The organism is Brevundimonas sp. SL161, assembly GCF_049896985.1.
Taxonomy (GTDB): Bacteria; Pseudomonadota; Alphaproteobacteria; order Caulobacterales; family Caulobacteraceae; genus Brevundimonas.
In genome coordinates, this window is record NZ_JAFCVJ010000007.1 from 1 (window position 1) to 55,122 (window position 55,122).

The window sequence follows — 55,122 nt, forward strand, 5'->3', positions numbered from 1 at the left end:
CGAAGAACGCCCACTCCGCATCCGACATCAAACCACGAACCATGGCTGCTCTCCGCAAAGAACAGCCTTGAATCAGCGATCAGCTGATTTGGGAATCCACTTTGTCCACATCACCTAGGACATGGCCCTGCCGCCCTACCACTACCTGTTCAACTTCAGTCGCTCAGTTACGAACTGGGAGCGAGGGTCAGTCGAGAGATGCTGCGTCTTCGCATGCACAGGCTTTCCGAACCGGCCCGGCGGTACGAGGCCTATGATGACTTGTTCGACGCCGAGCGGCCGCTCAGCCGGACCATGGCGCAGGCTGTCTCCGTCGTCACCTCGACGAGTGTAACGGTGGCCGCCGCTGGCGAGACCTATCTGGCGCGGACCGAGGCGCGGAAAGTGGGGGCATCACACATCACTGAACTACGGCGAGGCCTGGGATGGCTCCGCGATTTCGTGGGTGGCGAGACCGACCTTCGGACCATAACCGCAGAGCAAATGAAGGCTTTCCGAGACGACCTGCAGCGGCTGGACAAGACCCTGCAGGGCAAGGCGCTGCCGTTCAAGAAACGCCTGACGGGGAACCCCGAGCGTCAGATCGCATACGCGACCTCGACCCGCTATTGGCGTGGCATCCAGACTTTCTTCTCGTGGGCAGTCGAAGACAGGTTGATCCCAACCAGCCCGGCCGACGTTGCGAAAATCCCGAGACCGAAAGGGATTGTTCGTAGGACGCCTCCACCATTTTCGAAGGACGAGCTGGTCGCACTGCTGGCCACCCCCTTGTTCGCCGGACACCTGGGTCGGAAGCGGGTCAAAACGCCAGGGACCTGCATCGCGAGAGGGGGCGAGTGGTGGTCAGCCCTCCTGTTCATGCACACAGGACTGCGGGCAGGCGAGCTCTCGCAACTCGGGCCTAGCGATTTCTACTTCGAAGCTGAGATCCCGCATCTGAAGGTGAGGGAGATCGGAGAGGACGGATCCAAGGAAAAGTCGGTCAAGAACGCTTCGTCGATCCGAGACGTGCCGCTGCATCCGCGCCTGTTAGAGCTAGGGCTCAAGGAGTTCGTGACGGATCGGCAGACGAGGTGGCCGGGGAGGCGGGTGTTCGTTGAGTTCCGGCTGGGCAAACATCGCAATAGCGAGGGCGCGACCCGCTTCTGGGGCGATTATTTGCAGAAGTTTGGCTTCTGGAAAAAGGGGCGGTCGACCCATGTCTGGCGGCACACCGTGATCGCTTGTCTTCGCTCCAACGGGGTCGCTGTCGAGGACATTGCGAGCATCGTCGGGCACTCGGGCACGGAGGGTATAGAGGGGGCTAGCTTCGGCCAGACGAAGGGATATTGCGGGGCTTACGGGCTGGATCGGAAGCGGGTGGCAATCCTGAAGCTCGATTTTGGGTTCGATGTTGTGGGCGCTCTTGGCGGCCCTTACGATCCGGCGGCACACCGTTAAAGGCAGCATTGACCTTACCCCGCTCTGGGCACTACCGTCCCTCCGTTGCCGATGGGTCTAACCCACGTCGTAATGGCGAGGGTCGTCCTGATGGTGGTGAGGAAAAGGTTCGGGCTCTCTCCCGCCTCTAATAAGCCTCCACCGTCAGAGCCTGAGCCCGGCCAGTACCGCTACCCTATCAAGAAGGTATCCGTAGAAGGAGACCCCGTATGGGTGTCAGTGCCTCAGGTAGACACGATCTCTATCGTAGGAAATCTGCTCCCAGAGCACTTCGTCAGCGGATATGAGGTGGAGGCCTCGGAGCAATACGGCCAACGGCTCATGAGCAGCCTAGCGAGTGGGAAACTTGGTCTTGTCGCGGGCAAGCCGAAGTACCACAGCAATATCTACTGGCAGGTCTCGGTGCTCCTCGGGGAGCCCGCCGTTGCAATCAACTTCAGCCTCGGCAAAGCCAAAGGCGATGTGGTCCACTGGTTCCGCCTGGAGTTCAATCCAAACGCTCTGGGCCACACAGGGACCCTCGACCTGCTCGACGGCATCCACTTAGCCACGGACAAGACATTCCGGATCGGGAGGTTCCTACAAGATGCCCGCGTCAGCAGGATCGATGTGGCCATCGACGTCGTCGGCCTGACCGTTCCGGACATCATCGTGAGTGCGGTCAACGAGGGTAAGCGGGTCCTTTATCACGGCGAGGATGGGATCTTGGAAACCGTCTACGTGCATCGGAAAAGCAAAGCTAAGACCGCCTCCTCGGGAAAGCATGTCAAACTCCCAGCCCTCATCCTGCGTCTGTACGACAAAGGCAGGGAGCTTTCGTCGAGGAGCTTGCCGGCCATGTTTGGGGAAACGCCGGTCACAAGGCTTGAGATCACTAAGGTGCGCTTTGGCAATGCCAAGTTCACGCCCGCTCAACTCGGGGGATTGAGGAACGTGTTTTCGGCGGTCAGGACTAACGAAAGCCGGGCCACGGCATTTAATCGGTGGATCTGGCTTGAATATGTGTCCCTTCGTAGGAGCGGGGGTCACGGCTGGGCCTCTCAACTGTTGGCACTATCGCCCGAGGAAGGTCCTGCGTTCGATGCAGCCTACACCTCGTTTCCGTCTGATTTGATCAACCCGAAAGACGTGTGGGCCTTCTGGGAGAGAGGCCTGAAGTTGGCCGGCTGCGACCTATTAAGCTTAGCCGCTGAAGCGGGAAGCTCGGCCAGTCACATCACCGACCACATCGGATTTTTCACAGACCCCTGACGGTGCAATCAACATCATCGGGCCAGAAAAACGCCAACAGGGTTATCAGTTCAACTTCTGCGTAAGTGGCTGCATTACCGAGGGATTTACTCGCAACCTGGTCTACGACAAGACATCCTTCAAGAGCGTTTTTACAAGAGCGGCCCGTCCAGCACCGGAAGCTGGTGCAGTCATCTTCACTGGCAATCGACTACCGCAGCTGCGAACTCGGCACGGCCGTTCCGTCCGATTGAGGCCGTAGGAAATCGGCGTCGAAGTCTGCCCGACAGTCCGGATTACCGCCCAATCGTGCTGGAGGGGTTATCAGTCCGCCGATCCGTCTCCGGCATATGGAACCTCAAGCTGGGCCTGTATCCTGGTTAAGGAACCGCCATCGAAATGCTCCAACACGGTCAAGTACACGATCTCGCTCGAACCGCGTTTGCTGAGGTTAGCTTCACCGTCCGTCGCACGCCCCGCACGCACATATGCTGACCCGTCCGTTGAAGGCACGGGGATCAAAGCTGTCGTGCATCAACGTCGATTGCGATCCGAAGCAGACCCGCTTGATGTCTGAAACGGGTGGAATGCAGACCTTGCTGAGCTGCGCCGTTCACGTCATGCCTCAATACGGAGCTGTAGAGCTGGTGCGCCATCCTCAATCCTTGGAGATTGCCTGATGAATGAGAACGCAGGCAATGTATTCGAACAGGAAGGCGAGTTGTTTTCACCGACATGGTCCTTCACGTGGATCGAAACAGGAGCAACAGTCGCCCCCGGCACCATCATCGCGCCGATCACGCTGCCCACTTCGGCGGAGACCGTAGAACACGCGTCACTGCATTTGGCGTCGGATGATCTAACGCTCGCGCGAGATTGCTTTGGCGAGGCTCTGAAGTTTGGATTGCCAGACAATGCTAACTCGATCGCGAAAGGGCTGATCCATGCAGCCGTGATTTCCTACGCCCGCCCTTTTGCGAGCGGGGTTCGGGGGTTCCGCCTAACGTCCCAGTTCTTTGCCGCTGTCTGGACTGAAGGCGATCATCAGACCCATGACTATCTCTGCACGCTGCGAGACAAGCACGTGGCGCACTCAGTGAATGACTTCGAAAGGGCTACGACGGTGGGTGTTGTAGTGACCGACCAGAGCTTTCACCTGCTTGGCACAAATCCGAGCGGCGTTGGGGTCACCAAGCTGAGTATGGTTGGATTGCCGATGTCCAAGCTCAATCTGTGCTCCGCCCACTTGGACGGAATGATCGCAGTGATCGAGGCGCGCATTGCGGCGCTTCGCGTCACCATCCATCAGCAAACCCACAGCCTGCTGGCCGTTGGTAAGCGAATAGAAATGGCACCGCTCGCAACCTTCGCCGACCGCAGCAAGATCGCCGAGCGGCGTCGCTAGGAGGGCTTATACAGAGGCGGACGTGTGCAACGTCCGGTAGGGGGCGGCTTGCGACATAGGCACCAAGCCGGAGAGCCGACATTTCGGTTCGGTGCAATCAACAACACTTCCCTGTCCGGTGTCATCCGCTACGCCTTGGAACGCACATACCAACATAAACTTGTTCCAGCCTCATGCCCCTCGTCGCCTACACCCGCGTCTCGACCGGAAAACAACAGGCGTCCGGTCTGGGCCTTGAAGCCCAGCAGGAGGCCATCGACCGGTACGCTGAGCGGACCGGCGAACCCATCATCGGCGTTTTCACCGAGGTCGAGAGCGGCGCAGTTCGAGACCGTCCCCAGCTCGCCGCCGCGTTGGATCTCTGCCGGCGGAAGAAGGCCGTGCTGCTGATCGCCCGGCTTGACCGGCTTTCACGGTCGCTGGCGTTCATTGCCCAGCTTCTGGAAGCCGGGGTCGATGTCCGGGCCGCCGACGTGCCCGAGGCAAACCGGCTGACCCTGCAGCTCCTCGCTGTTTTCGCCGAACACGAACGTCAAATGATCCGCGACCGAACGAAGGCGGCACTTGCAGCAGCAAAGGCCCGGGGAGTTCGCCTGGGTGCGCACGGCGCTGTTCTCGCCGCCGGCCATCGCCGCGAGGCCCAGCTTTTCGCGGAGAGCCTCCGAGGCTCCATCAACGAGCTTCGGGCCGGAGGGTGCGAGACGACAAGGGAGCTTGCCGACGGACTGAACCGTCGTGGTGAACTGACCCGCGAGGGAGGGCATTGGCATCCCGCCACCGTCTCCCGAGTGCTCCGCCGATTAACCGGCCCGGACCCCTTCCCTGCCATGCCATGACGCTCACGCTCGAGGGCAGACCCAACCTTCGGAGCCGCCGTGTTTCCCCCTTCGCCCGACCTCCTCGTGGAGGAAGCTTTCGCCTGGACCGCCCGCTGGGCGACCTTGGAGCCGCAACCGGTTCACGCCGATCCGGAGCATCGTTGGCGGATAAGGAGCAATCTCCAGAAGAGTTGTCGTCGGGGGCAGACCGACAGGGCAGTCCGGATGGCGCTCGCCCTCCATCGGCTGGATCCTCGATATGTCTGGCGGGCAGTCTCGACGATTGCGGTCGAGGATGTCGGCATCGGTGCTCCCGAAGCGGTCTTTTGGGCGACTTCCGCCCAGCGGGCCGGTTTCCGAAAAGCCGTTGGCGAACTACCTCTCTTGATCGCCCTGACCCGGCGGATGGCGGAGGCGACAAAATCGCGCTCGGCCATCGAACTGGCCTTTGTCACCGACACCGGCGAGCCTGAGATGTTCCGGCTATTCGGAGGGATGACCACCGGCCAGCTGCTGGACCGATTTGCCGGGTCTGATCCGTATGAGGCCTATGCCGCCCTGTCCGTGCTCCGGGGGATTGTCCCGAAGGGCTACCGCATTCGCCCGCCTGATCAGCGTGGCGTTATGGCCGCGGGGGAGATGTTGATCGATCAAATGGAGCCGGCGTCAGCCCTAGCCGCCAGAGCGGCCCTGTTCCATCCTCTGGACGAGATGAGCCTCGGGTTCGTCGTGGCCGCCCGTCTGCATCAGGACGACGCCGAACGACACGACCCCATGCCGGAGAGCATGCTGATCGACGGCTACCCGGCGGAGACGTTTGACCAACACGAGCGGCTCGGACGTCGGGCCATCGGGAGGTTTGCTAGACTGCTTTCCGGGCTGTCTCCCGCCTTGGCCTCGCTGTCTCCGGCAAAGGCTCAAGCTGCAGTCGCAGACGGAACATTCGTGGTTGAAGGTCAGCTCCTCGACCGCTGGGTCGGAGGCCCAGATTTCGACCGGCTTAGGATTGCGGCCGACTGCTTCAGCTTAACCCGCCATGGTCTTTCGGCCGAGGCTGGGAAAGCTGTCCGGCAGGTTGTCCGCTCCTCGCTGACCGATCTCCACATCATCCGCCAGATGGTGGTGAACGAGGCGGGGTAGGCCTGATGGGAGCGCAGTTATTCGGCCATTCGGGATACCGGTAAGCGGACCCACCAAAGGTCTCTTTGAGTGGAAAGCAGACGTGGCCCTCGGCGAACAATGATGTTTCAGCCATAGTCCCACGGTCCAAATCCAAGCTTCGCCGGGCCTCGGCTTAGGTTGCATCCACAGGCTTTGCAGCACGTAACTCGGCGAGTGGCCCCAGTCGGGGCATGTGGAGGGTTACTTGATGAATCGGGTTTTATTCGCTGCCGCCAGCGCGGCTGCGTTCACTTTGGCCGCAAATCAGGCCGCGGCCCAGGATTGGCAAGGTCTCTATTTCGGTGTCGCCGGCGGCTACGGCGTCGTCGATGACGACGAGAGCGAGACTGTCCGGTTCGACACCAACCTGGACGGCAATTTCGGTGACACGATCCGCAACACGGCCGGCGTCAACGCCTTCGGCCCCGCCACCCCCGTCCCGGGCGGCTTCTGCGGCGGCTCGCCAAAGAGCAACAATCTCACTGAGGGTTGCGACGCCGACGACGAGGGCCAGGGCGAGATCAGCCTCCGCGCCGGCTACGACTGGCAGTCCGGCCCCTGGGTCTACGGCGTGGTCGGGGAGTTCACCAATAGCGACGCCTCCGACAGCGTCACCGCCTTCAGCATCACCCCTGCCCAGTATTCGTTCAAGCGCGAGCTCGACACCCTTGTGGCCGTGCGTGCCCGCCTCGGCTACGCCTATGGAAGGTTCCTGCCCTATGTCACTGCGGGTGGTGCCTACGGGACGATCGCGAATAGCTTCGTCACAAGCAACACCGTCAACAGCTTCGACCCGATCCGAAACGAGGACGAGCACGGCGGCTTCCAGGTCGGTGGCGGTCTCGAGACCGAGGTGACCGACAACCTCCGGCTGGGTGTTGAATACCTCTACACCAGCATCGAGGACGGTTCAGGCCTGACGACCCGGGTTGGACGGCTGGCCTCGCCGCCCACGGCGGCCACCAGCCCGTTCCTGCTCGTGAACCCGAACGGTACCGACTTCCTGAGGTCAGAGTCGGATTTCAATCTGCACTCCTTCCGGCTCACCGCGACCGTCAGTTTCTAGTCACGGTGGCGATCGAGGGCTCCGGTCTTTGGACCGGGGCCCTTAAGGTCGAACCCGGCGGTCGGCGATCGGCCTCAAACGAGACATTGGCGGGGAGACGAAGGCGTCATACCTATGCGTTCGAGTGGTCGGGCAAGGGGTTCGAAGGCGAAGCAGCAAGGCCTGCATTCACATCACGCATGGCCTTTCGCATCGACACCGAGGTTCTAAGGACAAAATACAGGGCAAATATCATGTAGCCGTCGATCGCTGCGCGGAAGGCGATCAAACCGATCGAGTAAGGCAAAACGACAGGGTTGTTGCTGAGACCTGCGACCTGGACCTTAAACACCTCCAGCACGTCGAAGAGTCCGCCTCTCAGAAGCTGGTCGGTGACGTAGAGAAGCAGCTGCGGTGAACTGGGGTTCAACACTGGCGTTCCCCCGGCCTGCGAAACGAGCACCACAGCGTTGGGATCAAACCACGAGTAGTAGGTCGTTCCCGCCCACAAAAAGAACACGGGCACCAGCACCCCGAACGCCATCATTCGTGCTGTCGAAGTGAGCAGTGCGAGGAGCATGCCTTTCAGCCGGCTCAGCTTAAGATCACGCTGTTTTTGTTTGGCTTGGTGGGACCTTGGCTTTGGGCCGGGGAGGTTCTGCGCCAGCGCCTTTTTTGTGGAATCAGTAAGGACTGTCCGCTCTTTCAGCGCCCGCCAGAGAGACACCGCAAGGAGGATGCCGGAAAAGACGAGCACATATACGCGCACCGCTGACTCCGAGGTCAGCACGGACCAAGCGACTTGCGCATTGGAGCTAATGATGGCGCGAATATCGTCCCAGTTCATAAGGCTCCCCCAAACCTCATCGCCGGACGGATGACCCCCCATTCGTTAACGACGATGCAGAGCCTGATCACTGCGAGCGACTGAAGTCTAGCCAGGTCGCCGGAAAAGGGTAATCGGGCATTATCTCAAGGGCGCGGTGACACGCGGGTCCGCATGTGTTCCAGTTGCCCACAGGCTAGGAGCCGAGCCACCTGATCGCGCCAATGAGGACAAGCAGCACGCCGAACGCGAGAAGCCCCAAGTCCGCCTTCCTCGCGGCAGGGTGCATCGGCTTTCCATCCATGCGCCGGCCTATACTCCAAAGCGCAAAGGCGATGCCGAGGCCTCCAGCTCAAGACGCCGAGGCTGGGGCAGCATGACTGTCGGCAAACCGACCTTCCCAACTTCGCCTATGGGTCGAGAGCGGTCTTGAGCTTCTCGTCGGAAAGGCAACATCGCCACGCTGTTCCCACCGTGCCGCTCGGCTGCGGCGACGATAATGTTGGGAGCAGCCAACGGCACCGTCAGGATGCCCGTTGGGTCCGGCTTAACCACCTCCTACGAAACCCCGACTTGCCCGCCATTGATCGCACAAGTCGATCTCCGGCCCGCCTAACTCCTCGGCTTCAGGGCGGCGTCGAGCAGCCGGTCGATCCATTCCAAATCGCGATCCGGCAGGGTCGACAGACGGGAAACCAGGTTGGTCAGCACCCGTCGCTGACCAGCGCCTGAAGGCAGGTCCGGCGTAAACAGCTCGGCTGGATCTATTTCGAGGGCATGAGCCAGTTTGGTGATGTTCGGAAATCGGGCCGCCGACACGCCTCGTTCGATGCGGTTGATCATGTCGAGGCTGACGCCGCTGTGGTCGGCGAGTTGTTGTTGCGTCCAGCTCTTCCGACGCCGGTTAGCCGCCACCAGCCGCCCGAACCTCTGCCGCAACTCGTCCATGAGCACCCCCGTCATGGAGACACGGATAGAGAGCCGCGCGGGGAGGGTTAGGGAAGCCAATGCCGTCTAAGGGAGATTGCAGAACCTATTGCAATCAACCGCCCGTGAAATACGCTTCTCGCCGAAACAAGAAGTTGGAGGCGGGGATGTCTGAGACGAATGAAGCGGGGGCGCAGCCAAACAAATGGCGGGGGGCGGCTCGCAAGGGAGCTTCACTTGTTGGGTGGCTATGGGGTGGCTTCTCGATCCTGACGGGCCTGATGTTTTTGGCCGTCGGGCCGGGACTGGCGCAGCGGATGACCGGGTTGTCTGCTCTATGCGCCGGGCTGTTGCTGATCCCACCCGTCGTGAAACTGATCCGGCAGCGGGTCGCCTTCATGAGGGCGCCCGGTCTGCCAACCGTCGCCGCCGTTATCGTCGGGGTGGCTATTCTCGTCGTCACGCCTTGGCCCAAACCAGACATCGCTCCCGCCGCACAAACGTCCGAAGCGGGCGCAGACGCGAAGACCGAAATACGACCGTCACGAGCGGAACGTCAGCGGGTGAAACAGGAGCGTGAACAGGCCGAACGTCAGGCTCGTCTGCAGACCGAGGTCACCGCGATGTGGGCCGATCTAACGCGCCTCACCCAGCCGTGCGACCAAGCGGCAGCCTTGGTAAGTGAGCATCTCGATATGTCTCGCTCAAATCTAGTTCAGGCCTATTCAGCTGCTGAGGCTGCCTAACGCATCTGCTCCAGCGCCGGCTTAGATGTCATGCTCATCGCCGCCCCCCCGAGTTTGGAGGCCGACGAGCGGCGTGCGTTCAAACAATCACTGGTCAAATGCGGGCTCGCTCACACCGGCAAGTCCGTGATGTTCGACCGGATGCTGGAGGTCATTAACGGCGACCGCCGCCCGTCGCAGTTGGCCAGAGTTCAGGAGGCCTCGCGTATCTCGCAAGCGGAGACGGTCCGATGCGTCATGGAGATTTCCGCCCTTGCCGATGGACACGGCGTTATTCTCAGCGAAGCAACAACCGGTTCTTGGCAGGGAGTGGAGCGTTGAGAATCTGGCACGGGCAAACCCGTCTTCCGACCGGTGGCTTCACCCTCTTCGCGGTACTGGCGTCTTGCCTCTGCATTTGGGGGTGCTCTTCCCCGGAGCCGTCAGTCAGCCGCCCGGTACCGACCAAGGCGACGTTGAGCCTAGTGGCTACCCCGGTGTCGGACACCATTGTGGAGTTCGTCGTAAAAACGGATGCCCCGACGCCAATCAGGGTAGCCGCCGGGGTCGATTTGGCCGGCCAAGATGACACGGACACCTATATCGGACACTCCGAGTTCGTGACGCTGACCGGCCCATCCACGACGTTCACCATTGATACCGGAAAAGCTGACCAGCCGATCCCCTCCGGCTCGTACGAGGCCGAAGTGACCTTTTACCAGCGGTGGGGTGCCAAGGATAATCCTGCAGCCGCTGACGTTGAAGACATGGCTGCGGCGACGGTGATCGAGCTTCGGGGCTCTGGCCAAACTCGAGAAACCGCCGAAGAAGCGAATGTCGCTCGGCGATGGGTGATGGAGAATGTCGTCAGCCGGACCCCTTGGGACGAAGACGATTTTGTTCGGCGTCTTGGCCCCTACGAGAAACTAGAGGCCGTTCGACGACCGGTCATCGAGGCCTACTTCTTCCCCCGCGTGGACATGACCATCCTCGTTTATTCGCAGCGCGACGAGGTCATGATCTGGAGGATGGGGCGGGCGACAAACTGAAGCCACTGCTCCACAACGGTGTGACACATACCCGCTCCACAAATGCTGTCAGTCTTATACGATACAAGGACTTACGGAGGCTTTCAGTGCGACACATCCTTTCCTGTCGGGTGCGCCACTCCTCCAATCATCGTTGATAACGCTTCGGAAATACCGTCTGGGGGACCGTCTTCCGACGATTGCTACACATCTCTGCTACACAATCTTCCCCACGATCAGGGCTTAACGTCCTTTGATCATTCAGGAAAACGGGCGACCGGCTGCTACACAAAGCAGCTACATAATGCTCGGACGCATTTCGTTTGGCGCGGCGGTCGCATTCACTACCGGCGGCGGGTTCCTGACGCGCTTCGGGGGATCGTGGGCAAACGGGAAATTTGGAGATCGTTGGGGACGGACAGCCCAACGGTGGCCAAGCGTCGCGTCCTACGAGTTGCCGCCGAGGTCGAGCATGAATTGAGGTGGCAAGGCTTCGCGGCGGTCTGACCATCGACCCGATGATGCTGAATGGTTTTGCCGCGCGTAGATCGACTGCCGAGGAGGTGCCCCCAAGCCCTACCCTCTCTTCCGCGCCGCCGTATCGGGTTAAGCGCACCTGCAACCGGGTGTGATCTGACTCCTCGCCCTCGTGCGACTATCTCACGGGCGGACTCAGAGGGATTCCCATGTTGAACCGCCAGGCCTATCCCTCTTCACGTAGATTGTTTCTGGCTATGGCGGCGGCGGGATTGGGAATGTTCGCGAGTAATGTCGTCGCCGCGCCGCGGATCACGTCGCGGAAGTTGGAGGCCGACCGCGACCGGGTCGATGCCCTGATCGCGGGAATGACGATCCAGGAGAAGGCGGGTCAGCTGAACCTGCTGGGCGATCCGTTCCGCTTCCGGCCGATGAACGTGAACCCGCTGGACGGTCAGGGCGACCCGGCGCGGGTGACCCGGATGATCCGCGAGGGCCTCGTCGGCAATCTGTTCAACGGCGTGGGCGCTGAGGCCGGCCGTCGCATTCAGACCATCGCGGTCGAGGAGAGCCGGCTGGGCATTCCCCTGCTGTTCGCCGCCGACATCATTCATGGGCTGAAGACCGTCTTCCCGGTTCCGCTGGCCGAGGCGGCGGCCTTCGACGCCGACCTCGCCCGACGCACCGCCCGGGCGGCGGCGGTGGAGGGGGCGGCCTCCGGCATCCACCAGACCTACGCCCCCATGGTCGATGTGGCGCGGGACCAGCGCTGGGGTCGCGGTGTCGAGGGGGCGGGCGAGGATGTCTGGCTGAACGAGGTGCTGGCCGTGGCGCGCGTGCGCGGCTTCCAGGGCGAGAAGGGGCTCGCGGACCGCGACGCCCTGCTGGCCACGCCCAAGCACTTCGCCGCCTATTCCGCCGCCATCGCCGGCATGGACTACAACACCACCGACATGTCGGAGGCCACGCTGCGGGGAACCTTCCTGCCGCCGTTCAGGGCTGCGTTCGGCGCCGGCGCCCTGTCGGTCATGACCGCCTTCAATGACCTCAACGGCGTGCCAGCCTCCGGCAATCCCTACCTGCTGACGGAGATCCTGCGCGAGGAGTGGGGCTTCACCGGCTTCGTCGTCTCCGACTACACGGCGGAGCAGGAACTCATCGCCCACGGCTTCGCCGCCGACGGTCGCGACGCGGCCCGCATCGCCCTGCTGGCCGGCATGGACATGTCGATGGTCTCGGGCCTGTTCCTCGAGCACATCCCCGATCTGGTGGAGACGGGCGACGTGCCTCTCGCCCGCGTCGATCAGGCGGTGCGTCGCGTCTTGATGACCAAGGCGGCGCTCGGCCTGTTCGACGATCCCTATCGCGGCTGCGATCCGGAGCGGGAGCGGCGGGTCGTCGGCTCGCGCGAGCATCGCGATCTGGCCCGCGAGGCCGGGGTGAAGTCCATCGTCCTGCTGAAGAACGAGGGCGGCCTCCTGCCGCTGAAACCCTCTGGCCAGAAGATCGCCCTGATCGGCCCCTTCGGCGCCGACGTCGACAATGTCTTCGGCCCCTGGACCATCTGGGGCGACGAGACGCGCCGCATCTCTCTGGAGGCCGGCTTTCGCGCCGCCATGGACGACGAGGCCGACCTCGCCGTGGTCATGGGCTCCGACGTCGAGACGGCCCTGCCTGGCGGCATCGCGGCTGCGGTGCTGGCGGCGAGCCAGGCGGACGTGGTCGTTCTGGCCATCGGGGAGAGCGCGCGCATGTCGGGAGAGGCCCAATCCCGCACCGAGATCGACATCCCGGCGCCCCAGCGCGCCCTGGCCGAGGCCGTCTCCGCGACCGGCAAGCCCGTCGTCGTCCTGCTGAGAAATGGCCGCGCCATGGAGCTGTCCGGCCCCATCAAGGACGCCGGCGCCATCGTCGTCACCTGGTTCCTGGGCGGAGAGATGGGTCACGCCGTCGCCGACATCGTCTTTGGCCTGGTCTCGCCGTCCGGACGCCTGCCGGTCAGCTTCCCGCACCGCTCGGGCCAGCAACCCTACAGCTACGATCACAAGATCACCGGCCGCCCAGCCAACAACGCCTTGGCGTCGCAGGAGTATGTGGCCCGCTATCGCGAGACGACCAATACCGCGCTCTATCCGTTCGGCCACGGCCTGACCTATGGCGCGGTGACCTACGGAGCGGTCACGCCCGCAGCGGCGACGCTGGCGTGGGATGGCGAAGTCGAGGTTTCGGTGGACATCACCAACGCCGGTGACCACGCGGTCGAGGAGACGGTCCAGCTCTACATCCGCGACCGCGTCGCCGACCTGACCCAGCCCGGCCGCCGCCTGCGCGACTTCAGAAAGGTCGAGTTGGCGGCCGGACAGACCAGGGCCGTGACTTTCACCCTGCGCCGCGAACGTCTGGAGTACGTCGGCGCCGATGGTCGCCCGAAGGTCCAGCCCGGCGCCTTCGACATCTGGCTGACGTCGTCGGCCCAGGCGGGCGACCCGGCGACACTCAACCTGACGCCGTCCTAGTCGAGCCCGTCCTCGGTCACGACGAAGGCGCGGCCTTCGGCGCGGGCGGCGGCGGCGAGTTGGTTCTGCACCAGATGCCAGCGGCGCAGGCGCTCGAAATCGATCGTGTGTTCCGGCGCCGCGTCGAGCCAGTCGGAGAAGACCCGGCGGGCCTGACGGTATTGCGGAGCCGTCGGATCCGGCACGGGCGGAACCGTGGGAAGGCGACTGGCGACGTCCGGCGGGATGGGAAAGTCGCCGGAACTCGTGGAGAGGATCATCGGGCGCGGCTCGTGGGGGAGGAGAAGAATTCCCCATTTAACCTCGCCATGGGGCCGGGCGCCACCTTTCGGCGCAAACGACGTTCCGGCAATTGCGCCGCCCTGATATGGCCAAGCTCCTCAGGCTGGAGTCGAGGGTGGGATTGCGAGAGGGAAACGAGATGATGATCAGGACCAGAACCCGGGCGGCGTGGGCCACGGCCCTGGCTCTCGCTCTGGCGGCAGGCGCGGCCCTGGCGCAGAAGCCGTCCGCCCAGACGCGGCCGGCGGATCAGGCCGACCAGCTTCTGAGCCAGGCCGTGCCGACCCAGGTTCCGCCGTCCGTAAATGACGGGGAGACCTACCACCGGGCAGACGATTCAGAGCAGAGCCCCGACGAGCTGCGCGTGACCCGGGCGCTCAACGACGAGATCGCCTCCCGCAACCAGCTGGCCGAGAACCAGGAGCGGGCCGACCAGGCTGAGTTCGACGCCCGGCGCGCCGAGTACGAAGAGACAGTCACGGCGGCGACCCGGGCCCAGCTGGCCTATGAGGAAGACGTTCGCCGATCCGAGGCCGCGCAGCGTCAGTGGGAAGCGGACCGCGCTCGCTGGGAGGCCGACGTCCGCGCCTGTCAGGCCGGCGACCGGATGCGGTGCGCCCCTCCGCGCTCCTGATCGATCGGGACCACGCCCTTCCGGAATGCCCATCGCCATGATGCGGGCGCGGCGAGCGGGTAGGCTGAACTGGGACGAGCGATGACGGATCACGCGGCCGCCGCCACGGTGGACGAAGAACGTCCGAATGGCGAGGCTGCGCGGCCCCATCGTCACGCCGACCGGCCTTTGGCCAGCGGCCGGATCGATACCTGGCGGCATCCGCTGACGTTACGGTTGACCCACTGGCTCAATGTCCGGGGACGGCGACCACTACTATTAGAGTGTCGACATCCTCGAGGCCCGTCACGAGCAGACCATCCTGGCCTACGAGATGAACGACCAGATCCTGCCTATCGCCAACGAGGCGCCATTGCGACTGAGGCTGGAGCGGCAGCTGGGTTACAAGATGGTTAAACATATCAATCGGTGGAAATGGTCGAAAGCTTCGCCCACATCGCCGGCGGCAAGGGCGGCTACTGAGAACACGGCGGCTATCGGTGGCACGCCGGGATCTGAAGCGTCGCCATGAACGAAAAGGGAGACGGGCCGTTGGGCTGGCTCACACCTATCGGAGACGCAGGCCCATGGCAGACACCCCCAACATCGCCGCGACCAAACGCTTTGGCGAGATCGTCAACACGGGCGACCTCGACGCTTTTCACGATGTCGTCGCCGATGGCTGCGTCGATAACGATCCGGCGCCGGATCAGGGGACCGGGCCTGAGGGCTTCAAGACCTTCTTCACCGGCATGCGCGCCGCCTTCCCCGACCTGAAGGTGGAACCCAGGACCTTGGTGGCCGATGGCGATCAGGTGGCATTCGCCTACGAGATCACCGGCACCCACAAGGGCGTCTTCAGCGGTGTCACGGCCACCGGCAAGCCCATCAAGGTGCGCGGCATGCAGATCGGCCGGTTCGAAAATGGCAAGATGGTCGAGCGGTGGGGCAGCTCCGATGAGCTCGGCATTCTCAAACAGATCGGCGCCGCCCCGGTGTGATCGGTTACCCCGCGACCATGCTCATGTCGCGGCGGGCCATCATCTTGTCGAACTCGCCCCAGACGCCCTCGGCGCCGTGCCAGGCCCCGGTGGTGGCGGCCTTGGAGTATTCGGTGGCGCGGGCCTCGAAGAAGTTGGCGTGCTCGACCCCCGACAGAAGGGACTGGAGCCAGGGCAGGGGGTTCTCCTTCACGCCGTACAGCTCGGGCAGCTTGAGCTGGCGCAGGCGCCAGTCGGCGATGAAGCGGATATACTGTTTGATGTCCTCGGGCGTCATGCCGTTCACGTCGCCGGCCTCGAAGGCCAGGTCGATGAACTTGTCTTCCAGACCGACCACGGTGCGGCAGCATTCGACGATGTCGTCGGCCACCGAGGGGGTGACGCAGCCCGTCTCGGCGTTGAAGGCGTGGTACAGCTTGATGATGCCGTCGCAGTGCAGGCTCTCGTCGCGCACCGACCAGGACACGATCTGGCCCATGCCCTTCATCTTGTTCTGGCGCGGGAAGTTCATCAGCATCGCGAACGAGGCGAACAACTGCAGCCCCTCGGTGAAGCCGCCGAACATGGCCAGGGTGCGGGCGATGTCGGCGTCGGTCTCGACCCCGAACTGGCCCATGTAATTGTGTTTGTCCCGCATGGCCTCGTATTCCATGAAGGCGCCGAACTCGCTCTCGGGCATGCCGATGGTCTCGAGCAGCAGGGCGTAGGCCGCGATGTGGATCGTCTCCATGTTGGCGAAAGATGACAGCATCATCTTCACCTCGGTCGGTTTGAACACACGACCGTATTTTTCCATGTAGTTGTCCGCGACCTCGATGTCCGACTGGGTGAAGAAGCGGAAGATCTGCGTCAGCAGGTTGCGCTCCTTGTCGTTCAGGTTCGCCGCCCAGTCCTTGCAGTCCTCGCCCAGAGGCACCTCTTCCGGCATCCAGTGGACCTGCTGCTGCTTCTTCCACATGTCGAAAGCCCACGGGTAACGGAACGGCTTGTAGGCGGCAGACGGGGTCAGCAGGCCGGCCCGGGCGGGCGTGATGATTGTGTGGGCGTTCATGGGGGAGCTCGGGAAATGGCGCGGAAAGGACTGGAGCCAATGAACTCCAGAATCGCACCAATTGCTACCTGTTGAGGGTTAACGATCCCCAGCATCAACATCTTGTGTGCAGCGGGGGATGGTTTGCCGCGGCGACACGTCCGGGGGTGACGCTACGCGCCATTCAGCCGGTTCACTCCCCGCCGCTCGGTCTTAGCGGAGCCGGATAACGGCGTTTCGTTCAGAAGCGCTCGGCGGAGCCTAGTCCTTGATCTCGGCGACGAGGGTCTTCATCCCTGCGGGATTGAGTGCGGCCGTCCCCTCCGGACGGTGGGGCTTCGTGTTCAGGGTGTTCGAGGTCTAGGCGGCCTCTGCATCAGCCGCTTCATCATTGCCGGCCATGACGGCGTAGATGGCGGCGAAGAGGCTGGCGTGGGTCAGCGGCTTGGCGACGTGGCCATCCATGCCGGCGGCCAGGCAGCGGGCCGTGTCTTCGGGCATGGCGTCGGCGGTGACGGCCAGGATCGGCATGCGGGAGAACTCGCCGGCCAGGGCGCGGATCGCCTTGGTCGCTGCCAGGCCGTCCATGCGAGGCATACGCACATCCATCAGAATCAGGTCGAAGCGCGCGGCCGAGGCCATCTCCACCGCCTCGAACCCATCGACGGCCTCGAAGATGTCGCAGCCCAGCGGCGCGAGCATCAGCCGGGCTACCTCGCGATTGGTCGGATGGTCGTCGACGATCAGCACCCGGGCCGCGGCCCCGGCCTCGGCGATGGCGGGCTCGGCGCTGCCGGTCGTCGCATCCTCGTCCGCCAGGGCGAGGGGCAGGCTGACGACGAAGGTCGAGCCGGCGATGGAAGTGCTCTCCAGGGCGATTTGGCCGCCCATGGAACGGGTCAGGCGCCGCGCGACGGTGAGGCCCAGACCGCAGCCGACATGGGTGCGGCTGATGGAATCGTCGGCCTGGACAAAGGCGTCGAACAGGGTGGGGATCAGGTCGGGATCAATGCCGGGGCCGGTGTCGGAGACCCGGAAGACGGTCAGGGGGCCTTCACGCGCCACGCTGATGTCGATCTCGCCCTGGGCCGTGAACTTGACCGCGTTGGAGACCAGCCGGTGAAGGATCTGGCGCAGGCGGCGGCGGTCGGCGAGGAGGAAGGCTTTGGCGCCAGGCAGGACGCGGACACGCAGCGGCAGGCCTTTGGAGGCGGCGACGTCTCGGCTGGCGGCCGCGGCCTGGGCCAGCAGCTCGACCGGGTCGATCGTCTCCAGACAGGCGTCTGCCTCGCCGTGCGACACCTCCAGCAGGTCCTCGACCAGCGTCAGCAGCGCCGCGCCGGACCGCTGGATTTCCTCCACCTGATGACGGGCGTCGCGGGGCAGACCCGATCGACGCGACAGGATTTCAGCATAGCCCACGACGCCATGCAGGGGGGTGCGCATCTCATGGCTCATCAGTGCCAGGAAGCGGGACTTGGCGGCGTCCGCCGCCTCGGCCTGGCTGCGGGCCATCTGAGCGGCGCGGGTACGGGTCTCCAGTCGTTCGATCATCCGCCGGCGCTCGGACACGATCGTCGAGACCGGCAGGGCGATCGCGACCAGGGTCAGCAGGAAGCCGTAGAAGACGTTCAACGGGCGCACCAGGTCCGGGATATGGGCCAGTTCAGGCTCGACGGCGAGCCGCTGGAGCGTGACCGGGCCGTGGCCGGTAAGGGTGGCGACGCAGCCGATCAGTGCCACCAGAAGGACTGCCAGAGCCGAGCCGGTCGTCGAGACCCGGAAGACCAGCAACACGAGGGGCGGGAAGATCAGATAGCTGATCGGCGCGCTCGACTGGCAGAAGACAGCAAGGGTGACAGCGGTCAGCAGGCTGAACAGGGCGACCGTTTCGCGCGGGCCATCCTCGGCGCTCGTCCCGGCGAACCGGTGGCGGCGCGCGAGCAAAAGCAGGGCCGGGGTGACGGTCAGAAGACCCAGGGCCTCCATGGCGAAATAGCGCTCGAGGGTGAAGACGTAGAGCCCCGGCGAATAGTCGTTCACGACGGCCGCGAGGCTGACGATGAAGGCCGTACAGATCAGGACGGCCGGGGTCACGGCCGCCACGGCGAAGCGCAGCAGGCGGCGGGGGCAACGCAGGTCCAGGGCCGCGCCGCAGACCCGCCGGGCCAGGACGCCGGCGATCAGGACCTGTGCGAGGTTCAGCACCGCGTTGAGCCACATGAAGGGCATGGGGTCGCCGCGCACGACATTGGTAACGAGATTGATCGCCAAACACGCGGCCAAGACAGCGATGGCCTTGCGACGATGCAACTGGAGGTAGGCAGCCAGAAGGATGCCGTTGGCCGGCCACATCACGATCGCGCCGAACTGCTGCACGCTCCACAGACCGATGAGGAGGCTGGCGCAGAACAGCGCCACATAGGCCCAGGCAGGGGGGCCGGCTTCTCGTCCTGTTTCGTGGCGGAAAATCCGCCAGCGGTCTTGCATCAGCGTCATTCCTTGCCGCGCGACAGATTTGTCATCCCACAGAAAGGTTTAAGTCAGGGTAGTATCGGCATCCGTAGTTGCCCTTACCGGGCGATCAGGCCGCGAGCAGCATCCACAGACCTGTCGCGGCGAAGGCGGCGGCTGCGGCCATGCGAATGTATTTGAGCGGCAGACGTTGGGCGGTCGCCTCGCCCAGCAGAACCGCCGGGGCGTTGACCAGCATCATCCCCAGGGTCGAGCCGGCCACGACCAGGGGCAGGTTCTCGAACCGGATCGCCAGGCCGGCCGTGGCGATCTGGGTCTTGTCGCCCATCTCGACCAGGAAAAAGGCGGCGGTTGTGGTCCAGAAGACGCCGGCGAAGGTCTTTTCCGGCCCCTGATCGTCCTGCACGTCGAGGGTGTCGGGGATCAGGGCCCAGACCGCGAAGCCGAGAAAGGCGATGCCGACGATCCGCTTCGTCCAGGGTCCGGCGAGATACTGCGCCGCCAGGGTCCCGGCGAGGGCGGCGAAGGCGTGGTTCGCCAACGTCGCGGCCAGGATGCCGAGGATGATCGGCGCGGGCCGCCGCCAAGCCGCCGCCAGCGCGACAGCCAGCAGCATCGTCTTGTCGCCGATCTCCGCGAGGGAGACGAGGCCGACCGAGATCAGAAAAGCTTCCAAGGATCTCCCCGAAAAGGGCGCTGCGTGTAGCGGCCGCCACACCCTGGGGCAAGCGCGACAGTGACGGTAGACAGGCCGAAATGGTTAATATATCGCTGTTAGAGCGGCTCGCCCGCTGCCCTGGGCGGTTCGCCTTATGGGAGAAAAGCGAGGTCTCGCAAGGACTTGAGGGGAGCTGAACATGGATCCGATCACTTCGATCGTGGCCGCCATGCTGATCTCCGGCGCCGCGGCGCCGGCGGATGGTCATGGCTGTCCCGAAGCACCGCACTATGGCGACGTGCCCTGCTCATGCACGCGCGTCGTGGACTTCTACGGCCCCTGGACCGGCGGCGGCGCCGGCTGGCCAGGACCGGGCGGCTGGGGCCCGCCGATCAACAATCCAGGGCCGCCTATTCATGTCTCGTCGCCGGGCGTTCGCGTGATCGGCCGTCCGATCAACGTGGCCGGCCCGACCATCTACATCGACGGCCCCCCGGTCTATGTCGACGCGCCGCCGATCCGCATCGCGCCGGCCCAGATCTACGTCCAGCGTCCCGAGGTCCATGTTCGGCCGTCGGAGATCCTCGTCGAGCCGCCGGAAGTCCACTTCTCGGACTGCACCGAAGGCCCCGCCTGCACGCCGGCGGGCGGCTACTGAGCCGACGATCCGCGACTGAAATGACGGAGGGCCCCGGCGGAAACGCCGGGGCCCTTTTTCTTCGCTCTTCCCTTTCGTCGTTCTCCGACAAGCGCAGCCTGCCGGAGGATGACGACCGGGAAGTCAGTTCGCCGACGTTTGGTCCGCCTCGGCGTTCGACGACGCAGCCGTTGCGGAGCGCGCTCCGCCCGCCGGTGCGGCGCAGTAGTCGCGGGTCTCCCGCGCCAGAGCGAGGTAGCCGCCGTCCAGGGCGGCCTTGATCGCCGCGTAGCAATGGTCCTCGCTCAACAACCGGGTGACCTCGCGGCGCACGGCGAGATAGGCGTCCTGCTTGTCGCGCAGTGAACGGGCGGCGCGGCGGTCGTCGGGCAGGCACAGCGACATCCAGCCGGCGTCGGCGCAGCGGGAGACCAGCCGCGCCTCGCGCTCGCTCAGGACGCCGGTGTCGATCGGCCGGACCGGGCCGGGATCGACGGGGACGGCGAGAGGCGGGCCGGCGGGTTCGGTGACGGTGGTTGACGGAAGGGTCCCGCGCGACGGCGCCTCGACGTTGGGGGCCGCGCCGAGGATGGCGGCGGGCGCGTCGGTGACGATGTCGCTGCCCGGGATCGGCACGATCTCGATGTCGGGCACGGCATAGCGGCAGACCCAGCGGCCGCCTTCCATGGCGCAGGACTGCAGCGTGGCATGAACGGCCTGATCCGCCGCGGCCGGCACCGGGCCGGTGAGCAGGGCGAGCATCAGGCTGATCATAGAAGCCTCCTGCCGCGAGGCCCGGCGACGAACGAGTCCCGCGGGCGGTCGGTCAGCCTGGATATTAACGCTTTCGGCGACGGCGGACCTAGCGAAATCTCAGCCTTCGGCGACCGGTGTTTCGTCGACCAGACGGGCGTGGCGGCGCGTCTGCCTGCGCTCGACCGCATAACTGACCAGCCACAGGGCCATCGCCCAGGCCGCACCGACGCACCATCCGGCCATGACGTCCGAGGCCCAGTGGGCGCCGAGGTAGACGCGGGTCAGTCCGACCATCAGAGCGAAGACCATGCCGACGCCGAGGACGTAGGCCTTCAGTCGACGCCGGGGGAAGGCGCGGGTCATCATCACCGCGACGGTCAGGTAGAAGACCGTCGACAGAAGAGCGTGGCCGGAGGGGAAACTGGCGTTCAGCGTCTCCACCGCCTGGAAGGCCGCGGGAGGGCGTTCGCGCTGGAACAAGGCCTTCAGCCCCTCGCTCAGGGCGACCCCGCCGGCGAGGCCGATCAGCAGCAGCAGGGCCGAAAGCCACTTCCTGAGGATCAGCAGCATGCCCAGGGCGACGACGGCGAACAGGGTCAGGACGGCAATGCCCCCCAGGGAGGTGATGTCGGCCGCCGCTTCATGCAGCCACCAGGGGCCGCGTGGCTGGCCGGCGACCGGCTGCATCCAGTGCAGGACCATCTGATCGAAGGCCTGGCCGTCGGCCTCGGTCATGTCGTCGGCGATCTCGACGAAGGTCATGGTCCCGAGGGTGACGATGGCAAGGGCGCCGAGGGCCGCGAACTCCGCCCGCGCTACGGTGATCGCGCGACGCAAGAAAGGGATGAGATCGGAGGATTGCATCGCTCGCTAACGGCCAAGCTGGGATGCCGTTCCCGATCACGGCTTCGTGAACCCTGTCACAATGGTGCGTCGCACGGCCGTCGCGGCTTTTGCACAGGCTCATCCCCCGTCTCGAAGTGATTCGAGACGAATTCCGGCGTCAAGCCCGTTGACCATTGGTTAGGCATCTGCGCCCCATATGTTGGTTGGGGGAGCGCTTCGGCCACTAGATGCAGTGGTTCGAACGCAGGCGGCTTCACTTCGATTTTAGTTCAGGGCGATGACGATTATGGCTGGCGGCGAAGCGTTGAAGACGGTGGGATTCGAGGCCCTCAAGGCTGCGCCGAGCTCTGAGAAGCCCCATCTGACGGTGGTGCGCAGCCTCGAACTGGACCGGACTCGCGACGACCTCCTGACCGACTTCGGCAAGAAGACGCTGGAAGACCGCTACCTGCTGGCCGGTGAAAGCTATCAGGACATGTTCGCCCGCGTCGCGACGGCCTATGCCGATGACGCCGACCATGCCCAGCGCGTCTATGATTACATGTCAAAGCTGTGGTTCATGCCCTCGACGCCGGTGCTGTCGAACGGCGGCGCCGATCGCGGCCTGCCGATCTCCTGCTTTTTGAACTCGGTGCAGGACAGCCTCGACGGCATCCAGCGCGTCTGGAACGAGAATGTGTCCCTGGCCTCCAACGGCGGCGGTATCGGCACCTACTGGGGCGGGGTCCGCTCTATCGGCGAGAAGGTCAAGGGCGCGGGCCAGACCTCGGGCATCATCCCCTTCATCCGCGTGATGGACTCCCTCACGCTGGCGATCTCGCAGGGGTCCCTGCGTCGCGGGTCGGCGGCGGTCTACCTGGACGTCCACCACCCGGAGATCGAGGAGTTCCTGGAAATCCGGAAGCCCTCGGGCGACTTCAACAGAAAGTCCCTGAACCTGCACCACGGCATCAACATCACTGACGAGTTTATGGAGGCGGTGAAGGCCGGCGGGCCGTTCGGCCTGCGCTCACCCAAGAACGACGAGGTGCTGAAGACCGTCGACGCCCGCAGCCTGTGGCAGAAGATCCTCGAAATCCGCCTGCAGACCGGTGAGCCCTATCTGATCTTCTCCGACACGGTGAACCGCCAGATGCCCAGGCATCAGCGCGAGTTGGGGTTGAAGGTGAAGCAGTCGAACCTGTGCAGCGAGATCATGCTGCATACCGGTCCCGACCACCTGGGCATCGACCGCACCGCCGTCTGCTGCCTGTCGTCTGTCAACGCCGAGATGTTCCTGGAGTGGCGCGAGGAGCCGCGCTTTGTCGAGGACGTGATGCGCTTCCTGGACAATGTCCTGGAGGACTTCATCACCCGCGCGCCTCCGGAAATGGCTGCCGCCGTCTATTCGGCCAAGCGCGAGCGTTCGGTCGGTCTGGGCCTGATGGGCTTCCACTCCTTCCTGCAGGCGCAAGGGGTGGCCTTCGAAAGCGCCATGGCCAAGTCGTGGAACATGCGCCTGTTCAAACACCTGCGTCGCGAGGCCGACAAGGCCAGCGTCAAGCTGGCCGAGGAGAAGGGCGCCTGCGAGGACGCCGCCGAGCGCGGCATCATGGAGCGGTTCAGCCACAAGCTGGCCATCGCCCCGACCGCCTCGATCTCGATCATCTGCGGCGGGACCTCGGCGGGCATCGAGCCGATCCCGGCCAACATCTATACCCACAAGACCCTGTCGGGCTCGTTCGCGGTCAAGAACCCCTACCTGGAGAAGCTGCTGGACGGCTACGACGCCAACACCGACGCGGTCTGGTCCTCGATCCTGGAGCACGAGGGCTCGGTCCAGCACCTGGACGTGCTGAACGACGACGAGAAGGGCATCTTCAAGACCGCCTTCGAGCTGGACCAGCGCTGGGTCGTCGAACTGTCGGCCGATCGTTCGCCGGAAATCTGCCAGGCCCAGTCGATCAACCTGTTCATCCCGGGCGATGTGAACAAATGGGACCTGCACATGCTGCACTGGTCGGCGTGGGAGCGGGGGGTGAAGTCGCTGTATTACCTGCGCTCCAAGTCGGTGCAGCGCGCCGCCTTCGCCGGCGCCGAGGACAAGGCCGAGGTCGAGGTCGACCCCAACCAGCCGGACCTCTTCTCCGCCGCCCCGACCGACTACGACGAGTGCCTGGCCTGCCAATGACCCGAAACGGGTCGGCCCTGAAATCGCACTGATCTTGACGAGCGGTTCCCCCCGGGCGCCGCTCGTTTCGCGTCTGCAGGGGCCTTTAACCTCGATGACACCCCGGATGGGGAACCTGTGCAGCGAAAGTCACGTTCGGCGATCATGTCAGGAAGGTGTCGCAAGAACGCGGTTGGACCTGACGCGATTCCGGTGCAGGATAGGCTTTGTTAACGGACTGTGAGGGGACCGTTGATCCGTCTGGATAGCCTGTTTCTGAGCGTACTCGCATTGGCGGCCCTGGCCGTTCCGGCAAGTGCGCAGACGTGGGTGAACCAGAACTGGTCCGATGCCCAGCAGGAAACCTCCGCCAGCATCACCGCGCAGCTGAACAGCCAGGCCAGTTTCAATGTGGCTGCGGGGCGCGAATTCGGGCCCGCGCTGGAGTTCGCCACCGACTATGCGCCGGCCGAGGCGCGCAATCCGTTCGCGGCCACGACCACCCGCGACGTCTGGCGCGAGGCCGATGGCTTCACCGACCGGCTGAGGTTGCGGACGCGGGGCGAACTGCGCCGGGCCGACGGCTCGCCTGTGCCGCCGACGCCGCTCGACCAGGCGATGTTCGACGCCGACGGCTATGAGGTCAGCTACACGCGCGGCTGGACGACGGCGCGCGGCTATACAGCCTCCGGTCTCGAGGTGACCCTGACGCCGCACGTCGGCATCGGCGCGGGCGACCGGGGCGGCACGGCCGAGGCCGGCGCTACCCTGCGGATCGGCTCGACCGCGGACCGCATCCTGCCGGAAGGGGCCGAGGCCTTCGGTGAGCGGGCCCGCTGGTACATCTATGCCGCCGGATCCGGCACGGCCGTCGGCTATAATTTCGCGCGGACCCGGGACGGCGAGTACACCCGCTCCGGCTACAGCCGCGACAGCGGCACATTCCTGGGTGACGCCTCGATCGGGGTGGCCCTGCGCCGGGGCGACATGCAGGGCTCGTTCGGCCTCGTCTATCGCGAGATCGAGGCCGAGGGCATGCACGGCGGCCACGGCATCGACAACGATGTCTCCGAAGGCCTCGTCGCCTTCCAGTTGTCGATCAAGCCCGAGTGGTGAGGGCGGACTAGATCCAGCCCCTTCGCCGGAAATACAGCAGCGGCGCGGCCGCCGAGATCACCATCAGGCCCAGGGCCATCGGATAGCCCTCCATCCAGCGAAGCTCGGGCATATGCTCGAAATTCATGCCGTAGATGGCCCCGATCAAGGTCGGCGGCATCAGCACCGCGGTGAAGATCGAGAACATTTTGAAGATTGACGACTGCTCGATGTTGATCAGGCCGAGCGCGGCCGAGAGCTGGAAGTTGATGCCCGAGGCGACGGCCTGATTGTGCGCGATCAGGCTGGTGGCGTCACGGCTGAGCGAGCGCAGGTGCTCGCGCGGCTCGTCGGCGTGCTCGAACCAGTCGTCGACGGTGACGAAGGCGAAGACCCGGGCGAGACCGGCCAGGCTCTGTTCGATGCGGGCGCTGGCGATATGCGCCCGGCCGAGCTTGGTGATCAGGTGTTTGAAGCCGACTGTCTTGCCCTCGGAAAAGACGTGCACGCCGAAACCCTCGACCTTGGCGCCCAGGCCCGACAGCACGTCGGAGGCTCGGTCGATGATCGCCTCCATCAGGTTCAGGAACATATCGGCGCCTGTCTGGCACAGCGCCGGCTCACGCTCGAGCTTGTCGGTGAACATGGTGAAGGGGCGCGGGTCAAAATAGCGGATGGTGACCATCGGCCCCTTGGTCAGGACGAAGGTGACCGGGTCGATGCCGGGCAGGTCGTCGTCGCCGCGATGCAGGATGTCGGCGGTGACGTAGGTTGCGCCGCCCTCGCGATACAGCCGGCTGGAGGCCTCCAGTTCGCTCATCTCGGCGCGGGTGGGAATTGAGATGCCCAGGGCCCGCTCGACGGCGGCGTCTTCACCGTGACTGGGTTCGATCATGTCGATCCACAGGGTGTCGGGCGGCATTTCCCATCCGCCGATGACGTCGATTTCGACCGCCTCGCAGGCGGCGCAGCCCGATCGATAGAGGCGGATCATTCGGGGCGGGCTCGGGGTGTGGGGGTCAGGTCGGGGTCAGTTGGTCGCGGTGGTCGTGGCGTTCGCCGCGACCTGGCGGCCGGCGTCATAGGCGTCGCGGGCACCGTTGTAGATGAAACCATAGGTCGGATAGACGGTCGAACCGAGGTCGCGGATCGGATTGTACCAGACCTTGACCTGGGACCAGTCGTTCTGGCCCGAGACGTCGACGACGGTGACGTTTTCCTCGACGCGGCCGCGGCTGCCGCCCCAGTTTGCGTGGGTCACGCGGATCACGCGGTCGGTCAGGATGTCGGAGACGACGGCGACGTGGCCCCGGCTCATGCGGCCTTCGGGCCGGAACACCAGGACCGAGCCGGTCTCGGGCGCACGGCCGGTGCGGAAGCGGTCGACGGCCTGATTCCACCAGGTCCAGGCGTCGCCGAAGATGTTGATGCCTGAGAACATGCGGGCGAAGGTGACGCACTGCCAGTACGGATCGTCGGCCTTGGCGGGGGCGGGCGACAGGGCGAAGAACCCCAGGCACGCGGCAACCAGAGCGGCGGTGATCCGTTTTGTCATACTGAATTGTTTCTGCCTGTTACGCCCGCATTATCCCTAGACGATAGTTAGCGGAGGGTAAAAGCCCCTTTTCAGGCGAGTTGCGGACCGCCTGCGCGGGCCTTCGCGCGCTCGGCCCGCCGCTTTGCGACGTCGCGCAGCGCCCGTCGGGCAGGGAATTCGACCAGGTGGTAGGACACGGCCGCCACCAGCGGCAGGGTCAGGAACACAGCCAGCCACACGAAAAGTTGAAGCTTTTCGCCCCCGCCCGTGAGCTTCGACGCCGCGTTCACGGCCAGCAGTTTCCACGGCACGACGACCATATAGACCGAGTAGCTGATCTCTCCGAGATAGACGGCGGGCTTCGACGCCAGCCAACCGGCGCGGGCGTTGGGCAGCGAGGCGAGGGCCACGATCAATGCGCCGCACAGGGGCACGATCATAGCGTCCGGCGCCTGCAGCGAACCGGCCACGGCGATGGCCGCCGCGACGCCGGCGGCGATCCAGCCGGGACGCGGGAGGCGGATCTTGCGATGCATCAGATACAGGGCGCAGCCGAGGGCGAAACAGGGAACGATCCGCAGGGCGCCCCAAAGGATGGTGGCCTGGGTCAGGGGGAAGCCGGCCAGCATCTGGAAGACGAAGTAGAGCGCCACGAGGAAGGCCACTGCGCCGATCACCGCGGCGATCGGCCTCTCGCGCAGCCGCCAGGCGACGAAGGCGAAGGCGGGGAAACAGAGATAGGCGAACCATTCCGCCGAGATCGACCATGACGGATGGTTCCAGCCGGCCACGGGGGCGAAGCCCCAGGCGTGGACCATCAGGAGGTTGGCGGGCAGGGCCGCCCAACTAAGGATGTTGCCGTTGATGCTGAGGCCCGCAGCGACGGCGCCGAAGGCCAGTGCGCCGACCCCTATCAGGGTGGCGATATGCAGCGGATAGACCCGCGCGATCCGGGCCCACAGAAAGCTGCCATAGCTGAACCGCTTCTCGCCATGCGCCGCCAGATAGACGTGGCAAAGGATGAAGCCCGAGAGGACGAAGAACAGTTCGACCCCCAGATAGCCCTTGGCCACCAGGTTGGGCATGAAGCCGACGTCTAGGTCGGGCCAGAAGGCGAACAGGGCCACCCATATGGCGGCGCCGAAGCGCAGCGCGGTGAGAGGACGCAGATCCTGCGGCGTTTCCAGCTGGGTCATTCCTCCCCTATGCAGCTGACGCGGTTCCAGAACCGTTAAGTGAACGATGAAAGATGCAGACGTGACCGCACAGACCCTGACCTTCGATGATGTCGCCTGCGCCGCAGCAACTCAGGCGGGGCTGACCGAGGCGCAGGCCACCGCCGCCCTGACCGGGGCGCTGGGCTTGCTGGATCGCCATGCCAGGCGCGAGCCGCTGGCGGCGCTCTATGCCGCCGTCGACGGAGCGGAGACGGCGGCGCGCTCCAGGGCCGCCGATCGTCCGAAACGCGGCCTGTTCGGCGGGATCGTGGCCTCGGCTGGAGGGGTTTCGGGCGCGGCGGTGGCAGAGGCCATGGGCCTGCTGGATCGTCTCGGGAGCGAGGGCGTGGACAAGGCGGCGCTTAAACGGCTGCTACCCGCCGCGCGCGACCGGGTGCAGGCGGCGACCGGACGTGACCTGCTGGGCGAGGCGGTGCGCAGCGTCCCGGGCGTGGGGCCGTTGTTGGGCGACAGCTAGGGCGCCGGCTGGCTATCGAGGAAGGCGACGGAGGCGGCGCAACCGTTCAGCGTCTGTTCACCCAGTTCGACGCGCGCGGTCAGGGGATAGACCCGGTCGCTCATGCCGTCCGAACAGTCCGTGGCGATCAGGGTCACGACGAGGGTCGCGCCGTCCGCCCCGGCGGCTGCATAGACCGCCGTGGTGCCCTGAAGGGTTGGGCTGGGGTTGGTCACGCTGAAGCCCGGGTTGTCGACGGCGGAATAGGTCAGGGTCCCGGGGGTAATCTCTACGCCCCAGAAGGGCTCGGTGCCGATGGCGCGGAGCGGCTGGCCCAGATCGACGCCGCCGAGGACGGAGGGCGCGGCCGGCGGATGGGCCTCAGACCGGGGCGTTTCGCTCGGGCTGGAACAGGCCGCGAGAGCAAGCAGGGCGAGAGCGAGAAGGGGAAGGCGCATCGGATCGGCTCCGGGACAGGTTCGTGATGACCATGCAGGCGAACCCGTCCGGGTCAAGTTTCGTCGGTATCGGCGCAACCGGGATCCAGACTGTTGTCGACCTGATCGTCCCACCCTTCGCGGTTCGACTTGAAGGCCAAGGCCATCAATCCCCAGGTCAGGCCGACCGTCCCCGCGACCCCAAGCCCCATGGCGATCCAGCCGTGCAGCGGCAGGTCGCCCCCGCCTATGGCGACCCAGAACAGGCCCAGCCCCCAGGTCGCGACGGCCGAGAGGACGAGGGCGATCAGGGCGTAGATGCAGAAACGCTGAACATGGCTGGGCATGGCCAAGTCATAGCACGTCTCAGGCCGCTACGCTGCTCCGGCGGCGGGCGCGGCGCATCTGTCGCGCAGCCCGGGGGCAGGCGAGCGCGAGCCGGTGCAGGACGGCGACGACCAGGCCCGTGAGCGCCCACGACAGGAGGATGTCCGACAGGAAATGCCCGCCGAAGGCGATCCGATTGAGCGACAGCGCGGCGGCATAGGTCATGACGGCGGGCAGGGCCCAGCGACGCCACGGCGCCGGGACCATCAGGACGACGACCGCCACCATCCAGGCGGCGGACGAGGCCTCGCCCGAGACGAAGGAGCAGTTGGACAGGCAGTTGTCTGAGATCTGCCAGGCGCGGGTGAAGTGGGTGTCGCCGCCGAAGGCCTCGATCTGGATCGGCCTGGCGCGGCCCCACATCGATTTCAGAACGCCGTTGACCAGGAATCCCGAGGCGATGACCAGACTGACCAGCAGAACGGTCGCCCGACGACCCCAGCCCTCGAGACGGCGGGGATTGCGGCGCAGCGCCAGGACGATCTCGCCGGCCAGGCCCAGAAGCATCAGGCCGAGCACCCAGGTCGAGGACCTGCGCAGCCCCTTCAGGACCGGATTGTCGGCCAGGGCGAAGCCCGCGTCCGGGCTGTAGAACAGGGCGCTGACCGCCATATCGACGCCCGGCAGAAGGACGAAATACAGCGACAGGGCGATGAGCGTCACGAAGGCCAGGGTCACGGGCTCGTCGGCGCGCAGGCCCGACGCCAGCGAAAGCTGCAATCGCGTCGCGGCCCGCCGAAGGGCGTGGATATTGAACAGCCGGCGCGCCCGCCGACCCCGTTCGCCGATGGCTGTGACCTCCGTCATCGATCCCCCAATCGAGTCGTGAGACAGCCATGGCTGTCTCCTGCGGCGGGCGCGTCACGGAAACATGGGGGTTAGGCGGAGTTTCCGTGTCGGACGCGTGTAGAGACGTCCGTGGCCGTATCGCTTATGGCGTCGCCGACCCGACTTCACCCTGGCGCGGGGACCGGCTAGACGGATGACATGCCTGAACTTCCCGAGGTCGAGACGGTCCGACGCGGCCTGGAGCCGGTGCTCGTCGGGGCGCGGCTGACGCGGCTGCGGCAGAACCGCCCGGATCTGCGCTTTCCCTTCCCTGACCGGTTCGTCGAGCGTCTGGAGGGGGGGAGCGTCGAGCGGATCGACCGGCGGGCCAAATATTTGCTGGCCGCGCTATCGACCGGGGAGACCTGGGTGACCCACCTCGGCATGACCGGCCGGTTCACTGTCGACGGTGAACAGCTGGGCGAGTTCGAGGAGCCCGCGCCGATCGCCGGCAAGCATGAGCATATGAGCTTCTGCGCCCTGAAGGATGGCCGCGCCACGCGGGTGGGGTTCGCCGATGCCCGCCGGTTCGGCTTCATGGGTCTGATCCCGACCGACCAGGTCGAGACCCACCCGTGGTTCGTCGGCATGGGGCCGGAACCGCTCGGCAACGGCTTCTCGGCCGCCCATCTGGTCGAGGTCTTCGACGGCAAGAAGCAGAACATCAAGATGTCGCTGCTGGACCAGCGCAACGTCGCCGGCCTGGGCAACATCTATGTCTGCGAGGCGCTGTACCGGGCCCGCATCTCGCCCCTGATCGCGGCCGGAAAGGTGTCGAAGGCGCGGTTGCAGACCCTGGCCGCGGTCATCCGCGACGTGCTCAACGACGCTATCGCGGCCGGCGGCTCGACGCTGAAGGACTTCGCCAACGCCGATGGCGGCCAGGGCTATTTCCAGCACCGGTTCGACGTCTACGGCCGCGAGGGCAAGCCCTGTCTCGGCGAGGGCTGCACCGGCGTGGTCAAACGTGTCGTCCAGGGCGGTCGGTCGACCTTCTACTGCCCCTCCTGCCAGAGGCGCTGATGACCCACCGGATCATCCTGTTCCGGGGCATGAACACCGGCGGCGTCCGCGCCCCCGTCGGCGAGCAGCGGGTCATGGCCGAGGCGATGGGGCTGAAGAATCCGCGCACCCTTCTGGCCAGCGGCAATCTGGTGGTCGAGAGCGATCGCGATCCGGCCGCGCTTGAGACGGATATCGAGCTCGAGATGAAGCGCCGCTTCGGGATCAAGGTCGCCGCCATGGTCCGCACGTCGGAGCAGTGGGCCGAACTCATCGCCGTCAACCCCTTCGCCCGGGAGGCCGCCGACCAGCCGGCGAAGGTTCTGGCCATGGTCATGAAGGACGGCATCAAGGCCGGGGCGCTTGAGGCGTGTCGCGCGTTGGCCGAAGGCGGCGAGGCTGTCGAGGGCCGGACCGGGCCGGGCGGCGACGTTCTCTATTTCTGGTTCCCGAACGGTCAGGGCGAAAGCGGCATCTTCAAGAAGGCCACGCCGCGCATGCTGGGGATGGGCACCGGCCGGAACTGGAACACGGTGCTGAAGTTGGGAGAGATGGTGGATGTCTGATCGTTTGGACGTGATGTAAAAAATAATGGACACAATGTCCGCGTTGTGCGACATCGAGCCCCGCCGCCTGCTGCGGCTGGGGGCCTGTCATGTCGTTTCGCGAAAAGCATCTCTGGATCAGCATCGTCGCCACCGTCGGCGTATGGGGCTTTTACGGCTGGCGGCTGATGCAGGCGATCGCCGGGGGCGGGCTGACCGATCCGGGTTTCGCCTTCGCGACGGGCGGGCTGTTCATCGGTTGTCTGGTCGTTGTGGTCCTTCTGGAGGTGGGGCTCACCTTCCTCGCGACGGCGACCACCCGGCGCGCCGAGCGCGAGGCGCGGGACGAGCGGGAACTGGTCGCCTCGCTGAAGGCCAGCCACGTCTCCCTTATGGCCCTGATCGCCATCGTCTTCAGCCTGGCCATCGCGGCCTATCTGCTGGGCTTTGCGAACGCCGCCTCGTCGGGAGCCGCCGCCCTGCCGATGACTCCGACCAACGCTCTCATTTTCGCGGCCAACATCCTGATGGGCGCGGTGATCGTGTCGGAGCTGATCCGCTATGTCTTCAACATCGCCCTGCTGCAGGGGTTGCGCTGATGTCGTATCGTGAGCGGATGTGCTGGATCAGCCTCGCGGCGACGATCATCGCTTGGTCGCTGTTCATCCGCTGGGCCGTCGCCCAGTCCCTGACCTCGCCCAGTCTGGCGGATCGGATCGGGCCTGTCGGCGGGATCGCCCTTTTCATTGTCGTGGTGTTGACGGGAGTCCCAGGAATCGTGGGCCTTTTCCACCGCAGAGCCCATCTCGGCGACGAGCGCGAGCGGCTGGCCCGGCTGACCGCCGAAAGCTGGTCGCGGAAAGTGCTGGTTGTGGTCCTGATCATCTGGGTCGGGCTTCTGGTGGATCGGGGCGGCTCGGTCGCGCGTCTGTTCGATAGCCAGAAGGTGGGAACGTGGTCGTGGCTGCCCGCCTACGTCTGGGTCCCGAACCTGATCGTCAACGCGGGTATCGGCATCGCCTTCGCTTTGATCGGCGCCGAGATCGTTCGTCTGGGCTCAGAGGTCTTTCTGCTCAGGCGTGGCCGGTGAGCAAGGGCCCCCCGCCGATCCGGAACCGTATCCGCGAGCTTCGCTTTCACGCCGGCGAGATGACCCAGGCCGATCTGGCGGCGCGGATCGGCATGACCCGCCAGACTATCGTCGCCATGGAACAGGGCAAATACTCGCCCAGCCTTGAGGCCGCCTTCCGCATCGCCGCCGTCTTCGGCGTGCCGATCACCGAGGTGTTCCAGTGGGAGGGGTGACCAACCTTCAGTGCGTGCCGCAGGCCCCGAAGTTGGCGAGGAGCCGGCGTAGTCGGGCCAGCGGAATCCCATCGGCGCACGGCGAGCCTCGAGCTGGTCGGGGTCCTCGGTGGGGAAGGGACGCATGAAGCCGTCCACGCACTGCATCTGGGTGCCATAGCGCTGGAGTCTGCCCTCGGCGACGGCGATCCGGTCGTACATCAGGGCGTATTCGGATTTCAGCGCGTCGCCTCGCCCGGCCATGTGCTCGATCACGGGAAGAAAGCGCTTCTGCAAGTCCATGTTGGAGTGCTGGATGATGAGGAAGGCGCCGGTCGCCGCCTCCTGGCCGTAAACCTTGCTGGAGAACCAGCCCTCGGCCGGGATCATGGCGAGAAGGGCCTCGACATTCTCCGCGTTCAGCCGGTTGATCTCGGCGTCGATCACGGCGCGCGCCTCTCTCTGCTCCGGCTCGGACAGGCCCGACAGGTCGACGCCCGTCATCATCGGCCGCTGGTCCAAGGCGCGCAACGCCTCCAGCCGCGCCGTGACCGGCGCCTCGCCGTCCAGCGCCGCCAGGCCCGCCCGCGCCTCGGCCACTGCCGAATTGAACGGCGCCAGCCGGGCCTGCGCCGCAGGGCTGAGATCGGCCAGCATCAGGGCGGCGGTCAGGAACCAGATCAGCATGGCGTTCTCCCCGAGGTTGTCGCCACCCTAACCGGCGCTCGCGTTCTGGCAATGCGGGTTTCGTCGCAGGGGCGGGGCCGGTATGCAGGCGGGAGACGAACCGGAGACCGACCATGGCCGATACCTATTCCACCCTTCTGATCGAGCGGCACGCCGACGGATACGCCGTGGTGACCCTGAACCGGCCCGACGCCCTGAACGCCCTCAACTCGGCCCTGTTCAAGGATCTGTCGGCCTTCCTCGACGCGGTCGAGCATGATGACAGCGTCCGCTGCCTCATCCTGACCGGCTCGGGCGACAAGGCCTTCGCGGCCGGCGCCGACATCAAGGAGATGGCGGACCAGTCCTATGCCGACATGTACAAGGCCAACTATTTCGCCCTCGGCCACGACCGGATCACCCGCTTCAGAAAGCCGATCATCGCCGCGGTCAACGGCTTCGCCCTCGGCGGCGGCTGCGAGCTGGCCATGCTGTGCGACTTCATCGTCGCCAGCGACAAGGCGAAGTTCGGCCAGCCCGAGATCAACTTGGGCGTCGCCCCCGGCATCGGCGGCTCCCAGCGCCTGACCCGCCTGGTCGGCAAGGCCAAGGCCATGGACATGGTCTTGACCGCCCGGATGATGGACGCCGCCGAGGCCGAGCGCGCCGGTCTGGCGTCGCGCGTCGTCCCGCACGAGACCCTGCTGGATGAGGTTCGCAAGATCGCCGCGAAGATCGCCGCCCAGAGCCCGCTCGCGGTCATGGCCAACAAGGAGATGGTCAACGCCGCCCTGGAGACGACACTGACACAGGGCGTCCAGTTCGAACGCCGCCTGTTCCACTCCCTGTTCGCCTTCGAGGATCAGAAGGAAGGGATGGCGGCCTTCGTCGAGAAGCGGAAGCCGGTGTTCACGGGCAGGTAGGTGGCTGATGGGCAGTGGCTGGTGGCTGAATGGCCGGATTGATCACGGCTGCCGGACTTCAATCACCAGCCACCCATCACCAATCGCCTACCCCACCCAGACTCGCGTTGACCCTCACGCCCCCTTCCGCTATAGCCGCCCGCTCTTGAAGATTTTCTGCGCCGTGGACGGGTGTCTGCGGCGTTTCCGTTGATAGGTTTGACGATGGCCAACAATCCCGGCGCCAAGAAAGCGATCCGCAAGATCGCCGCGCGTACCGAAGTGAACAAGTCGCGCCGCACGCGTGTCCGCACCTTCCTGCGCAAGTTCCAGGAAGCCGTGATCGGGGGCGACGCCGCCGCCGCCAACTGCGCCTTCGTCGAGGCCCAGTCCGAGCTGATGCGCGCCGTCACCAAGGGTGTGGTTCACAAGAACACGGGCTCGCGCAAGGTCTCGCGCCTGCATGCCCAACTGAAGAAAATGTCGGCGGCTTAAACCACTAGGTACGTCTACGTACACAGGCGTCTTCAGCGGGTGATCACGCCGCTGTCATGCGAAAATCCAGCGATTTCAACGGCGAGTAAGCATCAGCTTACTCGCCGTTTCGCCGTGTGCGGATAAGTCTTCACAGCGGAACTCCGCTCGCCGAACAGGCGAAATCAAGATTTTCCTAGGCGTGATTTGGCTTTAGCGGAGTCAAACAATTTAACTGCGAATCGGCTCGCGAATCAGCGTTGACCCACGCCGCGCCGAGCGTAAGTTTTGGGCTCTAACGCACTTCCATCCCCACACGGATGAAGACGGGGCGGGGGCGAGCCCCTGCGCCAGCGGGAGACGTCTGTCCGCGAGGTCGCACCCACCCTTGAAGCTCACACTTCAAGGGACAGGAGAATGCGTCCCTGGATCGACCGACCCGGCTTGGGGTCCGGAACCGCACGGTCCGGGATGGTATGACTTTTTCAGGGCGGGTGATCGGACGATGGGGGGCTTGGCGTTGGCGAACATGACGGACCCGGACCGGATCTGGAACGAGGCCTCGTTGAGGCTCCGGGCCGAAATTGGCGACGGACCGTTCAGCTCCTATATCGCGCCTTCGGCAGTGCGGATTGACGGGGGCGGTCAGCTGATCCTGGTGACTCCGACCGGCTATGCCCGTGACTGGGTGCGCAAGAATGCGCTGCGCCGTCTGAACGAGCTGTGGCTGGGCCTCGACGGCCTGTCGCGCCGCCTGGAGGTGCGTTGCCGCGCCGAGGTGACCTCCGCCCCTCCAGCCTCGTCCGTGGCCTCCGCCGTGGCCATCCAGCCCCTTTCGGGAGCCCCCCTCTCGGCGGCCCATGAGCAGACACCGATGGCGCCGACGGTCGGCCCCGTGACCGACGGCGCCCGTGCCGTGCGCGCCGCTGGCCTTCAGGAGCGGCTGACCTTCGATAGCTTCGTGGAGGGCCAGGGCAACGCCTTTGCCCTGGCCATCGCGCGCCAGACGGCGTCCTGGGCCGACGGCCACTTCAACCCGATCTTCTTCTGCGGCCCCTATGGCTACGGCAAGACCCACCTGCTGAACGCCATCGCCTGGGAGGCGCAGCGTCTGCGCCCGGACGCAAAGGTGGTCTATCTGACTGCCGAACGCTTCCTGTCGACCTTCGTTAAGGCGATGCAGGACCGCTCGACCGCCGCCTTCAAGGAAAGCCTGCGCTCGGCCGACATGCTGCTGCTGGATGACGTCCAGTTCGTGGGCGGCAAGGCCTCGACGCAAGAGGAACTGCTGTCGACGCTGACGGCCCTGATCGAGGACGGCAAGCGGATCGTCCTCTCAGCCGATCGCCCGCCGATGGCCCTGACCGAGGTCGAGCCGCGCCTGCGCAGCCACCTGGCCGCCGGCCTGACCTGCCCGGTGGAGCCCGCCGACCGCGCCCTCAAGATCGCCGTGGCCGAGAACCGCCTCGCCGCCTTCGCCCGCATGGGCGTGGTGTCCGGCGAGGCCTCGCGCGAGGTGCTGGAACAGGTCGTCGACCGGACCCCGGGTTCGGTGCGCGAGCTCGAAGGCGCCGTGAACACCTTGGCCGCCGCGGCCGGATCGCGGCTGTCGTCCCTGGGCGTGGAAGAGACCCTGACCCTGCTGGGATCGGCCTTGCGGGGCGGGCCCGAGCGCCGGATCACCGTGGACGAGATCCAGAAGACGGTGGCCGAGCATTTCAACATGAAACAGGCGGACCTGCTGTCGGAACGCCGCACGCGCGCCGTGGCCCGTCCGCGCCAGATCGCCATGTGGCTGTGCAAGCAGCACACGACCCGCTCCTATCCCGACATCGGCCGTCGCTTCGGCGGACGCGACCACACCACGGTCCTGCACGGCGTGCGCAAGATCGAGGAGCTGATGCCGCTGGACGAGCAGATCGCCCGCGATGTCGAGGCCCTGACGCGGAAGCTGCGGGGTTAGGCGACCGTTTGGCGGTCTTGGCGGATCCAGCCGTCGAGATGGCGGTGTCGGCGGTTCACGTCCCGGAAAATTTGCGGTTCACGGGCGCCCCGGATGGGCGGTCCGGAAAGCGTCTTTAACCTCCGGCGAGACGTCCTCGTAGACCTCGCCCGGGACAAAGGTCGCCGTCGGTCGGCGGCGGCGGCCGTCATGATGGAAGCGGCGGATGGCGCCGGTGGACATGTCCCTTCAACGCTCATCCGCCGCCGGTTCGATGATCAGGGACGGGCGGGGATGTTCAGGCCGCGCGCCACGGCCGGACGGGCCTCGCACCGGGCGACCCACGCCTGGACGGCCGTCAGCGACGACCAGTCGACCAGATCGCCGGCCTCGTAGAAGCCTGGCACCGCCCGGACCCAGCCGATCAGGGCGATGTCCGCGATGGTGAACCCGGCCCCCATGATAAAGTCGCGACCCTTCAGTCGTTCCTCGAGCACGCCCAGCAAACGCTTCGCCTCGGTCACGAACCGGTCGCGCGGTCGCTTGTCCTCATAGGCCGCGCCCGCGAATTTGTGGAAGAAACCCATCTGCCCGATCATCGGGCCCACGGCGCCCACCTGCCAGAAGACCCATTGCAGGGTTTCGTAGCGGGCGGCGGGATCGGTCGGGATCAGCTTGCCGGTCTTGTCGGCCAGATAGATCAGGATGGCGCCCGATTCCCAGAGGCCCATCGGCTGTCCGCCCGGGCCGTCGGGATCGAGGATGGCCGGGATCTTGCCGTTCGGGTTCAGCGACAGATAGTCGGGCGTCCAGGTCTCATTCTTCATGATGTCCACCAGGTGGACCTCGTAGGGGAGACCAATCTCCTCCAGCATGATCGAGGCCTTCACCCCGTTGGGCGTCGGCAGGGAATAGAGCTGCAGCCGGTCGGGGTGGGCGGCCGGAAACTGGCGCGTGATCGGGAAGGCGGAGAGATCGGTCATTGGCTGCCGTGACGGTTGCTGATGACGCCCATGTCGGGTGACGGTCCGTGCGCCGCAAGGGGCGCCGAGGCGCCGCCTCACACATCCGCGCATGCCGTCAGACTCTGTCGGGTTGCCGCGCGCCGGGAAGCGAGGCCTTATCCGGACCTCACCAACCAGGAGGCGCCCGATGGCCCACAAGTTCGAAGTCTACAAGGACAAGGCCGGCGAGTTCCGCGTCCGGTTCAAATACAACTCGGAGATCATCTTCTCGACCGAGGGATACTCGGACAAGTCGGGCGCCAGGCGCGCGATCGAGTCGATCAAGAAATACGTCGGCGACGCGGAAACCGTCGAGATCGAATAGGGCCTAGTCCGGCTCGCGCTCGCCGGTCTCCTGCGGGGGAACGGCGATCAGCCAGCCCTCGGCCAGATGCAGGTCCGGCACGGCCGCTTTCGTGAACGGCAGGTACCAGGTCTGGCCGCCCGCGACCGGCGTGATCTCCAGCATGTCGTCCGCGCCGAAATTCTGCACCGCCTTGACCATGCCCAGGACCACGCCGTCCACGTCGCGGGCCTCCACGCCGATCAGGTCGGCGAGGTAGAATTCGTCCTCCTCGGGCGCCGGGAAGGCGTCGCGGGGGACATAGAGTTTCAGGTTGCGAAGGGCGTCGGCCTCTTCCTTGGTGGCGATCTCTTTCGCCCGCCCGACGACGCCGTCCTTCGTCGCCCGTGTCTGGGTCAGGGTCAGGCCGTGCGAGCCGTCGGCGCGCAGCAGGGGGCCGTAGTCGGTCAGCGCCAGCGGATCCGCGGTATAGGCCGTGATCCGCACCTCGCCCTTGACCCCGAACCCGCCGGCGACATGGCCGACGAGGATGAGTTTGGGTTTGGTGTTGGGCATAAGAGAAATCCGCTCATCCCCGCGAAAGCGGGGACCCAGTTCTTTTGTGAATCACCGGCCTGGATCGACGGTGCCGCCAAGCAGGCGGCGCCGATCGCCCAAATCGCTGGGTCCCCGCCTCCGCGGGGATGAGCGGACAATGAAGCCTTAGGCCTCGGTCTTCTCTTCCTCGGCGGCGCCTTCGGCCGGAGCCTCTTCGACGCTGACCTCTGCGGAGCCTTCAGCTTCAGCGGCCGGAGCTTTTTCAACCGGGGCCTCTTCGACAGCCGGGGCGTTTTTCGCGGCTTCAGCCGCAGCGGCGGCCTCTTCCTTGGCCCGGACAGCGGCTTCAGCGGCCTCGATCTTCGCAGCGGCCTCGGCCTCGGCGCGGTCGGCTTCGCGCTGGGCGCGCTCGGCGGTGCGTTCCTGGGCCTTCTTGCCCGGAGCGCCCTTGTTCGGGTTGTTCGACTGGGTCCACTTGACCTTGCCGGCCAGGGCTTCGTCCTGGCTCTGCGAGATGAAGCGCGCGACGCGGTCGGTCGGCTGGGCGCCCTTGCCGAGCCATTCCGAGATGCGGTCGGCCTTCAGGGTGATGCGCGGCTTGTCGCCGTCCTTGGGCAGCATCGGGTTGTAGGTGCCGACGCGCTCGATGAACTTGCCGTCGCGGGGAGCATGCGAGTCGGCAACCACGATGTAGTAGTAGGGGCGCTTCTTGGCGCCGCCGCGGGCCAGACGAATCTTCAGCATTTCGGTCTTCTTTCTACGGGATCAGTTTTTCTTGGTGGGTAGACCGGGAAGGCCCGGAAGGCCTCCCGGGAGTTGTCCGCCACCCAGTCCGGCGAGCCGGTCCTGGAGGGCTTTCATTTCGTCGGTGCCGGGTTCGGGCATCTTGCCGCCCCCCATGGCCTTCAAACGGTTGAGGTCGGCGCCGCCCATGCCGGGCGCGCCGCCGCCGCCGAGACCGCCCAGCATGGCGGCCATCTGCTGCATCTTGCGCGGCCCGCCCTTTGACATGGACTTGACCATGTCGGCCATCTGGCGGTGCTGCTTCAGCAGGCGGTTGAGGTCCTGGACCTCGACCCCGGCGCCGGCGGCGATCCGCTTGCGGCGGCTGGCGTTCAGCAGGTCGGGCTTCTTGCGCTCGGCCTTGGTCATCGAGGAGATGATGGCCTCCTGGCGCAGGATCATGCGGTCGTCGACGCCGCTCTCCGCCATCTGGTTCTTCTTCTTGGCCACCCCAGGCAGCATGCTCATGATGCCCTGAAGACCGCCCATCCGCTTCATCTGCTGCAGCTGGGCCGCGAGGTCGTTGAGGTCGAACTGACCCTTGGCCAGCTTGCGGGCCATGGCCTCGGCCTTGGAGGCGTCCAGGTCCTGGGACGCCTTCTCGACCAGGGCGACGATGTCCCCCTGACCCAGGATGCGGCCGGCGACACGGCGGGCGTCGAAGACTTCGAGCGCGTCGACCTTCTCGCCCGAGCCCATGTATTTGATCGGCAGGCCGGTGACAGCGCGCATCGACAGCATGGCGCCGCCGCGACCGTCGCCGTCGGCGCGGGTCAGGATCAGGCCAGTCAGGGGCAGGCGGTCGTGGAAGGCCTTGGCGGTGCGGACCGCGTCTTGGCCGGTCAGGCTGTCGGCGACCAGCAGGGTCTCGACGGGCTTCGAGATGTCGGCGACCTCGGCGACCTCGGCCATCAGGCCCTCGTCGAGGGTGATGCGGCCGGCGGTGTCGAGGATCAGGACGTCGAAGCCCTGTAGCCTGGCCGAGGTCAGGGCGCGGCGGGTGATCTGGACCGCGCTCTCGCCGGCCACGATCGGCAGGGTCACGACTTCGATCTGTTTGCCCAGCTGGGCCAGTTGTTCCATCGCGGCCGGACGACGCGTGTCCAGCGAGGCCATCATGACCTTCTTGCGATCGAACTTCGTCAGGCGCAGCGCCAGCTTGGCCGATGACGTCGTCTTGCCCGAGCCCTGCAGGCCGGCCATCAGGATTACGGCGGGCGGCGTGGCGTTCAGGTTGATCGGGGTCGGCTCGTCCCCGCCCAGCATCTCGACCAGGCCGTCATAGACGATCTTGACCACCTGATCGGCCGGCTTGACCGAACGGATGACGTCCTCGCCGGTGGCGCGCTCGGTGGCGAAGGCGATGAAGTCCTTGACGACGGGCAGGGCGACGTCGGCCTCCAGCAGGGCCACGCGCACTTCGCGCATCGCCTCCGCGACGTCCTTTTCGGACAAGGCGCCGCGGCCGGTGATCCGGTCGAAAACGCCTGTCAGTCGCTCGTTCAGAGCCTCGAACAATTCACTACCTCGCCAGCCCCTCAGGGCGTTCAGGCCGACACCGAACCGATCTCCATAGCGAAGCGACCTCTGGCGACGATCACGTCGGCAGAGGGTTCTCGCCATCCTCGTCCCGTCGAAACGGGGGGCGTGATGGTGGAGACGCAGGTTCAATTGCGCCGGAAGCCGCGGCTTATGAGGGAAATGAGGCGATTTGTCGAATCCTGTCGAACGAAGTCGGCCAACCGGCTCAGGAAACAGCATCGCACATCCGGTTTCAGCGTTGCTCTTTACAAGGACCGATCGGAAACCCGCTGATACGGTCGCGCTTTACAGCCTCCCCGCTGCACGAGATGACCATGCCCGTATCCGCCGAAGCCGCTGCTGACGACCGCCTGCGCGAGGAGGTGCGGCTGCTCGGCGGCCTGCTCGGCGAGGTGATCCGGGACGAGGGGGGGCAGGATCTCTATGACAGGATCGAGGCCGTGCGGGTGGCCTCGGTCGGCTATCACCGCCACCCGGGCGCCAAGGGATCGGCCGAGCTGGAGCGGCTGCTCAACGAATTGTCGCTGGATGACGCGGTCGGGCTGGCGCACGGGTTCGCGGTCTTCTCCCTGCTTGCCAATGTCGCCGAGGATCGGGCCGGGAGGCGCCGCGCGCGCAGCCAGACGGCTGAGGGGGCGCGGCCGGATACTCCCGAGGGAGCCCTGGCCCGGCTGACTGCGGCGGGACGGACGGTCGAGGAGGCGCGGGTCCTGCTGTCCGAGGCGCTGATCTCGCCGGTACTGACGGCCCACCCGTCGGAGGTGCGCAGGAAGAGCGTCATCGACCGGATCGCCGCCGTGTCCGACCTGCTGGATGCCTGCGATCGCCCAGGTTTCGAGGAAGGGGGCCTGGCCTGCGCGCCGGAGGTCATGAAGGCGGGCCTGCGTCGTCAGACGGTGATCCTGTGGGCTACGCGGCTGGTGCGGACGACCGGCTTGGTGGTGCAGGACGAGATCGACACCGTCGTCTCGTTCTTGGAGCGGGTGTTCCTCAAGGTCGCGCCTGAGCAGTTGATCGACTGGCGTCGGAGGCTGGACGCGCCGGATCTCAAGCCTTTTATCCGCATCGGCGCCTGGGTGGGCGGCGATCGCGACGGCAATCCCAATGTCGATGCCAGCGCGCTGAGGGCCGCCTTCGCCACGCTGGCCAAGGCGGTGATGCGCCACTATCTGGAGGCGACGAACGCGTTGGGCGCCGAGCTTAGCCTGTCAGGTTCGCTGGCGAAAATCAGCCCCGCTCTGAAGGCCTTGGCCGAGGGGTCGGGCGACGGTTCCCCGCACCGGGCCGATGAGCCCTATCGCCGGGCCCTGAGTCAGATCTACGCCCGGCTTTCTGCGACCCACCCGATCCTGACGGGACAGACCGCGCCGCGGCCGGCCCCGTTCGCCGCCCCGCCCTATGCCGGGCCCGGCGAGTTCCGGACCGACCTCGCCGTGCTGCATGACAGTCTGGTCGCCAGCCATGGGGCGGTGTTCGCCGACGACGGCCTGTCGCGCCTGATCGCCACGGTCGATGTATTCGGCTTCCACATGGCGACCCTCGACCTGCGCCAGAATTCCGACGTCCATGCGCGGGTTGTGGGCGACCTGCTGAAGGTCGCGGGGGTTTGCGATGACTATGCAGCGCTCGAAGAGGAGGCGCGGCTGGTCTTGCTGGCGACCGAACTGGCGGCGCCTCGCCTGCTGTTCAGTCCCTATGCGACCTACAACCCCGAGACCCTGAAGGAGCGGGCGATCCTGGAGGCGGCGGCCGAGGCGCTGGCGAAGTTCGGGCCGGACGCGATCCGCACCCATATCGTGTCCAAGACCGACGCCGCCTCCGACATGCTGGAGGTCTATCTGCTGCTCAAGGAGGTCGGTCTCTATCGGCCCGAAAATCCCGCCGCCTGTCCGATCCAGGCCGCGCCCCTGTTCGAGACCATCGACGACCTGAGAGGCGCCAGGCCCACGCTGGAGCGGCTATTCCAGGAGCCGTGCGCGCTTGCCGTCGCAAAGGCGCGCGGCGTCCAGGAAGTGATGATCGGCTATTCGGATTCGAACAAGGACGGTTCCTACCTGACCTCGACCTGGGAGCTGCATGAGGCGTCGCGGGCATTGCTGACGGTGACCCAGGCCGCGGGTTTGAGGCTGCAACTGTTCCACGGCAGGGGCGGGGCGGTCGGGCGTGGCGGCGGGTCGAGCTTCGCCGGGGTGCTGTCGCAACCGACGGGAACGGTCGCGGGCCGCATTCGCATCACCGAACAGGGCGAGGTCATCGCCAACAAATATGGCGAGCCGGACGTGGCGCGCCGGAACCTTGACGCCCTGACCGCCGGGACCCTGATCGCGTCTCTGGCGCCGCCGCCGGACGAGGCGATGACGGCCAAGCACGGCAAGACCGCCTCGGCTCTTTCGGTGGCCTCGATGGCCGCCTATCGGGCCCTAGTTTACGAGACGCCGGGCTTCGTCGACTATTTCCGCGCTGCCACCCCGATCAACGAGATCGCCGAGCTGAAGATCGGTTCGCGCCCCACGTCGCGGACGGCCTCGACCGCCATCGAGGATCTACGCGCCATCCCCTGGGTGCTGAGTTGGTCGCAGAGCCGGGTCATGCTGCCGGGCTGGTTCGGCTTCGGCTCGGCGGTGCAGGGTCAGGACATGGCCGAGCTGCAGGCCATGGCGAAGGCGTGGCCCTTCTTCCGTACCCTGGTCCAGAACATGGAGATGATCATGGCCAAGTCGGACATGACCATCGCGCGGCGCTACGCCTCGCTCGTGCCCGACCAGACGCTGGCGGCGACTATCTTCGGGGCCTTGCAGGCCGAGTGGGACCGGACGCGCGACGCTGTGCTGGCTATCACGGGTCAGGCCGAGCTGCTGGGCGGCCAGCCTGAGCTCAACCGGCTGATCCTTCTGCGCATGCCCTATGTCGAGCCGCTGAACCACGTGCAGATCGAACTGATCCGCCGGCGTCGGGCGGGCGACGACGATCCCCGGGTGCGCGAAGGCATTCTGCTGGCGATCAACGGGGTGGCAGCGGGACTGCGCAACAGCGGCTGAGTGGAACGGCCACGCTTCATGGCCGCGATTTCATTAAGTGTCGTTTTTCGGCCTCGGGTTCCTCACGGCGAGGAAACAATCGGGTCGCACTCAGGTCAGGTCGCCGCAAAGAGCGACAAGCACCAGGAGCCAAGTGATGATCCGTTTCGCCCTCGCTGTCGCCGTCCTTTCCGCCGGAGCCGCCTCGGCCTCCGAATATCGCATCCCGATCGGCGACCTCAACTTCGCCACGCCCGAGGGCGCGTCGGCCTTCGATCTGCGCGTCCGGGGCATGGCCAATACCGCCTGCGTGTCCGGCACGCCTCTCGACCAGGCGCGATGCCGTGTCGCTTTCCGCGAAGAAGCCCTGCGCCAACTGCCTGATGCCCGTCGCGAAGACTATGCCCGCACTCGCAGCGGGCGGGTCGTCGTTCAGACGCCTGTTGATCCAAGCTAAATCCAATCCGCTTCGGGGGTGTGGCTCGACAAGCGCCACTGTTCACGGGTTTGAAGCGATTGTCCGCGATCCTGCCGGTTCAGTAACGGCAGTCGCGCATGACCGAACACATCTCCGAGGCCGAGTCTTCGTCCATTGCCCTGGCGGCGCTGGAGAGCTCCGGCGCGGGTTGGTGGCGGGTCCTCGATACCGAGACGGCCTGGTGCTCGCCCCGGATGTACGACCTTTTCGGCCTGCGTCCCGAAGATGGCCTGCCCACTATAGACCAGCTGTATCGGCTCTATCATCCCGACGACGCCAATCTGGCGTCCCGGTCGCTCATGAAGCTGTTCAGCAGCGACGCGCCGACGACCCTGCGTTACCGGGCGGTGCATCCGTCGGGCGAGGTGCGCCAGCATCTGAGCTGGGGGCGGTGCCAGCTGCCGGACGCCGAGGGGCGTCGCTGGCTGGCCGGCATGGTTCTCGACGTCACCGACCATGTCGATGACGCGACCCTGATCGAGGGCGAGCGCGCCTTCCGCTTTGTGGCCGACCACACCTCGGACATGGTGGTGCGTCATCGGATGGGCGCGGGCCTGACCTATGTCTCGCCGGCTTCCCGGGCCGTGTTCGGCTATTCGCCGTCTGAAATGCTGGGCAAGGCCCCCGCAGACCTGGTGGCGCCCGAGGATGTAGTTCGCATCCGCGCCCTTCTGGCCCAACGGATCGCCAGACGCGAGGCGGTCTCGGCCGAGGGCTATGAGTATCGCGGCATTCACAAGGACGGCCACCTGGTCTGGCTGGAGGCCAATCCTCGTCTGGTGATCAACGGCGCCGGCGCGCTGACCGAGATCGTCGATGTCGTGCGCGACATCTCGGCTCGCAAACAGGCCGAGGCCGAACTGCACGCCGCCCGCCTCGAGGCCGAGGCGGCGTCGCGGGCCAAGAGCGAATTCCTGGCGAATATGAGCCACGAGCTGCGCACGCCACTGACGAGCATCCTCGGCTTCTCGCGCCTGATCGGCGCGGGCGGCGGGCTGTCGGAGGGCGACAAGGGCTATCTGGATCTGATTCGCAGCGCGGGCGAGACCCTGCTGACGGTCGTCAACGACATCCTCGACTTCTCCAAGCTGGAGGCCGGTGCCCTGACGCTGGACCCGGAACCCTTCTCGATCGCGGCCTTGGGCGAGGGCGCGACCGCCCTGCTGCGGAACCAGGCCGAAGCGAAGGGACTGGCCCTGACCTGCGAGGTCGGCGACGACGTCCGACTGACCGGTGACGTGAACCGCCTGAGGCAGGTGCTGCTGAACCTGTTGAGCAATGCGGTGAAGTTCACCGAGCGCGGCTCCGTCCGACTCTCGCTCGCGACAGAAGAGCGCGCCGACGGTTCGACCGTGTTGCGCGTCACGGTCACCGACACCGGGGTCGGGCTGGACCCTGCCCACATCGACCAGATGTACGACCGCTTCACCCAGGCGGACGGATCGGTATCGCGCAAGTTCGGCGGCACGGGTCTGGGGCTCGCGATCTCGCGCCGGCTGCTGGACATCATGGGCGGAGAGATCGGCGCTACAAGCGACGGCGCCACGGGTTCCACCTTCTGGTTCCGCGTGCCGCTGGTCCGGTCGGGTGTCGAGACACTCCCCGATGCCGAGCCGTCTGGTGGTGCGCCCGCGCGTCCTTTGCGGGTGCTGCTGGCCGAGGACAACCCGGCCAACCGGACGCTGATCGCGGCCCTTGTCGGCTCGATGGGCGTGTCGCTCGACACGGTCGAGAACGGCGAGGAGGCGGTGCAGGCCGCTGCGACCGCAGCCTATGACCTGATCCTCATGGACATGCAGATGCCGGTCATGGACGGACCGGCGGCGACGCGCGCGATACGCGCCTCGGGTGATTCCACGCCGATCGTGGCCCTGACCGCCAACGTCCTGCCTGAACAGATAGAACAATGCCGCGCGGCCGGGATGCAGGGCCATGTCGCCAAGCCCATCGACCCGCGCGCCCTCATGGCAGCGCTCAGGGACTACGCCCGCCCGGCTCACGAAAAAGCCGCCGCAACCGGAGCTGCGGCGGCCTGATCGCCCGTGCCTTGTCTCTTACGAGACCGGGAAGCCCCGGACCCGCAGCAGGGCGGCGACGTCGGGGTCACGGCCCCGGAAGGCGCGGTAGGCGTCGCCCCGATCCGTGGTGTTGCCCGGCGCCAGGATGATCGACTTGAACCGGCCGCCGATGTCCGGATCGAACACGTCGCCCGAAGCTTCGAAGTAAGCCCAGGTGTCGGCGTCCATCACTTCCGACCACAGGTAGCTGTAGTAGCCGGCCGAGTAGGCGTCGGAGGTGAACAGGTGATTGAACTGCGGCAGGCGGTGCCGCATCACGATCTCATGCGGCATGCCCAGACGGGCCAGCGAGGCCTTCTCGAAGGCGTCGATGTCGGTCGGCGGCGTTGCCTGGGTGTGCAGGTCCATGTCGACCATGGCGGACGACAGATAGCTGACGGTCGCATAGCCCTGGTTGAAGGTGGCCGAGGCCTGGACCTTGTCGACCAGGGCCTGCGGCATGGCCTCGCCGGTCTGGTAGTGCTTCATGAAGCCATCGAGGATCGGGCGCGACAGCACCCAGTGCTCGTGAACCTGCGACGGATATTCCACGAAGTCGCGCGGGGTGTTTCCGTAGGAGGGGTAGGTCACGACTGACGACAGATAGTGCAGGGCGTGGCCGAACTCGTGGAACAGGGTCTCGGCGTCGTCGAGCGAGATCAACAGCGGCTCGCCGGCCCCCGGCTTGACGAAGTTATTGTTGTTCGAGGCCAGCACCGGCTTGGAGCCGTCCAGCGTCGAGAACGACCGGTAGGTGGTCATCCAGGCGCCTGACCGCTTGCCAGCGCGGGCGAAGTCGTCGGCGTAGTAGAGACCGATCAGGCGACCCGAGGTCTTGTCGGTGACCTCGTACAGTTTGACGTCGCCCTCGAAGACCGGAGCCGTCGATTGCGGCTTGGGGGTGAAGACGAAACCGTACAGGCGCTCGGCCATATAGAAGGAGGCGTTTCGCACGGCGCCCAACTCGAAGTAGGGCTTCAGCTGGTTCTGATCGAGGTCGTACTTATCCTTGCGGACCTTCTCGGCGAAATACAGATAGTCCCACGGCTCGATGTCGAAACCGGCGATCGCCTTCATGTCGGCGACCTCTTCGGCGACCCTGGCCTTGGCCGGTTCCCACACGCGGTTCATCAGGCTTTGAGCGGCGGCCGGGGTCTTGGCCATCGTGTCCTGCATCCGCCATTCTGCGTGGTTGCGATAACCCAGCAGCTTGGCGCGCTGGTCGCGCAGGCGGACGATCTCGGCGATGGTTGCGTTGGTGTCGTTGCGGTCGCCGTTGTCGCCACGGTTGACGAATTTGCGCCAGACCTGCTCGCGCAGGGCGCGGTCGTCGGCGAAGGTCAGGAACGGATCGACGCTGGATCGCGTATTGACGATGGCCGCACCCTGGAGATTGCGCGAGGTCGCGGCGGCGCGGGCGGCGGCCTTGTTGGAATCCGGAAGTCCGGCGAGCCCGGCTTCGTTCGGGATGACCGTCCAGGTGTTCTCATCGGCCACGACCTTCTGGCCGAAGGCGGTGAAAGCGTTCGACAGGGCGGTGTTGATCCGGCCCAGTTCGGCCTTGCCGGCGGCGTCCAGATTGGCGCCCGAGCGGATGAAGGCGTCGCGCGAACGTTCGGCCAGACGCTTCTGCTGGGCATTCAGTCCGTCGCGGTCGGCGTTGTCGGCGACCGTCTTGATGCGCTGGAACAGGGGGACGTTGAAGGTGATCTCGTCGCCGGCGGCGGACAGCAGGGGGGAGACCTCCGTGTCCATCGCGTCATAGGCTTCGCCGCCGATGTTCGAGGTAGCGACGCCGTAGAGGTTCACCGCGCGATCCAGAGGCTGGCCGGCCAACTCCATCGCCACGATCGTGTTGGCGAAGGTCGGCGCTTCCGGATTGTTGGCGATGGCGTTGATGTCGGCGCGGTTCAGCTCGATGCCCTCGAGGATCGCTGCCTTCAGCTTCGGAGCGGTCATCGCGTTCCACGGCGGCACGCCTTCGTAGGGGCCGGTCCAGGGCTGCAACAGTTCGGCGCGCGGGGTCTGGGCGGGCAGGACGGCGCGGGCGATGCGCGCTTCCCCGGCCACGGCGGCGGGGTCCGGCGCGGTGAAACCGGCGGAGCCGGCGCCCGCGCTGGCGCATCCGGCGAGGGCCATCAGGCTCGCGCCGCCGATAAGGACCTGGCGCCGAGGAAGGGGCATGGGCATGGTGGAATCCTGTTCATCTGACTCTGTTGCGCGGTACCCTAGGCCTCAGTCGCCTGACCGTCACATGAACAGGAAGTAATCCCGTTGGACGAGGACGCAAGCGCCCGCTAAACGCCGGGACATGGCGATAGGCGTATTCGATAGCGGCGTGGGCGGTCTGACGGTCCACCGCGAGCTGACCCGGCGGTTCCCGGCGCGGGACTTCATCTACCTGGCGGATCAGGCCAATGCGCCTATCGGGTCGAAGACCGGCGAGGAGATCGTCGACATCACCCGGAACGGCTGCGAGCGGCTTTTCCAGGCGGGCGCCAGCGTCATCGTTCTGGCCTGCAACACCGCGTCCGCCGTCGCCCTGAGGCGCCTGCAGCAGACCTGGGTGCCCGAGGCCTCGAAGCGTCACGGGCGGCCGGTCAATGTGCTGGGCATCATCGTCCCGACCATTGAGGCCGCGACGGGCCTGCCCTGGACCTACGAGGCGGAGCGTCGCGGCGACAAGGTCGAGGCCATCGACATCACCGGCGTCTTCTGTACCGCCGCCACCGCGATCAGCCGGGTCTACGAGATCGAGATCGACAAGCGCCGCGAAGACCTGGCGGTCTTCTCGGAGCCCTGCCCGGGCCTGGCCGGACTGATCGAACTCGGCGCGCCCGTCGAGGAACTGACGGTCGTGATCGGCGACCACGTCGATGCGCTCCGCCGCCGGATCGGTCGTCATCCGGACAAGGCCATCCTCGGCTGCACCCACTACGAGATCGTGGCGCACATTTTCGCCGCCGCCCTGCCGCCCGGCACGCCCCTGATTCACCAGCCGACAGCGGTGGCCGATGCGCTTGAGCGGTATTTCGAGCGGCATCCGGAGTACGGTCTGGGCGAGAGCGGCCGTCGCGACTTCATCACCACAGGCAAGACGGGCCCGCAGTCGGATATGGTCAGCCAGTTCTGGGGCGAGCCGCTGAGTTTCGACGCGGCTTGACTTGACGGACCGGCGTTCCGGGCGCCCGATGCGGGCGGGAGGACCTGCCATGATCCGCAGCGCCAAGATCGCTCTGGATGTTCTGCTGTGTGGCGCGTCTGTGCTGCTGGCGGTCATAATAACCAGTTCCTACGCTCGCGCCGAGGTCGTCTCCCGCTCCGCCGACGGCTTCACCCTGCGCTTCGCCGAGGGGGCAGAGGCCGCGCCGGAGGATGTGGTGACCGCCGTCTCCGAACTGCCCCGGTGGTGGGACCCAGCACACACCTACACAGGAGATGCCGCGAACCTGTCGCTGGCCTTCGAGGAAGGCGGCTGTTGGTGTGAGCGGCTGGCCGACGGGACGATCTTCGAGCACGCCGTCGTCACGGGGATTATGGCGGACCGGGTGACGATGATCGCGGCGTTGGGCCCCCTCCACGACAAAACCACGAAGGCGGAGCTGACCTTCGGATCCGAGCCGGAGAACCGGGGCCGGCTGGTCACGGTCGATTTCGTGGTCGAGGGACCGGGCCTCGGCGCCATGGCCGACGGGGTCAACACGGTGATGGACCAGGCGTTCGATCGCCTGATCCATCAGATCGAATACGGCGAGCCGCCTCAGCCCTGAAGCGCGGTTTCCGAGGCCGCGATGCGGCTGGCGGCATGGACCACCGAGGCGATACGAAGCGCGGTCTGGACCTGGGCCGCCGGGACGCCGTGCTTGCGCAGTTCGCCCTCGTGGGCATCCATGCAGGCGCCGCAGCCATTGATGGCGCTGACAGCCGTGGACCACAGCTCGAAGTCCATCTTGTCCACGCCTGGATTGGCCAGGACGTTCATCCGCAGGCGCGCCGGGATGGTCGTGTATTCCTGGTTCTTCATCAGGTGCAGCGAGCGGTAGTAGATGTTGTTCATGCCCATGATGGCCGCGGCGGCCTTGGCGGCGGTCATGGCCTCGGGCGAGAGCTTTTCACCCGCGGCGGCCTCAATGGCGCGCACGACCGGAGCGAAGCCGACGGCGTGGGCGGAGGCGAGGAAACAGCCCCATTTCTGCTGGTCGTTCAGGACGGTCTCGGAGGCGAGGGAGCCGAGGTTCAGCGAGATGTCCTTGGCGTAGGCCGGCATCAGGTCGCGCAGGGTGTCAATCGACATGAAAGTTCTTTCGCAGCGTGCGGAATGAAGAAGGGCGGCGGCGTTGACCGCCGCCGCCCTCTGTTCGTCAGACAGGGAGGCCGGCCTCAGGCCGCGAGCGTCTCGCCGCCGACCGGTCGGTTGCAGGCGCACAGTTCGTCAGTCTGCAGGGCGTCGACGACACGCAGGGTGTCGGCAGGGGCGCGGCCCACGTTCAGGTTGGTGACATAGACGTGCTGGATGACGTTGTGCGGGTCGACGACGAAGGTGGCGCGCAGGGCGACGCCTTCTTCCTCGTTCAGGATGCCCAACTGACGGGCGAACTTGCCTCCGTTGTCGGCGAACTGCCAGATCGGCAGCTTCGACAGGTCGGCGTGGTCGCGGCGCCAGGCCAGCTTGACGAATTCGTTGTCGGTCGAGCCGCCGAGGACAACGGTGTCGCGGTCTTCGAAGTCGCGGGCCAGAGAGGCGAACTCGGCGATCTCGGTCGGGCAGACGAAGGTGAAGTCTTTCGGATAGAAGAAGATGACCTTCCACTTGCCTTCGAACGACTCATTCGTGACGGGCTCGAACGCCGAGACGCCGTTTTCTTCGTGGGAGTTGAAGCCCGGCTTCACGCCGATGACTTTGAATTCAGGCAGTTTTTCGCCGACGCCGAGCATGGGGTATCCCTTTCGGAGGAAACAAGAATGTCTATGAGGCGGTCGCCGGGGATTGCATGCCGCGGTTGCGAAATGGCGGTTGCGCCGCACAAAGTCAACCGATAGAAGACCTGTCAATCATAGATAATATCTATGGATTCGAGAGAGGCCGCCTATGCTCCCGACCCTTCGCCAGCTGCAGTATCTGAAGCTGCTGTCCGAGCACGGCTCATTCAGCCGCGCCGCCGAGGCGGCGCATGTCAGCCAGCCGGCCCTATCCTCGGGCGTGCAGGAATTGGAACGCGTCCTGGGCGCGCCCGTCGTCGAGCGCACACGCGGCAACGTCCAGTTGACGGCGGTCGGGGCCGAGGCCTGCCGCCGGGCCGAGGACGTGCTGGCGCGAACCGAGGATCTGGTCGAGGCGGCGAAGAACGCGGGGCGTCCGTTGTCGGGGCGGTTGCGTCTCGGCATCATTCCGACCGTGGCGCCCTTCCTGTTGCCGGCGACCCTGCCCGGGCTGAAGCAATCCTATCCGGCGCTGCGTCTGTTCATCCGCGAGGATCTGACGCCGCGCCTGATCGCGGGGCTCAAGGCGGGTCAACTGGACTGCGCCGTCATCGCCCTGCCATACGACGCGCCCGGCATCGAACACGCCCGGATCGGCGACGATGAGATACTGGCCGTTGCGCCCATCGACCACCCGCTGGCTGCGCCGGGCGATATCCAGCCCGGAGCGCTGAAGGCTGAGGATCTGATCCTGCTGGAAGACGGGCACTGCTTGCGCGACCAGGCCCTGGCCGGGATCGACATGGAGGCGCCGCGCGGCGAGGACGTCTTCGCCGCCACCTCGCTCCATACCCTGGTGCAGATGGTCTCGTCCGGCCTCGGCGTGTCCTTCCTTCCCGCGATGGCGGTGAGGGCCGGGCTCGCCGACGACAAGGGCGTCGTCATCCGCCATTTCGCCGCTGAAGCGCCGCGCCGCGAGATTGTCGTCGCCTGGCGATCGGGTTCGAGCCGGGCAGCGGAAGCGCGGCTTCTGGCAGAAGCAATGCGGCTGGATTGAGGGAAAACGTCTCCTCCCCATCGCTACGCGACGGGGAGGAGACGCAGGGATCAGCCTGCCAGGTTGCGCAGCACATACGGCATCACGCCGCCAGCCTTGAAGTAGTCGAGCTCCGTCTGGTTATCGATGCGGCAGCGGACCGGGAACCTGGCCATCTTGCCGTCCGACGGACGGAACAGCTCGACCCACAGGTCCTGGCGCGGCTTGAGCTTGCCGACGTTGACGTCCGACAGGCCGCGGATGGTGACGATCTCCTCACCGGTCAGACCCAGCTTGGACCAGCCCTCGGCCTTGAACTGCAGCGGCACCACGCCCATTCCGACCAGGTTGGAGCGGTGGATGCGCTCGTAGCTCTCGGCCAGCACGGCGCGGACGCCCAGCAGTCGGGTGCCCTTGGCGGCCCAGTCGCGCGATGAGCCGGTGCCGTATTCCTTGCCCGCGAACACGACCAGCGGCCGGCCCTCGGACTGGTAGCGCATGGCGGCGTCGTAGATCGACATGGTGTCGCCCGACGGGAAGTGTTTGGTCACGCCCCCCTCGATGTCCGGCGTGATCTTGTTGCGGATGCGGATGTTGGCGAAGGTGCCGCGCATCATCACCTCGTGGTGACCGCGGCGCGCGCCGTAGGAGTTGAACTCCTCGGCTTCGACGCCACGGTGGGTCAGATACTGGCCGGCGGGCGAGGTCTTCTTGATCGAACCGGCCGGGGAGATGTGGTCGGTCGTGATCGAGTCGCCGAAGATGGCCAGGACGCGGCCCTCGACGATGTCGGTGACCGGCGCCGGCTCCATCGACAGGCCCTCGAAATAGGGAGGGTTGGCGACGTAGGTCGAGGTCTCGTCCCATGCGTAGGTCTGGCCGCCCTCGACCGAGATACCTTGCCAGTGCTCGTCGCCCTTGAAGACATCGGCATAGCGTTTGGCGAACATGGCCGGGGTGACCGACTTCTTCTGGATCGCAGCGATCTCGGCGGACGTAGGCCAGACGTCCTTCAGGAAGACGTCCTTGCCCTTCTTGTCCTGACCGAGGGGCTGGGTGGTGATGTCGATGCGCATCGAACCGGCCAGGGCGTAGGCGACGACCAGCGGCGGCGAGGCCAGGTAGTTGGCCTGGACGTCCGGGTTCACCCGGCCTTCGAAGTTGCGGTTGCCGGACAGGACGCTGGTGGCGACGATGGCGTTCTCGTTGATCGCGGTCGAGATTGCCGGGTCCAGCGGACCGGAGTTGCCGATGCAGGTGGTGCAGCCGTAGCCGACCAGGTTGAAGCCCAGCGCGTCCAGCTCCTTCTGCAGGCCGGCTGCCGTCAGATAGTCGGTGACGACCTGCGAGCCCGGAGCCAGCGAAGTCTTGACCCAGGGCTTGGTCTTCAGGCCCAGCTTGTTGGCCTTCTGCGCCACCAGGCCGGCGGCGATCAGGACCGAGGGGTTGGAGGTATTGGTGCAGGAGGTGATGGCGGCGATGACCACATCGCCGTCGCCGATGTCGAACTTCTGACCCGGGACGGCGGCGCGGGGCGCATCCGTCGCACGGTTGAAGACGTCGGTCAGGGCGGTCTCGAACGAAGGGGCGGCGGTCGTCAGCTCGACCTTGTCCTGGGGGCGTTTCGGGCCGGCCAGGGACGGCACGACCGTCGAGATGTCCAGTTCCAGAACGTCGGAGAAGACGGGGTCTTCCGAGGTCTCGTCGATCCACAAGCCCTGAGCCTTGGCATAGGCTTCGACGAGGGCGACGCGCGCCTTCTCTCGGCCGGTGGCGGTCAAGTAGGCGAGGGTGGCGGCCGAGACGGGGAAGAAGCCGCAGGTGGCGCCGTATTCGGGGGCCATGTTGGCGATGGTCGCCTGGTCCTCGATGGTCATGTTCGGCAGGGCGTCGCCAAAGAACTCGACGAACTTGCCGACCACGCCCTTCTTGCGCAGCATCTGTGTGACGGTCAGCACCAGGTCGGTCGCCGTCGTGCCTTCCGGCATGGCGCCGGTCAGCTTGAAGCCGATGACCTCCGGGATCAGCATCGGGATCGGCTGACCCAGCATGGCCGCCTCGGCCTCGATGCCGCCGACGCCCCAGCCCAGGACGGCCAGGCCGTTGATCATGGTGGTGTGCGAGTCGGTGCCGACGACGGTGTCCGGATAGGCGACGGTCGCCTTGCCTTCGGCCACGGTCCAGACGGTCTGGGCGAGGTTCTCGAGGTTCACCTGGTGGCAGATGCCGGTGCCGGGGGGCACGACGCGGAAGTTGTTGAAGGCCGACGAGCCCCAGCGCAGGAATTTGTAGCGTTCGATGTTGCGCTCGTATTCGCGCTCGACGTTCTGGCCGAAGGCTTTCGCGGTGCCGAAGTTGTCGACCATGACCGAGTGGTCGATGACCAGATCGACGGGGACCAGCGGGTTGATCTTGGCGGCGTCGGCGCCGAGTTTGGCCATCGCATCGCGCATGGCGGCCAGGTCGACGACGGCGGGAACGCCAGTGAAGTCCTGCATCAGGACGCGGGCCGGGCGGAATGCGATCTCGTGCTCGACAGCGCCCTTGTTTTCGATCCAGGCGGCGACTGCGCGCAGGTCGGCTTCGGTGACCGAGACGCCGTCCTCGTTGCGCAACAGGTTCTCCA

The 55,122-nt window shown here is 65.8% G+C and carries 55 protein-coding genes and 1 pseudogene (1 of these 56 only partly in view); 33 read left to right on the forward strand and 23 right to left on the reverse strand.

Features of this window, described 5'->3' with window-relative positions; translation table 11 throughout:
- The first annotated feature begins 198 nt into the window (after positions 1-198).
- The 6 genes from ACP7AU_RS07095 (at position 199) to ACP7AU_RS07120 (ending at position 7,120) form a co-directional block, all read left to right on the forward strand.
- Positions 199-1,440 carry a hypothetical protein gene (locus ACP7AU_RS07095; RefSeq protein ID WP_426050968.1) on the forward strand — a complete coding sequence of 414 codons (1,242 nt, stop codon included), beginning with the start codon at positions 199-201 and terminating at the stop codon, positions 1,438-1,440.
- Between the two features lie 72 nt (positions 1,441-1,512).
- Positions 1,513-2,691, forward strand: a complete 1,179-nt coding sequence (locus tag ACP7AU_RS07100; RefSeq protein ID WP_426050969.1) for a hypothetical protein — start codon at positions 1,513-1,515, stop codon at positions 2,689-2,691.
- Positions 2,692-3,349: 658 nt separating this feature from the next.
- Positions 3,350-4,075 carry a hypothetical protein gene (locus ACP7AU_RS07105; RefSeq protein WP_426050970.1) on the forward strand — a complete coding sequence of 242 codons (726 nt, stop codon included), beginning with the start codon at positions 3,350-3,352 and terminating at the stop codon, positions 4,073-4,075.
- A gap of 173 nt (positions 4,076-4,248) precedes the next feature.
- Positions 4,249-4,911 (forward strand): recombinase family protein, encoded by a 663-nt coding sequence (locus ACP7AU_RS07110; RefSeq protein ID WP_426050971.1) that lies wholly within the window; start codon positions 4,249-4,251, stop codon positions 4,909-4,911.
- A 207-nt stretch (positions 4,912-5,118) separates the two neighbouring features.
- Complete coding sequence (locus ACP7AU_RS07115; protein WP_426050972.1) at positions 5,119-6,033, forward strand: hypothetical protein; 915 nt, start codon at positions 5,119-5,121, stop codon at positions 6,031-6,033.
- Between the two features lie 229 nt (positions 6,034-6,262).
- Positions 6,263-7,120 (forward strand): outer membrane protein, encoded by an 858-nt coding sequence (locus ACP7AU_RS07120; RefSeq protein WP_426050973.1) that lies wholly within the window; start codon positions 6,263-6,265, stop codon positions 7,118-7,120.
- A 112-nt stretch (positions 7,121-7,232) separates the two neighbouring features.
- Here the strand turns inward: ACP7AU_RS07120 and ACP7AU_RS07125 are convergent, their stop codons facing one another.
- The gene (locus ACP7AU_RS07125; RefSeq protein ID WP_426050974.1) at positions 7,233-7,946 is read right to left on the reverse strand and encodes a hypothetical protein; all 714 of its coding nucleotides are present in this window, start codon (positions 7,944-7,946) and stop codon (positions 7,233-7,235) included.
- Between the two features lie 591 nt (positions 7,947-8,537).
- Positions 8,538-8,873 (reverse strand): helix-turn-helix domain-containing protein, encoded by a 336-nt coding sequence (locus ACP7AU_RS07130; protein WP_426038332.1) that lies wholly within the window; start codon positions 8,871-8,873, stop codon positions 8,538-8,540.
- 146 nt (positions 8,874-9,019) lie between these two features.
- Here ACP7AU_RS07130 and ACP7AU_RS07135 point away from each other — a divergent pair, with 146 nt between their 5' ends.
- The 5 genes from ACP7AU_RS07135 (at position 9,020) to ACP7AU_RS07155 (ending at position 13,598) form a co-directional block, all read left to right on the forward strand.
- Positions 9,020-9,598, forward strand: coding sequence for a hypothetical protein (locus ACP7AU_RS07135; protein ID WP_426050975.1), 579 nt, complete (start codon positions 9,020-9,022; stop codon positions 9,596-9,598).
- 30 nt (positions 9,599-9,628) lie between these two features.
- Complete coding sequence (locus ACP7AU_RS07140; protein ID WP_426050976.1) at positions 9,629-9,919, forward strand: hypothetical protein; 291 nt, start codon at positions 9,629-9,631, stop codon at positions 9,917-9,919.
- A 155-nt stretch (positions 9,920-10,074) separates the two neighbouring features.
- A complete protein-coding gene (locus ACP7AU_RS07145; RefSeq protein WP_426050977.1) occupies positions 10,075-10,626 on the forward strand; it encodes a hypothetical protein in 552 nt (183 codons plus the stop codon).
- 42 nt (positions 10,627-10,668) lie between these two features.
- On the forward strand, positions 10,669-11,112 hold the full coding sequence (locus tag ACP7AU_RS07150; RefSeq protein WP_426050978.1) for a DUF6538 domain-containing protein: 444 nt from the start codon (positions 10,669-10,671) through the stop codon (positions 11,110-11,112).
- 248 nt (positions 11,113-11,360) lie between these two features.
- Positions 11,361-13,598 (forward strand): glycoside hydrolase family 3 N-terminal domain-containing protein, encoded by a 2,238-nt coding sequence (locus ACP7AU_RS07155; RefSeq protein ID WP_426050979.1) that lies wholly within the window; start codon positions 11,361-11,363, stop codon positions 13,596-13,598.
- On the opposite strand, the gene ACP7AU_RS07160 is transcribed toward ACP7AU_RS07155, so the two are convergent.
- Complete coding sequence (locus tag ACP7AU_RS07160) at positions 13,595-13,858, reverse strand: hypothetical protein (protein ID WP_426038018.1); 264 nt, start codon at positions 13,856-13,858, stop codon at positions 13,595-13,597. The genes ACP7AU_RS07155 and ACP7AU_RS07160 overlap by 4 nt on opposite strands.
- Positions 13,859-14,022: 164 nt before the next feature.
- On the opposite strand from ACP7AU_RS07160, the gene ACP7AU_RS07165 reads away from it, so the two are divergent.
- From ACP7AU_RS07165 to ACP7AU_RS07175, 3 genes are all read left to right on the forward strand, one after another.
- On the forward strand, positions 14,023-14,514 hold the full coding sequence (locus tag ACP7AU_RS07165) for a cell wall hydrolase (protein WP_426038020.1): 492 nt from the start codon (positions 14,023-14,025) through the stop codon (positions 14,512-14,514).
- Positions 14,515-14,827: 313 nt separating this feature from the next.
- Complete coding sequence (locus tag ACP7AU_RS07170) at positions 14,828-15,025, forward strand: hypothetical protein (protein WP_426050980.1); 198 nt, start codon at positions 14,828-14,830, stop codon at positions 15,023-15,025.
- A 55-nt stretch (positions 15,026-15,080) separates the two neighbouring features.
- A complete protein-coding gene (locus tag ACP7AU_RS07175; protein WP_426050981.1) occupies positions 15,081-15,494 on the forward strand; it encodes an ester cyclase in 414 nt (137 codons plus the stop codon).
- Between the two features lie 4 nt (positions 15,495-15,498).
- Here ACP7AU_RS07175 and ACP7AU_RS07180 read toward each other — a convergent pair whose 3' ends face one another.
- From ACP7AU_RS07180 to ACP7AU_RS07190, 3 genes are all read right to left on the reverse strand, one after another.
- A complete protein-coding gene (locus tag ACP7AU_RS07180) occupies positions 15,499-16,545 on the reverse strand; it encodes a ribonucleotide-diphosphate reductase subunit beta (protein ID WP_426038026.1) in 1,047 nt (348 codons plus the stop codon).
- A gap of 339 nt (positions 16,546-16,884) precedes the next feature.
- The gene (locus tag ACP7AU_RS07185; protein ID WP_426050982.1) at positions 16,885-19,014 is read right to left on the reverse strand and encodes a response regulator; all 2,130 of its coding nucleotides are present in this window, start codon (positions 19,012-19,014) and stop codon (positions 16,885-16,887) included.
- 94 nt (positions 19,015-19,108) lie between these two features.
- Positions 19,109-19,675 (reverse strand): TMEM165/GDT1 family protein, encoded by a 567-nt coding sequence (locus ACP7AU_RS07190; protein WP_426038030.1) that lies wholly within the window; start codon positions 19,673-19,675, stop codon positions 19,109-19,111.
- Between the two features lie 181 nt (positions 19,676-19,856).
- Here ACP7AU_RS07190 and ACP7AU_RS07195 point away from each other — a divergent pair, with 181 nt between their 5' ends.
- Entirely contained in the window at positions 19,857-20,315 is a 459-nt protein-coding gene (locus tag ACP7AU_RS07195; RefSeq protein WP_426050983.1) for a hypothetical protein, read from the forward strand.
- 123 nt (positions 20,316-20,438) lie between these two features.
- On the opposite strand, the gene ACP7AU_RS07200 is transcribed toward ACP7AU_RS07195, so the two are convergent.
- Complete coding sequence (locus ACP7AU_RS07200; protein WP_426050984.1) at positions 20,439-21,068, reverse strand: hypothetical protein; 630 nt, start codon at positions 21,066-21,068, stop codon at positions 20,439-20,441.
- Positions 21,069-21,167: 99 nt separating this feature from the next.
- Positions 21,168-21,887 carry a phosphatase PAP2 family protein gene (locus ACP7AU_RS07205; protein WP_426038036.1) on the reverse strand — a complete coding sequence of 240 codons (720 nt, stop codon included), beginning with the start codon at positions 21,885-21,887 and terminating at the stop codon, positions 21,168-21,170.
- A gap of 286 nt (positions 21,888-22,173) precedes the next feature.
- On the opposite strand from ACP7AU_RS07205, the gene ACP7AU_RS07210 reads away from it, so the two are divergent.
- Together ACP7AU_RS07210 and ACP7AU_RS07215 are read left to right on the forward strand one after the other, a co-directional pair.
- Positions 22,174-24,066: a ribonucleoside-diphosphate reductase subunit alpha gene (locus ACP7AU_RS07210; protein WP_426038038.1), complete on the forward strand. Its 1,893-nt coding sequence runs from the start codon at positions 22,174-22,176 to the stop codon at positions 24,064-24,066.
- Between the two features lie 231 nt (positions 24,067-24,297).
- A complete protein-coding gene (locus tag ACP7AU_RS07215) occupies positions 24,298-25,161 on the forward strand; it encodes a lipid A-modifier LpxR family protein (RefSeq protein WP_426038040.1) in 864 nt (287 codons plus the stop codon).
- 7 nt (positions 25,162-25,168) lie between these two features.
- On the opposite strand, the gene ACP7AU_RS07220 is transcribed toward ACP7AU_RS07215, so the two are convergent.
- The 3 genes from ACP7AU_RS07220 to ACP7AU_RS07230 all read right to left on the reverse strand — a co-directional run bounded on the left by ACP7AU_RS07220 (position 25,169) and on the right by ACP7AU_RS07230 (position 27,873).
- Positions 25,169-26,134, reverse strand: coding sequence for a magnesium transporter CorA family protein (locus ACP7AU_RS07220; RefSeq protein WP_426038042.1), 966 nt, complete (start codon positions 26,132-26,134; stop codon positions 25,169-25,171).
- A 36-nt stretch (positions 26,135-26,170) separates the two neighbouring features.
- On the reverse strand, positions 26,171-26,695 hold the full coding sequence (locus ACP7AU_RS07225) for a CHAP domain-containing protein (protein WP_425992008.1): 525 nt from the start codon (positions 26,693-26,695) through the stop codon (positions 26,171-26,173).
- A gap of 71 nt (positions 26,696-26,766) precedes the next feature.
- A complete protein-coding gene (locus ACP7AU_RS07230; RefSeq protein ID WP_426038044.1) occupies positions 26,767-27,873 on the reverse strand; it encodes an acyltransferase family protein in 1,107 nt (368 codons plus the stop codon).
- A 61-nt stretch (positions 27,874-27,934) separates the two neighbouring features.
- On the opposite strand from ACP7AU_RS07230, the gene ACP7AU_RS07235 reads away from it, so the two are divergent.
- Entirely contained in the window at positions 27,935-28,372 is a 438-nt protein-coding gene (locus ACP7AU_RS07235; RefSeq protein ID WP_426050985.1) for a hypothetical protein, read from the forward strand.
- Here ACP7AU_RS07235 and ACP7AU_RS07240 read toward each other — a convergent pair.
- Genes ACP7AU_RS07240 through ACP7AU_RS07250 form a run of 3 tightly spaced genes read right to left on the reverse strand, consistent with a single transcriptional unit; the run spans position 28,369 to position 29,982 of the window.
- Positions 28,369-28,809 (reverse strand): COG3650 family protein, encoded by a 441-nt coding sequence (locus ACP7AU_RS07240; protein ID WP_426050986.1) that lies wholly within the window; start codon positions 28,807-28,809, stop codon positions 28,369-28,371. The two genes, ACP7AU_RS07235 and ACP7AU_RS07240, sit on opposite strands and share 4 nt — an antisense overlap.
- Positions 28,810-28,862: 53 nt before the next feature.
- A complete protein-coding gene (locus tag ACP7AU_RS07245; protein WP_426050987.1) occupies positions 28,863-29,135 on the reverse strand; it encodes a hypothetical protein in 273 nt (90 codons plus the stop codon).
- 19 nt (positions 29,136-29,154) lie between these two features.
- Positions 29,155-29,982 (reverse strand): phosphatase PAP2 family protein, encoded by an 828-nt coding sequence (locus ACP7AU_RS07250; RefSeq protein WP_426038052.1) that lies wholly within the window; start codon positions 29,980-29,982, stop codon positions 29,155-29,157.
- Positions 29,983-30,162: 180 nt separating this feature from the next.
- Here ACP7AU_RS07250 and mutM point away from each other — a divergent pair, with 180 nt between their 5' ends.
- From mutM to ACP7AU_RS07275, 5 genes are all read left to right on the forward strand, one after another.
- Positions 30,163-31,026: a bifunctional DNA-formamidopyrimidine glycosylase/DNA-(apurinic or apyrimidinic site) lyase gene (mutM, locus tag ACP7AU_RS07255; RefSeq protein ID WP_426050988.1), complete on the forward strand. Its 864-nt coding sequence runs from the start codon at positions 30,163-30,165 to the stop codon at positions 31,024-31,026.
- Positions 31,026-31,571 carry a DUF1697 domain-containing protein gene (locus ACP7AU_RS07260; RefSeq protein ID WP_426050989.1) on the forward strand — a complete coding sequence of 182 codons (546 nt, stop codon included), beginning with the start codon at positions 31,026-31,028 and terminating at the stop codon, positions 31,569-31,571. Before mutM ends, ACP7AU_RS07260 begins: the two co-directional genes overlap by 1 nt.
- A gap of 89 nt (positions 31,572-31,660) precedes the next feature.
- Positions 31,661-32,149, forward strand: coding sequence for a hypothetical protein (locus tag ACP7AU_RS07265; protein ID WP_426038058.1), 489 nt, complete (start codon positions 31,661-31,663; stop codon positions 32,147-32,149).
- Entirely contained in the window at positions 32,149-32,640 is a 492-nt protein-coding gene (locus ACP7AU_RS07270) for a hypothetical protein (protein ID WP_426050990.1), read from the forward strand. The genes ACP7AU_RS07265 and ACP7AU_RS07270 overlap by 1 nt, the downstream gene beginning before the upstream one ends.
- 59 nt (positions 32,641-32,699) lie before the next feature.
- Positions 32,700-32,855: a helix-turn-helix transcriptional regulator gene (locus ACP7AU_RS07275; RefSeq protein ID WP_426038471.1), complete on the forward strand. Its 156-nt coding sequence runs from the start codon at positions 32,700-32,702 to the stop codon at positions 32,853-32,855.
- 123 nt (positions 32,856-32,978) lie between these two features.
- On the opposite strand, the pseudogene ACP7AU_RS07280 reads toward ACP7AU_RS07275, so the two are convergent.
- Positions 32,979-33,521, reverse strand: a pseudogene (locus ACP7AU_RS07280) (DUF6624 domain-containing protein); the annotation flags it as partial.
- Between the two features lie 113 nt (positions 33,522-33,634).
- On the opposite strand from ACP7AU_RS07280, the gene ACP7AU_RS07285 reads away from it, so the two are divergent.
- The 3 genes from ACP7AU_RS07285 to dnaA all read left to right on the forward strand — a co-directional run bounded on the left by ACP7AU_RS07285 (position 33,635) and on the right by dnaA (position 36,839).
- Positions 33,635-34,423 carry an enoyl-CoA hydratase-related protein gene (locus ACP7AU_RS07285; protein ID WP_426038062.1) on the forward strand — a complete coding sequence of 263 codons (789 nt, stop codon included), beginning with the start codon at positions 33,635-33,637 and terminating at the stop codon, positions 34,421-34,423.
- 204 nt (positions 34,424-34,627) lie between these two features.
- The gene (rpsT, locus tag ACP7AU_RS07290) at positions 34,628-34,897 is read left to right on the forward strand and encodes a 30S ribosomal protein S20 (protein ID WP_426050991.1); all 270 of its coding nucleotides are present in this window, start codon (positions 34,628-34,630) and stop codon (positions 34,895-34,897) included.
- A gap of 508 nt (positions 34,898-35,405) precedes the next feature.
- The gene (dnaA, locus tag ACP7AU_RS07295) at positions 35,406-36,839 is read left to right on the forward strand and encodes a chromosomal replication initiator protein DnaA (protein ID WP_426050992.1); all 1,434 of its coding nucleotides are present in this window, start codon (positions 35,406-35,408) and stop codon (positions 36,837-36,839) included.
- 257 nt (positions 36,840-37,096) lie between these two features.
- On the opposite strand, the gene ACP7AU_RS07300 is transcribed toward dnaA, so the two are convergent.
- Positions 37,097-37,801 carry a glutathione binding-like protein gene (locus tag ACP7AU_RS07300; protein WP_426050993.1) on the reverse strand — a complete coding sequence of 235 codons (705 nt, stop codon included), beginning with the start codon at positions 37,799-37,801 and terminating at the stop codon, positions 37,097-37,099.
- Positions 37,802-37,970: 169 nt separating this feature from the next.
- Here ACP7AU_RS07300 and ACP7AU_RS07305 point away from each other — a divergent pair, with 169 nt between their 5' ends.
- A complete protein-coding gene (locus ACP7AU_RS07305) occupies positions 37,971-38,147 on the forward strand; it encodes a YegP family protein (protein WP_303696728.1) in 177 nt (58 codons plus the stop codon).
- 3 nt (positions 38,148-38,150) lie between these two features.
- On the opposite strand, the gene rimM is transcribed toward ACP7AU_RS07305, so the two are convergent.
- The 3 genes from rimM to ffh form a co-directional block, all read right to left on the reverse strand.
- Positions 38,151-38,681 carry a ribosome maturation factor RimM gene (gene rimM / locus ACP7AU_RS07310; protein ID WP_426050994.1) on the reverse strand — a complete coding sequence of 177 codons (531 nt, stop codon included), beginning with the start codon at positions 38,679-38,681 and terminating at the stop codon, positions 38,151-38,153.
- A gap of 147 nt (positions 38,682-38,828) precedes the next feature.
- On the reverse strand, positions 38,829-39,407 hold the full coding sequence (gene rpsP, locus ACP7AU_RS07315) for a 30S ribosomal protein S16 (RefSeq protein WP_426050995.1): 579 nt from the start codon (positions 39,405-39,407) through the stop codon (positions 38,829-38,831).
- A 21-nt stretch (positions 39,408-39,428) separates the two neighbouring features.
- Positions 39,429-40,964 (reverse strand): signal recognition particle protein, encoded by a 1,536-nt coding sequence (gene ffh / locus ACP7AU_RS07320; protein WP_426051032.1) that lies wholly within the window; start codon positions 40,962-40,964, stop codon positions 39,429-39,431.
- Between the two features lie 338 nt (positions 40,965-41,302).
- On the opposite strand from ffh, the gene ppc reads away from it, so the two are divergent.
- The 3 genes from ppc (at position 41,303) to ACP7AU_RS07335 (ending at position 46,519) form a co-directional block, all read left to right on the forward strand.
- Positions 41,303-44,026 carry a phosphoenolpyruvate carboxylase gene (gene ppc / locus ACP7AU_RS07325; RefSeq protein ID WP_426050996.1) on the forward strand — a complete coding sequence of 908 codons (2,724 nt, stop codon included), beginning with the start codon at positions 41,303-41,305 and terminating at the stop codon, positions 44,024-44,026.
- Between the two features lie 136 nt (positions 44,027-44,162).
- Positions 44,163-44,462, forward strand: coding sequence for a UrcA family protein (locus tag ACP7AU_RS07330; protein ID WP_426050997.1), 300 nt, complete (start codon positions 44,163-44,165; stop codon positions 44,460-44,462).
- Between the two features lie 98 nt (positions 44,463-44,560).
- On the forward strand, positions 44,561-46,519 hold the full coding sequence (locus ACP7AU_RS07335) for an ATP-binding protein (protein ID WP_426050998.1): 1,959 nt from the start codon (positions 44,561-44,563) through the stop codon (positions 46,517-46,519).
- Positions 46,520-46,537: 18 nt separating this feature from the next.
- Here ACP7AU_RS07335 and ACP7AU_RS07340 read toward each other — a convergent pair whose 3' ends face one another.
- Positions 46,538-48,730, reverse strand: coding sequence for a M3 family metallopeptidase (locus ACP7AU_RS07340; RefSeq protein ID WP_426038080.1), 2,193 nt, complete (start codon positions 48,728-48,730; stop codon positions 46,538-46,540).
- Positions 48,731-48,851: 121 nt separating this feature from the next.
- Between ACP7AU_RS07340 and ACP7AU_RS07345 the strand changes: the two genes are divergently transcribed.
- Together ACP7AU_RS07345 and ACP7AU_RS07350 are read left to right on the forward strand one after the other, a co-directional pair.
- On the forward strand, positions 48,852-49,703 hold the full coding sequence (locus ACP7AU_RS07345) for a glutamate racemase (RefSeq protein WP_426050999.1): 852 nt from the start codon (positions 48,852-48,854) through the stop codon (positions 49,701-49,703).
- A 49-nt stretch (positions 49,704-49,752) separates the two neighbouring features.
- The gene (locus tag ACP7AU_RS07350; protein ID WP_426038084.1) at positions 49,753-50,310 is read left to right on the forward strand and encodes a hypothetical protein; all 558 of its coding nucleotides are present in this window, start codon (positions 49,753-49,755) and stop codon (positions 50,308-50,310) included.
- Here ACP7AU_RS07350 and ACP7AU_RS07355 read toward each other — a convergent pair.
- A complete protein-coding gene (locus tag ACP7AU_RS07355) occupies positions 50,301-50,834 on the reverse strand; it encodes a carboxymuconolactone decarboxylase family protein (protein WP_426051000.1) in 534 nt (177 codons plus the stop codon). The two genes, ACP7AU_RS07350 and ACP7AU_RS07355, sit on opposite strands and share 10 nt — an antisense overlap.
- A gap of 86 nt (positions 50,835-50,920) precedes the next feature.
- Complete coding sequence (locus tag ACP7AU_RS07360; protein ID WP_303696739.1) at positions 50,921-51,475, reverse strand: peroxiredoxin; 555 nt, start codon at positions 51,473-51,475, stop codon at positions 50,921-50,923.
- A 154-nt stretch (positions 51,476-51,629) separates the two neighbouring features.
- Here ACP7AU_RS07360 and ACP7AU_RS07365 point away from each other — a divergent pair, with 154 nt between their 5' ends.
- The gene (locus ACP7AU_RS07365) at positions 51,630-52,517 is read left to right on the forward strand and encodes a hydrogen peroxide-inducible genes activator (protein WP_426038090.1); all 888 of its coding nucleotides are present in this window, start codon (positions 51,630-51,632) and stop codon (positions 52,515-52,517) included.
- Positions 52,518-52,567: 50 nt separating this feature from the next.
- Here the strand turns inward: ACP7AU_RS07365 and acnA are convergent, their stop codons facing one another.
- Positions 52,568-55,122 carry the 3' portion of an aconitate hydratase AcnA gene (gene acnA / locus ACP7AU_RS07370; protein ID WP_426051001.1) on the reverse strand. 139 nt of this gene lie beyond the right edge of the window, so the window shows 2,555 of its 2,694 coding nt (coding positions 140-2,694); its start codon lies off the right edge, out of view; it ends in the stop codon at positions 52,568-52,570.

Bases quoted from the DNA above. Each gene is read 5' to 3' on its own strand.
- ACP7AU_RS07095 (WP_426050968.1), top strand. From the start codon at position 199: ATGCTGCGTCTTCGCATGCACAGGCTTTCCGAACCGGCCCGGCGGTAC.
- ACP7AU_RS07100 (WP_426050969.1), top strand. From the start codon at position 1,513: ATGGCGAGGGTCGTCCTGATGGTGGTGAGGAAAAGGTTCGGGCTCTCT.
- ACP7AU_RS07105 (WP_426050970.1), top strand. From the start codon at position 3,350: ATGAATGAGAACGCAGGCAATGTATTCGAACAGGAAGGCGAGTTGTTT.
- ACP7AU_RS07110 (WP_426050971.1), top strand. From the start codon at position 4,249: ATGCCCCTCGTCGCCTACACCCGCGTCTCGACCGGAAAACAACAGGCG.
- ACP7AU_RS07115 (WP_426050972.1), top strand. From the start codon at position 5,119: ATGGCGCTCGCCCTCCATCGGCTGGATCCTCGATATGTCTGGCGGGCA.
- ACP7AU_RS07120 (WP_426050973.1), top strand. From the start codon at position 6,263: ATGAATCGGGTTTTATTCGCTGCCGCCAGCGCGGCTGCGTTCACTTTG.
- ACP7AU_RS07125 (WP_426050974.1), bottom strand. From the start codon at position 7,946: ATGAACTGGGACGATATTCGCGCCATCATTAGCTCCAATGCGCAAGTC.
- ACP7AU_RS07130 (WP_426038332.1), bottom strand. From the start codon at position 8,873: ATGGACGAGTTGCGGCAGAGGTTCGGGCGGCTGGTGGCGGCTAACCGG.
- ACP7AU_RS07135 (WP_426050975.1), top strand. From the start codon at position 9,020: ATGTCTGAGACGAATGAAGCGGGGGCGCAGCCAAACAAATGGCGGGGG.
- ACP7AU_RS07140 (WP_426050976.1), top strand. From the start codon at position 9,629: ATGCTCATCGCCGCCCCCCCGAGTTTGGAGGCCGACGAGCGGCGTGCG.
- ACP7AU_RS07150 (WP_426050978.1), top strand. From the start codon at position 10,669: ATGCTGTCAGTCTTATACGATACAAGGACTTACGGAGGCTTTCAGTGC.
- ACP7AU_RS07155 (WP_426050979.1), top strand. From the start codon at position 11,361: ATGTTCGCGAGTAATGTCGTCGCCGCGCCGCGGATCACGTCGCGGAAG.
- ACP7AU_RS07160 (WP_426038018.1), bottom strand. From the start codon at position 13,858: ATGATCCTCTCCACGAGTTCCGGCGACTTTCCCATCCCGCCGGACGTC.
- ACP7AU_RS07165 (WP_426038020.1), top strand. From the start codon at position 14,023: ATGATCAGGACCAGAACCCGGGCGGCGTGGGCCACGGCCCTGGCTCTC.
- ACP7AU_RS07170 (WP_426050980.1), top strand. From the start codon at position 14,828: ATGAACGACCAGATCCTGCCTATCGCCAACGAGGCGCCATTGCGACTG.
- ACP7AU_RS07175 (WP_426050981.1), top strand. From the start codon at position 15,081: ATGGCAGACACCCCCAACATCGCCGCGACCAAACGCTTTGGCGAGATC.
- ACP7AU_RS07180 (WP_426038026.1), bottom strand. From the start codon at position 16,545: ATGAACGCCCACACAATCATCACGCCCGCCCGGGCCGGCCTGCTGACC.
- ACP7AU_RS07185 (WP_426050982.1), bottom strand. From the start codon at position 19,014: ATGCAAGACCGCTGGCGGATTTTCCGCCACGAAACAGGACGAGAAGCC.
- ACP7AU_RS07195 (WP_426050983.1), top strand. From the start codon at position 19,857: ATGGATCCGATCACTTCGATCGTGGCCGCCATGCTGATCTCCGGCGCC.
- ACP7AU_RS07200 (WP_426050984.1), bottom strand. From the start codon at position 21,068: ATGATCAGCCTGATGCTCGCCCTGCTCACCGGCCCGGTGCCGGCCGCG.
- ACP7AU_RS07210 (WP_426038038.1), top strand. From the start codon at position 22,174: ATGACGATTATGGCTGGCGGCGAAGCGTTGAAGACGGTGGGATTCGAG.
- ACP7AU_RS07220 (WP_426038042.1), bottom strand. From the start codon at position 26,134: ATGATCCGCCTCTATCGATCGGGCTGCGCCGCCTGCGAGGCGGTCGAA.
- ACP7AU_RS07225 (WP_425992008.1), bottom strand. From the start codon at position 26,695: ATGACAAAACGGATCACCGCCGCTCTGGTTGCCGCGTGCCTGGGGTTC.
- ACP7AU_RS07230 (WP_426038044.1), bottom strand. From the start codon at position 27,873: ATGACCCAGCTGGAAACGCCGCAGGATCTGCGTCCTCTCACCGCGCTG.
- ACP7AU_RS07240 (WP_426050986.1), bottom strand. From the start codon at position 28,809: ATGCGCCTTCCCCTTCTCGCTCTCGCCCTGCTTGCTCTCGCGGCCTGT.
- ACP7AU_RS07245 (WP_426050987.1), bottom strand. From the start codon at position 29,135: ATGCCCAGCCATGTTCAGCGTTTCTGCATCTACGCCCTGATCGCCCTC.
- ACP7AU_RS07250 (WP_426038052.1), bottom strand. From the start codon at position 29,982: ATGACGGAGGTCACAGCCATCGGCGAACGGGGTCGGCGGGCGCGCCGG.
- mutM (WP_426050988.1), top strand. From the start codon at position 30,163: ATGCCTGAACTTCCCGAGGTCGAGACGGTCCGACGCGGCCTGGAGCCG.
- ACP7AU_RS07260 (WP_426050989.1), top strand. From the start codon at position 31,026: ATGACCCACCGGATCATCCTGTTCCGGGGCATGAACACCGGCGGCGTC.
- ACP7AU_RS07265 (WP_426038058.1), top strand. From the start codon at position 31,661: ATGTCGTTTCGCGAAAAGCATCTCTGGATCAGCATCGTCGCCACCGTC.
- ACP7AU_RS07270 (WP_426050990.1), top strand. From the start codon at position 32,149: ATGTCGTATCGTGAGCGGATGTGCTGGATCAGCCTCGCGGCGACGATC.
- ACP7AU_RS07275 (WP_426038471.1), top strand. From the start codon at position 32,700: ATGACCCAGGCCGATCTGGCGGCGCGGATCGGCATGACCCGCCAGACT.
- ACP7AU_RS07285 (WP_426038062.1), top strand. From the start codon at position 33,635: ATGGCCGATACCTATTCCACCCTTCTGATCGAGCGGCACGCCGACGGA.
- rpsT (WP_426050991.1), top strand. From the start codon at position 34,628: ATGGCCAACAATCCCGGCGCCAAGAAAGCGATCCGCAAGATCGCCGCG.
- dnaA (WP_426050992.1), top strand. From the start codon at position 35,406: ATGACGGACCCGGACCGGATCTGGAACGAGGCCTCGTTGAGGCTCCGG.
- ACP7AU_RS07300 (WP_426050993.1), bottom strand. From the start codon at position 37,801: ATGACCGATCTCTCCGCCTTCCCGATCACGCGCCAGTTTCCGGCCGCC.
- ACP7AU_RS07305 (WP_303696728.1), top strand. From the start codon at position 37,971: ATGGCCCACAAGTTCGAAGTCTACAAGGACAAGGCCGGCGAGTTCCGC.
- rimM (WP_426050994.1), bottom strand. From the start codon at position 38,681: ATGCCCAACACCAAACCCAAACTCATCCTCGTCGGCCATGTCGCCGGC.
- rpsP (WP_426050995.1), bottom strand. From the start codon at position 39,407: ATGCTGAAGATTCGTCTGGCCCGCGGCGGCGCCAAGAAGCGCCCCTAC.
- ppc (WP_426050996.1), top strand. From the start codon at position 41,303: ATGCCCGTATCCGCCGAAGCCGCTGCTGACGACCGCCTGCGCGAGGAG.
- ACP7AU_RS07330 (WP_426050997.1), top strand. From the start codon at position 44,163: ATGATCCGTTTCGCCCTCGCTGTCGCCGTCCTTTCCGCCGGAGCCGCC.
- ACP7AU_RS07335 (WP_426050998.1), top strand. From the start codon at position 44,561: ATGACCGAACACATCTCCGAGGCCGAGTCTTCGTCCATTGCCCTGGCG.
- ACP7AU_RS07340 (WP_426038080.1), bottom strand. From the start codon at position 48,730: ATGCCCATGCCCCTTCCTCGGCGCCAGGTCCTTATCGGCGGCGCGAGC.
- ACP7AU_RS07345 (WP_426050999.1), top strand. From the start codon at position 48,852: ATGGCGATAGGCGTATTCGATAGCGGCGTGGGCGGTCTGACGGTCCAC.
- ACP7AU_RS07350 (WP_426038084.1), top strand. From the start codon at position 49,753: ATGATCCGCAGCGCCAAGATCGCTCTGGATGTTCTGCTGTGTGGCGCG.
- ACP7AU_RS07355 (WP_426051000.1), bottom strand. From the start codon at position 50,834: ATGTCGATTGACACCCTGCGCGACCTGATGCCGGCCTACGCCAAGGAC.
- ACP7AU_RS07360 (WP_303696739.1), bottom strand. From the start codon at position 51,475: ATGCTCGGCGTCGGCGAAAAACTGCCTGAATTCAAAGTCATCGGCGTG.
- ACP7AU_RS07365 (WP_426038090.1), top strand. From the start codon at position 51,630: ATGCTCCCGACCCTTCGCCAGCTGCAGTATCTGAAGCTGCTGTCCGAG.